Genomic DNA, 57671 nt, shown 5'->3' with positions numbered 1-57671 from the left:
TAGCCGACCAGTTGCGCGTGCCGGCCCTGCACCATCACCCCCGCCAGGCGATCCCCCAGCTGGAGGCCGCTATCCGTGACCTCGGAAGGCCACTGCTGGTAGGCAGCTCCCTCGGCGGCTACTATGCAACCCATCTTGCCGAGCGCCATGGCCTCAACGCCTTATTGGTCAACCCGGCGGTCAGTCCTCATCGGATGTTCGACGGTTACCTGGGCACCCAGAAGAACCTCTACACCGATGAGACCTGGGAATTGACCCACGACCACGTTGCGGCCCTGGCCGAGCTGGAAGTGCCGGCGCCCCAGGACGCCCAGCGTTATCAGGTGTGGTTGCAGACCGGCGACGAAACACTGGATTATCGGCTCGCCCAGCAGTATTACCGGGCCTGCGCCTTGCGCATCCAGGCCGGTGGCGACCATGGTTACCAGGGCTTTGCCCAACAGTTACCGGCGCTGTTGAGTTTTGCCGGTATAGGCTCCGATCAGTACCAATCCTTCGATTTCACCGCATTGTGAAACCGCAGGTTACTTTTTAATCGAACGACTCACGACGAGACCCCATGGCCACTCCCAGCGCTAGCTCTTATAACGCCGACGCCATCGAAGTCCTCTCGGGCCTCGACCCGGTGCGCAAACGCCCCGGCATGTACACCGACACCAGTCGGCCGAACCACCTTGCCCAGGAAGTCATCGACAACAGCGTCGACGAAGCCTTGGCCGGGCACGCCAAGTCGGTACAAGTCATCCTTCACGCCGACCATTCCCTGGAAGTGTCCGACGACGGTCGCGGCATGCCGGTGGACATTCACCCGGAAGAGGGTGTGTCGGGCGTCGAGCTGATCCTCACCAAGCTGCACGCCGGCGGCAAGTTCTCCAACAAGAACTACCAGTTCTCCGGTGGCTTGCACGGTGTGGGTATTTCCGTGGTCAACGCCTTGTCGAACCACGTGCGGGTCAAGGTCAAGCGCGACGGCAACGAGTACCAGATGACCTTCGCCGATGGCTACAAAGCCACCGACCTGGAAGTGATCGGCACCGTCGGCAAGCGCAATACCGGCACCAGCGTGTACTTCGCGCCGGACCCGAAATACTTCGACTCACCCAAATTCTCCATCAGCCGCCTCAAGCACGTGCTCAAGGCCAAGGCTGTGCTGTGCCCGGGCCTGCTGGTCAGCTTTGAAGACAAAGGCACCGGTGAAAAGGTCGAGTGGCACTACGAAGACGGCCTGCGCTCCTACCTGGAAGACTCCGTCAGCGACTTTGAGCGCCTGCCCAACGAGCCGTTCTGTGGCAGCCTGGCCGGTAATAAAGAAGCCGTGGATTGGGCCCTGCTGTGGCTGCCGGAAGGTGGCGACAGCGTTCAGGAAAGCTACGTCAACCTGATCCCGACCGCCCAGGGCGGTACCCACGTCAACGGTTTGCGCCAGGGCCTGCTGGATGCCATGCGCGAATTCTGCGAATACCGCAGCCTGCTGCCGCGTGGCGTGAAGCTGGCGCCGGAAGACGTCTGGGAGCGGATCGCGTTCGTCCTGTCGATGAAGATGCAGGAGCCGCAATTCTCCGGCCAGACCAAGGAACGCCTGTCGTCCCGTGAGGCGGCGGCGTTTGTTTCCGGCGTGGTCAAGGACGCCTTCAGCCTGTGGCTCAACGAACACCCTGAATTGGGCCTGGCCCTGGCGGAGCTGGCGATCAACAACGCCGGCCGCCGCTTGAAGGCCAGCAAGAAAGTCGAGCGCAAGCGCATCACCCAGGGCCCGGCACTCCCGGGCAAGCTGGCGGACTGCGCCGGGCAAGACCCGATGCGCTCCGAGCTGTTCCTGGTGGAAGGTGATTCCGCCGGCGGTTCCGCCAAGCAAGCGCGGGACAAGGAGTTCCAGGCGATCCTGCCCCTGCGCGGCAAGATCCTCAATACCTGGGAAGTCGACGGCAGTGAAGTGCTGGCCAGCCAGGAAGTGCACAACATCGCCGTGGCCATCGGGGTCGATCCGGGTTCGGCCGACATAGCCCAACTGCGCTACGGCAAGATCTGCATCCTCGCCGACGCCGACTCCGACGGCTTGCACATTGCGACCCTGCTCTGCGCGCTGTTCGTCCAGCATTTCCGCCCGTTGGTGGATGCTGGTCACGTTTACGTCGCCATGCCGCCGCTGTACCGCATCGACTTGGGCAAAGAGATTTTCTACGCCCTGGACGAAGCCGAGCGCGATGGCATTCTCGACCGCCTGGTGGCCGAGAAGAAGCGCGGCAAGCCTCAGGTCACCCGATTCAAAGGTCTGGGTGAGATGAATCCGCCGCAACTGCGGGAAACCACCATGGACCCGAACACCCGGCGCCTGGTGCAATTGACCCTGGAAGATTTTGCTGCCACCTCGGAAATGATGGACATGTTGCTGGCGAAGAAACGTGCGCCGGACCGTAAGAGCTGGCTGGAGTCCAAGGGCAACCTGGCCGAGGTTCTGGGCTGATGCGCAGCAGTTTCGCCCTGGCGATTCTGTTGTTGAGCGGGTTGGCGGCCACCTCGGTGGTCGCGGCGCCCGTGGCTGAGCTGAAGCTGTTGTCTGAACACCCGGTGGAAGGCATGCGCGGCGGTAACCTGTCGGGCCTGGCCTTGTGCGGTAAAGAGTTGTGGACGGTGTCCGATCGCGACGACGACCAGATCTATCGGCTTGATACCTCGGCAGATGTGTGGAAAGCCGAGAAATACGGGATTGATGTGCCGCCGGTGCCGGAATCGGGCTTGCCCTTTGGTTTGCGCTCGCGCACCAAGGCGGCTGCGTTGATTCGTGGTGGTGACCTCGATTTTGAAGGCATCAGCTGCGATGCGGCGGGCAACCGCTACATCGTCAGTGAGGCTCACGCTGCGGTTCTCAGGGTGCCTTTCTCTGGGGAGCATGGTGATACGCAGTGGCTGAAGATCGCCCCGGGCATGGTTCGTGAAGCCCGGGCCAGTGGGATGCTGCTGCACTTCAATGCGCTCTTTGAAGGCTTGGCGGTGAACCCTGAAGGCAATCAAATCTGGCTGGCGGCCGAGCGTGAGCGGCGTGGGCTGATCTCCATCAAGCGCCCGCAAACCCTTTGGGATTGTGACGGCCCTTGCGTGTTGTTGAGCGAGGCCGGCCAGGAAATGCAGCCGGCACAGTTCCCGGGCGCCAAGGCGGTGTCCAAGGACTTTGCCGACCTGGCGCTGTTCAATGGCAAGTTGTTTACCCTGGAGCGCAATGCGTTTCAGGTGTGTCGCCGGGATGCGGTCACGGCCAAGGTGGAGTTGTGCTGGTCGTTTGCCGATGAAACGTTGACGCCGAATCGGCGTTACGCCCAGCCGTACGGTTTGGCTGAAGCCCTGGTGGTGGACGCTGACGGGGCCTGGATCGGCATCGACAATAATTTCAAACCGCGCGCCGATGGCGAAAAACGGCCGGTGGTCTATCGTTTCGCCGCCCCTGCGGGTGGCTGGAGCGCCAAGCCATGAGCGGCCAGCCACCCGGCAAGCGCGCCGGCCGTGTGTTGATGTTTGTGGCATGGGGCGCCGGATTGTTCTTGGCGACACGGTTTTTTGGGCAGTGGGAAGCGCGTCAGGAAAATCCCAATGCCGTGGTGACCTCGGAGCAACACGAGGGTTATATCGAAGTAAAACTGCTGGGCAACGGCCAAGGGCATTTTGTTGCCACTGGTCAGATCAACGGCAAGCCTGTGGAGTTCATGCTCGACACCGGGGCCACCGACGTGGCGGTTCCGGCCGAATTGGCCGACCGTCTGGGGCTTAAGCGCGGCATGCCGGTTGGCGTGAGTACTGCCAACGGTCGAACCCAAGGCTTTCGGACTGAGCTTGGTCGCCTGCAACTGGGCGATATCGTCCTGCAGGACGTGCGCGCCCTGGTAGTGCCGGGGCTGGGCGATGAACAGGTATTGCTGGGCATGAGTGCATTGAAACAACTTGAATTTACCCAGCGCAGCGGCACCTTGCTGCTGCGCCAGACCAAACAATGATGAGGCCCGCATGAGTGACATCCTTGCAGACAGCTTAGACGGCGTAGAACGCCGGTCGCTGGCTGACTTCACCGAAAATGCCTACCTCAACTACTCCATGTACGTGATCATGGACCGGGCCTTGCCGCATATCGGCGACGGCCTGAAGCCCGTGCAGCGGCGCATTATCTATGCGATGAGTGAGTTGGGCCTGGACGCTGACTCCAAGCACAAGAAGTCGGCGCGCACCGTCGGTGACGTGCTCGGCAAGTTCCACCCCCACGGCGACTCGGCATGCTACGAAGCCATGGTGCTGATGGCCCAGCCGTTCAGCTACCGCTACACGCTGGTGGACGGCCAGGGTAACTGGGGTGCGCCGGATGATCCCAAGTCCTTCGCTGCCATGCGTTACACCGAAGCGCGCCTGTCGCGTTATTCGGAAGTGCTGCTCAGCGAACTGGGCCAGGGCACGGCCAATTGGGGCCCGAACTTTGACGGCACCCTCGACGAACCGCTGGTGTTGCCCGCACGTTTGCCGAATATCCTGCTCAATGGCACCACCGGCATTGCTGTGGGCATGGCCACTGACGTACCGCCGCACAACCTGCGGGAAGTGGCCGCTGCGTGCGTGCGCTTGTTGGACGAGCCGAAGGCTACGGTCGAGCAGCTCTGCGAGCATATCCAGGGCCCGGACTACCCGACCGAAGCGGAAATCATCACGCCTCGCGCCGACCTGCTGAAAATCTACCAGACCGGTAAAGGCTCGGTGCGCATGCGCGCCGTGTACCACATCGAAGACGGCGACATCATCGTCACCGCGCTGCCGCACCAGGTGTCTGGTGCCAAGGTGCTGGAGCAGATCGCCGCGCTGATGCAGGCCAAGCCGTCGAAGCTGCCGCAAGTCGCCGACCTGCGTGATGAGTCCGACCACGAGAACCCGTGCCGCATCGTGATCATCCCGACCAACAGCCGGGTCGACCACGAAGTACTGATGCAGCATTTGTTCGCCAGCACCGAGCTGGAATCCAGCTACCGGGTCAACGTCAACATCATTGGCCTGGACGGCAAGCCGCAGTTGAAGAACCTGCGGGCATTGCTGGTGGAATGGCTGGAGTTCCGGGTACAGACCGTACGTCGTCGCCTGCAATTCCGCCTCGACAAGGTCGAGCGCCGCCTGCACCTGTTGGACGGCTTGCTGATTGCCTACCTCAACCTGGATGAAGTGATCCACATCATACGTACTGCCGAGCACCCGAAGGCGGAGCTGATCGCGCGCTTCGAGCTCAGCGAAATCCAGGCTGACTACATCCTCGACACCCGTCTGCGTCAGTTGGCGCGACTGGAGGAGATGAAGTTGCGTGACGAACAGGACGCGCTGCTCAAGGAACAAGCCAAGCTCCAGGCCCTGTTGGGCAGCGAAGCAAAGCTGAAGAAGCTGGTGCGCACCGAGCTGATCAAAGACGCCGAAACCTATGGTGACGATCGCCGTTCGCCGATTGTCGAGCGCGCCGAAGCCAAGGCCCTGACCGAAACCGAGTTGCTACCTAACGAGAAAATTACCGTCGTTCTGTCGGAAAAGGGTTGGGTTCGCTCAGCCAAAGGGCATGATATTGACGCCACCGGCCTGTCGTACAAGGCTGGCGATGGCTTCAAAACCTCGGCGGCCGGGCGTTCCAACCAGTTCGCGGTGTTTATCGACTCCACCGGTCGCAGTTATTCGGTGCCGGCGCACACGTTGCCATCGGCGCGGGGGCAGGGCGAGCCGTTGACCGGGCGCCTGACACCGCCACCGGGGGCGAGTTTTGAATGCGTGCTGCTGCCGGACGATGATTCGCTGTACGTCATCGCCTCCGATGCGGGCTACGGGTTCGTGGTCAAGGGTGAAGACCTGCAGGCCAAGAACAAGGCGGGCAAGGCGTTGTTGAGCCTGCCGAACAACGCCAAGGTGATCCTGCCGCGTCCGGTCGAAGACCGTGAAGGCAATTGGCTTGCATCGGTGACCACTGAAGGGCGTTTGCTGGTGTTCAAAATCAGCGATTTGCCACAGTTGGGCAAAGGTAAGGGCAACAAGATCATTGGTATTCCCGGGGAGCGGGTGGCCAGTCGCGAAGAGTACGTGACCGACATCGCAGTGATCCCGGAAGGCTCCACCTTGGTGCTGCAGGCCGGCAAGCGCACGTTGTCACTGCGCCCTGACGACCTTGAACACTACAAGGGTGAGCGGGGCCGTCGCGGTAACAAACTGCCGCGCGGCTTCCAGCGAGTGGACGCATTACTGGTGGAAACGCCCGTTTAACGCGATATAGAGCGCCCGATCTACGATTTAACCCGTAGATCGACGCTTTCGCGCTGGAGTCATGGCGCATATTCACGGATGATATGGCCTTTCCAGCGCCGGCGTGGCTGAGCGCGTATAGGTTATTTTTGAGTATTACATTGTGGTTCGCCTTGTGGCAGCCACCTGGATGGGATGATGACTGCTCCGCGCCTTCCTTTATTTTTGTTGCTCGCTGGCCTTTTGGGCCTGGCGGGTTGCAGCACACATCAACCTGTGTCGCTGTATCAGCTAGACAGTGGAAGTCCGGCTCAGCCTGCACAAAGTGCCGGCATGGCAGTATTGCTTGGCCCGGTTGTGGTGGCCGACTACCTGCAACGCGAAACCCTGCTGCAGCGTCAGAACGACGGCAGCCTGCAAGGTTCCACCGATGGCCGCTGGGCCGGTAGCCTGTCTTCTGATATCAATCAGTTGATGTTGCGCCAGGTGGCGGGCCATCTGGACAGCCAGCGTGTGGTATTGGCGCCGGCGCCGTTGGGTTTTACCCCAGACGTACAAGTGTTGCTGACCATTACGCGGCTGGACTCGGGCGTTTCGCAGCCCGCTATCCTCGACGCGCAGTGGCGCTTGATCGACCGCCGTGGCCAAGTGCGAGATAACCGCATCGTGCACTTGCAGGAAGAGCACGCCGGCAGCACCGCCTCCCAGGTCCAGGCCCAGGGTGTGTTGTTGCAACGTTTGGCCGACCAGCTGTCGGTGGCCCTCAAGCCATTGGCCAATCAGCCAGCGGTTGCAGAAGCGCCACGCAAACAGGCCCCGGCGCAGCCCAAGGTTGCGGCACCGGAGAAGCCGAAGATGCCGATGGCAGTGCCGATCCGTACCGATATGGAAGTGTTTCGGTTCTGACCTGACGTACCAACGAAAAGGCCCTCTGTAGGAGCGAGCTTGCTCGCGAAAAACACAAGAGCGACACGTTTTATCAGTAAGCCTGCGTAGTCGTTGACGATCTTCGTCGGAACGCCGCCCGGAGCAAGCTCGCTCCTACAGACAGCCATAAAAAAGCCCGCCAATGAGTGATCATTGGCGGGCTTTTTTATGGCTCAAGGTTAGTTCTTCGCCCGTGTCTCATGCATCCGCGCCAGTTGCCGCTCAAGCATCGACGGGTAAGGCTCCATCAACCGCTCCACACAGCATGCACCTTCAGGGCTGGCGATTGGGCGGATCCGCGCACGCTGGCGAATCAGCACGTCGTCGCTGATCTTGCGTTCCACCAGCAGCAGGTTGCGGCTGTGTTGCGACAAGGCCAGGGCGTCCTGGGCGATCTCGGTCAGCAGCAGATCAATCTGGCTCATGCCATACAGATCGTCGCCTACCGTCAGGCCCAATTGCAGCTGCAAGGTGATGCCGCTGTCGGCCACTTCGATTTGCAGCGCATGGCCCAGGGCCCGCAGCAGCTCACCGCAGCAGATGGCGTTGGTCAGGTAGTCTTCGCCGCTGTCTTCGCTGTGGAACAGCATCAACGTGCTGCCATCGTTCAGGGTGTGCAGCTCGCTCTGATACAGCGAGGCAGCCTGGTCGAGGCAATCACGATAACGTTCCAGCAACTCGGTCAGGCGTGCCCGCGGCAAGCGGCGCAATTGATCCTGTGCGCCCAGTTGCACGGCCAATACGGCGCTGTGCTGGGGCTGGGTGCTTCGTACCGGAGCCGGTTGCGGCACAGTGGTGGTTGGGGCTGAATTGTCGCGAAGATCGGCGAACGGGTCTTCTTCGTCCAGTTCGTCTTCTTCTGCCTTGATCACCTTCCGGGTGGCCGGCTTCAGACCTGCCACCGGCGCAGACTCGTCGAAGCTCGGGTCACGCAGGTTGCGCACTTCAAACTCGGGCTCGTCGTCTTCGTAATCGGTGTTGTCGAACTCGGGCTCGGGTTCAACCTCGGGCACCACTGGCTCCGGCGCGAAGCTGGTGTGCAGTTGGCGGGCGAGGTCGCCGATTTCGTCCTGGCGGTCGGTGGCCGGGGTGCGTTCGTCGATATCCCGCAGCCAGATGCGCAGTTGCATCAGTGGCGTGGAGATATGCCGGCCCAGGCGCAGGCTCAAGGCCAACGACAGCGCCAGCAAGATCGCGCTCAAGATGCCCATGCTTTGCAGGCTGATGGTCATCGGCTGCTGGAACTGTTGCATGTCTAGGCTGATACGCAGTTGGCCGGCCTTCACGTCCTGAAACGTGATATTGCTCTGGTACAGGCCTTCGGCTTCACCCAGCAGGCCGTTTTTTGGGCGTTGCCCGGCTTCGGCCATGATCCGGTTGTCCACGCTATAGATAGCGGCGTGGGCCACCAGCGGGTTCTTGGTCAGGTTGTTGAGCAGCACGTTGAGGCTGAGGATGTCGTTGGACACCAACAACTCAGTCGCCGAGGTGGCGGTCTGGGTGGTCAAGCTCGCGCCCAGGGCGTCGGCTTGCTCGTGCATGGCCTGTTTGAACTGCAAACCCATCACGCAGGCGTAGATCACCAGGGCCAGAGCGACCAGGATCACGTTATGGCTGGCGATGCGTAATGCGATCGGTACACGGCGGTGGCGCAGTGCCCGGAAGATCAGCAGGAAGAAGTTATCGGTTTTTACTGGCGTGGGCCGGTTCACTTAAGCTCGGCTCTTTAGTCCGTGAAGTTGACGCGCAGTATAGCGACAGGCCCAAGACCGGCAAAGCGCTGGCTGTGCCCGATGGTCACTGAAAGTGGGTAGAATGCGGTTTTTTTCCAGCTCGGGGGTGCGCTTTGCGCGAAATTGTCCTGATTAACATCACAGGTGAGGACCGTCCGGGTCTCACTGCAGCCATTACCGGTGTTCTGGCCCAGGGTGGTGTGAACATTCTCGACATCGGCCAGGCGGTGATTCACGACACGCTGTCGTTCGGCATCCTGGTGGAAATTCCCAGCACCGAGCAAGCCTCGTCCGTGCTCAAGGACATCCTGTTTACGGCGTATAAGCTGGATCAGCAGGTGCGTTTCACCCCGGTGTCCGAAGAGGATTACCAGAGTTGGGTCGCCGGCCAGGGCAAAAAACGCCATATCGTGACGCTGCTGACCCGCAAGGTAACGGCCGAGCAATTGCAGCGTGTCAGTTCGATCACGGCGCAGTACGGTTTGAATATCGACCATATTGACCGTCTGTCGGGTCGTATGCCGCTGGACACACCCGCTGACAAAGGCAAGGGCTGCATTGAGTTTTCCGTACGCGGTGAGCCGGCAGATCCTCAGGCACTGCGCGCCGAATTCTTGAGCGTGGCCCAGGAGCTGAACGTCGATATCGCCTTCCAGGAAGATTCGCTGTTCCGCCGTAACCGCAGGCTGGCAGTGTTCGACATGGACTCGACGCTGATCGAAGCTGAGGTTATCGACGAGCTGGCCAAGGCTGCTGGTGTGGGCGAACAAGTCTCGGAAATCACCGAGCGCGCCATGGCCGGTGAGCTGGATTTTCGCGCCAGCTTCAAGGAGCGCCTGGCGCTGCTCAAAGGCCTGGATGTGAGCGTACTGGATTCCATCGGTGCGTCCCTGCGCCTGACTGAAGGCGCCGAAACCCTGTTCGCCGAACTCAAGCGCCTGGGCTACAAAACCGCGATTCTGTCGGGCGGTTTTACCTACTTCGCCAAGCAATTGCAGGCCAAGCTGGGCATCGACTATGTGTTCGCCAATGAGCTGGAAGTGGTAGATGGCAAGGTGACAGGCGTGGCGGTGGAGCCGATTGTCGACGCCCAGCGTAAAGCTGATTTGCTACGGGAATTGGCACACAAGGAAGGGTTGCGTCTGGAGCAGACCATTGCGGTCGGCGACGGGGCGAATGACTTGCCGATGCTGGCGATTGCCGGGTTGGGTGTGGCGTTTCGCGCCAAGCCGCTGGTCAAGCAATCGGCCAAGCAGGCGATTTCGACCTTGGGGCTGGATGGGGTGTTGTACCTGTTGGGCTTGCGCGACCGCGACGGTCAGCTTTAACCCGCCATCACTGTAGAAACACAGTCAGTGTGGGAGCGGGCTTGCTCGCGAAGGCTGTGTGTCAGTCGACAGATGTATTGACTGATCCACCGCTTTCGCGAGCAAGCCCGCTCCCACACTTGATCGGCGTCAGGCCTTCGGTAGCGCGATGCCCTGGCCCATCTGCACCGGCGTGCCCGCCAGCAGTTCTTCCGACCATTTCACCTGGCCCGGCCCAAACAGCACGATCGCCGTCGAACCCAGCTTGAAGCGTCCCAGCTCCGCGCCTTTTTCCAGGTGGACCGGCCCGCGGGCAGCTTCGTCGTAGCGGAAGGTTTTCAGCTCGCGCTTCGGCGGCGTAACCAAGCCGGCCCATACCGTTTCGATCGACGCCACAATCATCGCGCCCACCAGCACTACGGCCATCGGGCCGCGTTCGGTGTCGAAAATGCAGGCAACCCGCTCGTTACGTGCAAACAGCTCCGGCACGTTTTCGGCGGTGGTCTGGTTCACCGAGAAGATACGGCCAGGGATGTAGACCATTTCCCGCAGGGTACCGGCCAGTGGCATGTGCACCCGGTGGTAGTCCTTCGGCGACAGGTAGATCGTGGCGAAATCACCGCCCATGAACGGCGCAGCCACCGCCGAATCACCACCGAGCAATTCCAGCACGCTGAAGCTGTGGCCCTTGGCCTGGAACACACGGCCATGTTCAATCGGGCCAAGCTGACTGACCGCGCCATCGGCCGGGCTCAACACTGCGTCTGGCGTTTGATCCAGAGGCCGTGCGCCGTCTTTCAGGGCGCGAGTGAAGAAGGCGTTGAAGTGCTCGTAAGCGGTCACGTCTTCAACCAGGGCCTGGGACATGTCCACTTGATAGCGCTTGGCGAACCAGGTGGTGAACGCATTCTTGAACCAGCGCACGCGGCATTCGGCAATGCAGCCGGCCAGCCGCGAGAGCAGGTGATGGGGCAGCAAGTACTGGCTGAGGATGAACAACTGCTTTTTCATTAACTGTCCTTAAACCTTAAATCTCAACGGGGGTGTCGGGGTGGTTGCCCCATTCGCCCCAGGAACCGGCATAACCTTTGACTCGCGGATAACCGAGCGCCTTGGCCACCAGATAGGTGAAGCCAGAACGGTGGTGAGTCTGGCAGTGGGTGATGATTTCTTTGTCCTTGGTCAAGCCAAGGTCTTCGAGGATCTGCGGCATGTCGCGGCGAATGCGCAGTTGGCGTGCCTTGTCCATGCCGGCGGTCCATTCGAAGTTCACGGCGCCCGGGATGTGTCCACCCTTGGCGGCGAGGACTTTCTCCCCGGAGTACTCCAGCGGGCCGCGGGCGTCCCAGATGCCGAGGTCGGCAGCGCCGAGGCGGCTTTGCAGGTACTCGCGGGTAGCGGTGGGCTCTTCATGCAGCGTCAGGCTGACCGGGCCGCCGGCGCTGGCTGGGGCCTCGGTGGACACCGGGTGTTCTTCTTCCAGCCACGCCAGCAGGCCGCCGTCGAGGTAGTGGTATTTCTTGTGGCCGATGACGTCGAGCAGCCAGATGAATCGCCCGGCCCAGCCACCGCCTTCGTCGTCGTACACCACGTAGGTGGCATCCGGGGTGTGGCCCAGTTCGCCGAACAGCTTTTCAAGATCAGCCTTGCCCGGCAGCAGGCCCGGCGCTGGCGGTTGTCCGAGTTGGGTGCGTTTTGGATCGACGAAACGTGCGCCGGGGATATGCCCTTCGGCGTAACGCGCGGCGCTGGTGAGGTCCACCAGAATCAGATGTTCGGCATCGAGGCGACCGAGCAGGTCACTGGCCTCGATGACCAGCGGCAAGCCAGAGAAGTCAGGCATGTGAGGTCTCCTGGGCATAAAAGTTGGGCGCTAAAGGAGGGCGATTGTAGCGCAAGCATCAGGCGCTGCGGTTGGTAAAGCAGTACAGGGCCTTTTCGATGCATTGGGCGGTTTTGCCGAAGGCCTGCACGGTGGTTTCCGAGAACGGCCCGCCGCCCTGGTCGGCCACCATCAGCATCACCACTCGGCCATTGCAGCTCAGGGAGCGCAGAAGCAGGTGTTCGCCCTTGAACAGGCGGCGCAATTCCGGGGGCAGTAATGCCGAGAACTGGATGTGGTTGTCGGTGGTCAGGCGCACTTGGGCGGCTTTGGCCAGCAAGCGTTGCAGCAGGGTGCTTTGCGTGACGTCGAGGCTCAAGTTATCGGCGTCCTTGGGCAGGCCGTCGACTTGATGCACGCGCAAGGTGCTCAAGGCTTTGTCTGCCATCAGCAACATCACCCGTTGCATGCCGCAGGCCACGAGGGCTTCCTTGGCGCAGGTGGTCAGGTGCATGGCGTTGGCAAAGCGGCTCGGTTCCACCAGCAATTCAGTGCAGCGCTTGCGCCAGATCGCCAGGGATTCGGCGGTGGGTGGCGGTGCTGGCAGTAAACCGTGGTGAACACGTTGTACGTCCCATGGCCAGATCAACGACAACGCCGGGTGCCACAGATCGCGCATCAGGGTACTGCGGGCACTGATCGCTGCGTGTTGATGAGACTGTTGCTGCACTTCGGCCAACGGCTGTTGCAGGTAAAGCGCAGTCAGGTATTGCCAGCGCTGGGTGTGCGGGCATGTCCAAGACTCTTGTGCGGCCAGCGCCAGGCCGTTGGCCAGCAACACGGTATTGGCTGGCTGGTTCAGCCAGCGGCGCAGGTTCGGGTCGGCATCCAGCCGTTGCTGTTGGCGCAACGGCTCTTCTTCGCGAGCAATGCGCAGCGCCTTGACCAGCAAGCGCTGTTCCTTCAGCAGTAACGTATAACCTTGGGACACCCAGATCGGCAGGCGCCAGGCCTCGGTCAAGCCCAGGCACAGGTCCAGCAGGCGCACGCCGAATAATTCCTGTTCGACGGTGCGTGCCGATTCGCCCTTGTGAATCACCCGCAGCTCCCATTCTTCCAGCAGCTTGGGATAGGCAATCGCCATCGGCCACAGCGGCGAGAGGAACAGCAAGCTGCCCCAGTGGATGTCTTGCCACAGCCGCGCCAGGCGGCTGGCGAACAGGCCGCTGGCCTGTTGCGAAGCGTGCTGGCTGATCATCTGCAATTGGCGCAGGGCCACGGGGATTTCGTTGAGTGGCACTGAAGGCAAGCGTGCCAGCAGTTCCTCGGTGCGTTTGAGGCCGAGGCGATTGATCGCCACTTCGAGGTTTTCTGCCGGTTCCGCCAGGCTGCCGTGCGCCTGGTTATTGGCCTCGCGCATCACGCTGAGCACCAGCGCCGGGCTGTTCTGCATCAGCTCTGCAATATCGCGCAATGAACTGCGGTTATCGCCGATGGCCTTGCAGACGCGGTCGTGGTTCGCCTGCGGAACAGGCAATAGCACAGCGTCCAGACGCTTTATCCAAGCGGCAAGCGACGTGGGTTTTGGAGTTGGGACTGTCGTTTCATTTGCCATGATTGGGGCGCGATCATCACTTGCGGTCAACACGCCCGGGACGGGCCGAACTGGTTTTTCACCTTAACGAGCTATAGTCTGGCGCAGATTTGCCGATAAGTAGAACAAGAGTTTTTAACTCTTGCGAATATGACCCTGAACCCGACGGCGCAAGTACCCATCCCCTATGGCTAAAATTATCGGCATCATCGTCGTCCTCGCGAGCGTGCTCGGCGGATACGTCTTGTCCCACGGCAAGATTGCAGCGCTGATCCAGCCCTTCGAAGTGCTGATTATCGGCGGTGCGGCGTTCGGCGCATTCCTGCAAGCCAACCCTGGCTACATGACCATGCACGTGATCAAGAAGTCGCTGGGCATGTTCAGCTCGCGCTTCTCCCACACCTTCTATCTGGAAGTGTTGAGCCTGATCTACGAGATCCTCAACAAGAGCCGCCGCGAAGGCATGATGGCCATTGAAGGCGACATTGAGGACGCCGCGGCGAGCCCGATTTTCGCCAAGTACCCGGCGGTGCTCAAAGACGAGCGCATGACGGCCTACGTTTGCGACTACCTGCGCATCATGTCATCCGGCAACATGGCTCCCCATGAGTTGGAAGGCTTGTTCGACATGGAACTGTTCAGCCTCAAGGAAGAGCTGGAGCATCCGTCCCATGCGGTGACCGGCATCGCCGACGGCATGCCCGGTTTCGGTATTGTTGCCGCAGTTCTCGGGATCGTGGTCACCATGGCGTCCCTCGGCGAAGGCGATCAGGCTGCCATCGGCATGCACGTAGGTGCGGCGCTCGTGGGTACCTTCTTCGGTATTCTCGCGGCTTACGGTTTCTTCGGCCCGCTGGCCACTTCCCTGGCCCACGATGCCAAGGAAGAAGTGAATTTGTACGAAGCCATCAAGGCATGCCTGGTGGCTTCTGCTTCCGGTATGCCGCCATCGCTGGCGGTGGAGTTCGGGCGTAAGGTTCTGTACCCGAAGCACCGTCCAAGCTTCGCTGAGCTGGAACAAGCGGTTCGCGGTCGCTAAGCCATGGAAAACAACCAGCCGATCATCATCAAGCGCGTCAAGCGCTTCGCTGCGGGGCACCATGGCGGCGCCTGGAAAATCGCTTTTGCCGACTTTGCGACGGCGATGATGGCGTTCTTCCTGGTGCTGTGGCTGATGTCCACCGCCACACCGGAACAGAAGATCGCCATCGCCGGTTACTTCAAGGACCCCATCGGGTTTTCCGAGAGCGGTACGCCTTTTGTGATCGACCTCGGTGGTTCGCCGCAACTGGCGCCCGAGCGCACCATCAACCCGGAAGTCAAGACCGAGTCGCCCCAGGAAAAGATCCCGATCGAGCGCGATACCGTCGAGGCCATGGCTGAGCAGGTCGAACAGGAACGCCTGGAGCTGTTGCTGCAAGAGCTGCAAACCAAGGTTGAGGAAAACCCGCAACTGCTGAAGTTCAAGGATCAGATCTCCTTCGAGATCACGCCAGATGGCTTGCGCATCCAGATCACGGACGCCGCCAACCGGCCGATGTTCGACTCCGGCAGCGCGCGGTTGAAGCCGTACTTTGAAGACATCCTGCTGGCCATGGCCGACACCATCAAGGCGGTGCCGAACAAGATCAGTATCAGCGGCCACACCGACGCCAAACCGTATGCGGGCCAGGGCGACTTCGGCAACTGGGAACTCTCGGCCAACCGGGCCAATGCCGCGCGTCGCGCACTGGTTGCCGGCAGCTATCCGGACCCGCAAGTGGCGCGAGTGGTGGGGTTTGCTTCTTCGCAGCTGTTTGATCCGAAGGATCCGTTCAACCCGATCAACCGCCGCATCGATATCGTCGTGCTGACCAAAAAGGCCCAGCGTGCGATTGAAGGTGACCAGCACGCAGCGCCGCCGGTACCGACCCCGGGGGCCGGGGCGCCCGGCGAAGTGCCGGCCGACCCGAATGCACTGCCGCCCGGGCAGGAACCGTTGCCGGCCCATGAGCTGCGCCAGAAGCTGAACCTGTTTGATGATGGTGGGGTGAAAGACCCGACTCAGCCAGCAACAGGCTCATAAGCCGGATACAAAAAGGCCGCGATGATCGCGGCCTTTTTGTACCTGCTACACCCTGTAGGCGCGAGCGTGCTCGCGATGGGCGTTAACGATGACGCGTGCCGTCTGAATGCACGCGGCGTCCTCAGGTTTTTCGCGAGCAAGCTCGCTCCTGCACGTTAATAGCTGGTCTCGGGCAAGCTGGCGATGATTGAGCGATAGCTGTTCATCCGTTGCTGCTGCACGCGGCCATCTTCCAGTGCCTTGAGCAGGGCGCAACCCGGTTCGCGGTCATGTTTGCAGTCGCGGAAGCGGCAGGTGCCGATCAAGTCGTTGAACTCGATAAAGCCTGCTTCTACATCGGCACGGCTCACGTGGCCCAGGCCGAATTCGCGAATACCCGGGGAGTCGATCAACTCACCGCCGCCCGGGAAGTGGAACAACCGCGCCGTGGTGGTGGTGTGGGTGCCTTGGCCGGACAGCTCCGAGAGCGGCCCAACACGGGTTTCGACTTCCGGCAGCAGGCTGTTGACCAAGGATGACTTGCCCACGCCCGACTGGCCGACGAACACGCTGATGCGCCCGTCCAGTTCGGTCTGCAACTGCTCCATACCATTGCCGTGATGCGCCGAAACTTCCAGCACCGGATAGCCAAGGGTGCGGTACACCGCCAGCAATGCATTAAGTGCCGGGGCGTTCTGCTCGTCGATCAGGTCGAACTTGTTCAGCAGCAACAGCGGGCGGATGCCAGCGTGCTCGGCCGCTACCAGGTAGCGGTCGATCAGGTTGGCATGGGGCTCGGGCAGTGGCGCGAAGACAATGACGATCATGTCGACGTTGGCTGCCACCGGCTTGAGCTGGCCACGGCTATCGGGGCGACGCAGTTCGGTGGTGCGCGGCAGTTGGGCGACGATCACGCCGATGCCCTGGTTGCCGGCACGCCACACCACTTGGTCGCCGGTCACCAGCGCAGGCAGGTTGGCACGCAGGTGGCAACGGAACACTTCGCCTGCGTGATCGCCTTCTTTGGCCTCGACTTCGACCTGCACACCAAAGTGCGCGATCACCAGCCCCGTTTGCTCGGGGCCCAGGTCGCCGCCCTCAAGCGCTTCCACGGCGGAGGATTCACGTTTGGCGGCGCGGGCAGCGCGCTCACCCTGAATCTTTTCGATGCGCCAGTTTTGGCGACGGTTGAGCTGGCGTTTGGCCATTGGTGTTCCGTGTCGATAATACAAAGGTTAGGTAAAACGGTCGCGAGTCTAGCACGCCCTGCCTGCTAAACTGCGCAGCTACGCCAAGGTGCCAAGGAACCACGACATGCAAAACCCACAGAACCTGATTTGGATCGATCTGGAAATGACCGGTCTGAACCCTGACACTGACGTCATCATCGAGATGGCCACCATTGTCACCGACAGCAACCTCAACACCTTGGCCGAAGGTCCGGTGATCGCCATTCACCACAGCGACGCGGTGCTGGCGACCATGGATGAGTGGAACACCCGCACCCACGGCAACTCGGGCCTGACCCAGCGTGTGCGTGACAGCCGCGTGAGCATGGCCGAGGCCGAGGCTGAAACCATCGCCTTCCTTGAGAAGTGGGTGCCCAAGGGTAAGTCGCCGATCTGCGGCAACAGCATTTGCCAGGACCGCCGCTTTCTTTATACCCACATGAAGGCGCTGGAAAGCTATTTCCACTACCGCAACCTCGACGTGTCGACCCTGAAAGAGCTGGCCGCGCGCTGGGCGCCGGAAGTCAAAGACAGCTTCCACAAGGGCAGCACCCACTTGGCGCTGGACGATATTCGCGAGTCGATTGCCGAACTGCAGCATTACCGCAAGCATTTCATCAAGTTCTGACTTGGGTCGTTGTGAGGAGCTGTTGTGGCGAGGGAGCGTGCTCCCGCTGGGCTGCGAAGCGGCCCTAAAAAATGGGACTGCTCGCAGTCTAACGGGAGCAAGCTCCCTCGCCACATTAGGAAGAGCTTTAAGCTCTTAAGGGCTCGCCCCCTTTTGGTGCCATCACCAAATGATTAGACTGCGCGCCTCTTTGCAAGGATCGCCACCATGCTGCTGATGCTCTACCTCGTCGCCATCACCGCCGAAGCCATGACTGGCGCCTTGTCCGCCGGGCGGCGCGGCATGGACTGGTTCGGTGTGGTGCTGATCGCCTGCGTGACGGCGCTGGGTGGCGGTTCGGTACGTGACGTGTTGCTCGGCCATTACCCGCTGACCTGGGTCAAACACCCGGAATACCTGGTGCTGACCTCCATCGCAGCCCTGGTGACGATCTTCATCGCCCCGCTGATGCGCCATCTGCGCTCGCTGTTCCTCGCGCTGGACGCCGTGGGCCTGGTGGCCTTCACCCTGATCGGCTGCATGACTGCCCTGGAAATGGGCCACGGCATGCTCGTGGCGTCGGTCAGCGGGGTGATCACTGGAGTTTTCGGCGGCATCCTGCGGGATATCTTCTGCAACGACATTCCGCTGATTTTCCGCCGTGAGCTGTATGCAAGCGTGTCGTTCCTGGCCGCCTGGTTCTACATGTTGTGCATCTATCTTGAGCTACCGAGCGAGCAGTCAATCTTGCTGACGCTGTTCAGCGGCTTTCTACTGCGCCTGTTGGCGATCCGTTTTCACTGGGAAATGCCCAAGTTCGTCTACAACGACGACGTGCACTGACGTTCGGCGTGCTGGTTCAGCGCCCATTCCACATGTTCGCGCACCAGCTCCGACGGGTATTCCCGCCGCGCCTTCAACGCTTCCAGCACTGGAATGCTTGACGGCGCATTGCCCAGGCCCACCGCCAGGTTGCGCAGCCAGCGCTCATAACCGGCGCGGCGCAGGGGCGAGCCTTCGGTGCTGCTGAGGAATTTGTCCTCGTCCCACATGAATAATTCGGCCAGCTCTGCGTTATCCAGATTGTGCCGTGGCTTGAAATCGCCTTCGTCGGTAGGCCGGGCGAAACGATTCCACGGGCAAACGATCTGACAGTCATCGCAGCCGAATACCCGGTTGCCGATCAGGGGGCGCAGTTCCTCCGGAATCGCGGTTTTCAGCTCGATGGTGAGGTAGGAAATGCAGCGTCGGGCGTCCAGCACATAGGGCCCGACGAAGGCGTTGGTAGGGCAAATGTCCAGGCAGGCGGTGCAACGGCCACAGTGTTCGGTGGTGTGCGGTGGGTCGACCGGCAGCGGCAGGTCGACAAACAGCTCGCTCAGGAAAAAGTAACTGCCCGCCTTGCGGTTGAGTACCAGCGTGTTCTTGCCGATCCAGCCCAGCCCGGCCTGTTCGGCGATGGCTTTTTCCAGCACCGGGGCGCTGTCGACAAAGGCGCGAAAGCCGAACGGGCCGATCTGCGCCTGAATCCGGTCGGCCAGTTGCTGCACGCGCTTGCGGATCAGCTTGTGGTAGTCGCGGCCCAAGGCATAACGGGAGATGTAGGCTTTTTCGGGTTTGGCCAGCAGTTGGGCCATGTGTGTGTCGCCGGGCAGGTAATCCATGCGCAGGGATACCACGCGCAAGGTTCCGGGCACCAGTTCTTCGGGGTGCGAGCGCTTGCTGCCGTGGGCGCCCATGTAGTCCATTTCGCCGTGGTAACCGGCGTCGAGCCAGCGTTGCAGGTGCTGTTCATGCTCGGCGAGGTCGAGGCCGCTGATGCCCACTTGTTGAAAGCCCAGCTCACGGCCCCAGTCTTTGATCGATTGGGCGAGGGCGGGCAGGTCGTAGGTAATAGCAGGCATGAACAAGAGAAACCGCAGGTTAGATGCGTATAATTCTGCCAGACATCGGAGCTTGAAGACGCATGCCGCAGACAAAACACGAAATACCCGACGTTCAGCACCTGTTGCCCGGCCAATTGCCGCAACTCGCTGCGCGTTCCCCGGACGCCCATAAAGGCCAGTTCGGTCATGTATTGCTGATCGGCGGCGACCGGGGTTTTGGCGGCGCCGCCTTGCTTAGCACGGAAAGCGCCTTGCGCGGCGGTGCCGGCATGGTTTCCCTGGCGACCCGCAGCGAACACGTTGCAGCGGCGCTGGCGCGGTTGCCGGAAGTGATGACGGTGGGCGTGCACTCGGCCAATCAGTTGATGGGCTTGCTGGAAAAGATTTCTGTGATTGTCATCGGCCCGGGCCTGGGTGAGGCTTCCTGGGGCAAAAGCCTGTTGTCGGTGGCGGCCAATGCCAGGCAGCCGCAAGTCTGGGATGCCGATGCCCTTAACCTGCTGGCGGCGGGCAAGGTCAGCCTGCCGGCCAATTGCGTGATCACTCCGCATCCTGGCGAAGCAGCCCGCTTGATGGGCATTTCGACAGCCGAAGTTCAGGCTGATCGCCTTAACGTGGCCCGTGCGTTGAGTCAGAAATTCAATGCGGTAGCGATCCTCAAGGGCGCAGGCAGCTTGATCGCCAGCCCGGACGGATGTGTTGCCCGCTGTGATCAAGGTCACCCGGCGATGGCGACAGCCGGCCTGGGCGACGTGTTGGCCGGCCTGGTCGGTGCTTTACTGGCTCAAGGCATGCCGGCATTCGATGCCGCCTGCCTGGCGGTCTGGTTGCATGCCACTGCCGGCGATCGGCAGGGCACCTTTGGTCGCGGGCTGACCGCCAGTGACCTGATTCCCGCCATTCGTCAGTTGCTGGAGGAGCAATCGCCGTGCCTGAAGTAATTCTTTTCCTGGCCGATGAAGATGCCATGGTCGCGTTCGGCAACCGTATTGCCCAAGTGACGAAAGGCTCGGGCCTGATCTTCCTGGAAGGTGATTTGGGCGCCGGGAAAACCACCTTGTCCCGGGGCATCATTCGCGGGTTGGGGCACGCAGGTGCCGTGAAAAGCCCTACGTTCACCTTGGTAGAACCCTACGAAATTGGCGACGTGCGAGCCTTCCACTTCGACCTGTATCGCCTGGTGGATCCCGAGGAGCTGGAATACATGGGCATCCGTGATTACTTCGATGAGGACGCCTTGTGCCTGATCGAGTGGCCAGATAAAGGCACAGGCTTTTTGCCAAAGCCGGACCTGACCATTACCATTACCCCGCATGAGCATGGACGTCAGCTGAAGTTGTTGTCCCACAGCGCGCACGGCGAGTCGTGGTGCGCCGCCTTGGCATTGGAATTCAAATAATTGATGGGGTTAGGTATGCGCTTTCGCGCGTTGGTTACTGTCGTAGGGGTGTTGCTTGCGGCAATGACTTTCAATGCACTGGCGGCCTCACAGGTGAAAAGTGTTCGCCTGTGGCGGGCGCCGGATAACACGCGACTGGTATTCGACCTGTCTGGCCCGGTTCAGCACAGCGTCTTCACCCTCACGGCGCCTGATCGCCTGGTGATTGATATCAACGGTGCGACCCTGGCCGCGCCGTTGAAAGTCGCCATGGCCAATACCCCGATTACCGCCATGCGCTCGGCTCAACGTACGCCGACCGATCTGCGGGTGGTCATCGACCTGAAAAAGGCCGTGACCCCGAAAAGCTTCGTGTTGGCACCCAACGCCCAATATGGCAACCGGCTGGTGGTCGACCTGTTCGACAACGCCGCCGATGCCGCCCCGCCGCCTGCGCCAACCCCAAGCGTCGCGACGATACCTGCGGTGCCGGTCACCCAGTCGCAACCCCAGGTCAAATTGCCGCCGCCACCACCTGCGCCGGCGGGCAAGCGTGACATCATCGTGGTCATCGATGCCGGTCACGGTGGGGAAGACCCGGGCGCCTCGGGCTCGCGAGGCCAGCATGAAAAAGACGTGGTACTGGCCATCGCCCGCGAACTGCAGCGCCAGATCAATGGCATGAAAGGCTATCGCGCCGAACTGACTCGTACCGGCGACTACTTCATTCCGTTGCGTGGCCGTACCGAAATCGCCCGCAAGAAGGGCGCTGACCTGTTCGTCTCGATCCACGCCGATGCCGCGCCTTCGGCTGCGGCTTTCGGCGCTTCGGTGTTTGCCCTGTCTGATCGCGGCGCCACGTCCGAGACGGCCCGCTGGCTGGCCGACAGTGAAAACCGTTCTGACTTGATCGGCGGGGCCGGCAACGTGTCCCTCGACGATAAGGACAAGATGCTCGCCGGCGTATTGCTCGACCTGTCGATGACCGCTTCGCTGACCTCCAGCCTGAATGTCGGGCAAAAAGTCTTGAGCAATATTGGCCGCGTCACCTCGCTGCACAAACAGCGCGTGGAACAGGCCGGTTTTATGGTGCTCAAGTCGCCGGACATTCCGTCGATCCTGGTGGAAACCGGGTTTATCTCCAACTCCAACGAAGCCTCGAAACTGGCCTCCGCCAGCCATCAGCAGGCGCTGGCGCGCTCCATCAGCGCCGGTGTTCGCCAGTTCTTCCAGCAGAACCCGCCGCCGGGCTCTTATATCGCCTGGCTGCGTGATTCCGGGAAGATCGCCCAGGGTCCGCGCGACCATCGCGTGCAGCCGGGCGACACCCTGGCAATGCTGGCGGTGCGCTTCCAGGTGTCCGCGGCGACCTTGCGCAGTGCCAACAACCTGAAGACCGATGAATTGAAAGTCGGCCAGGTGTTGACCATCCCTGGCACTGAACTGGCGGCGCAATAATGAGCGAAACAGTCTTGAGCAACACTTCGCGCATTGAACTGCTAAGCCCGCGCCTGGCTAACCAGATCGCTGCGGGCGAGGTGGTTGAGCGGCCGGCGTCGGTGATCAAGGAGTTGCTGGAAAACAGCATCGACTCCGGCGCCAAGCGCATTGATGTCGACGTTGAACTGGGCGGCGTCAAGCTGCTGCGGGTACGCGACGACGGCAGCGGGATTTCCTCCGATGACCTGCCGCTGGCCCTGGCCCGTCATGCCACCAGCAAAATTCGTGACCTGGAAGACCTTGAACGGGTGATGAGCCTTGGGTTTCGCGGTGAGGCCCTGGCTTCCATCAGCTCCGTGGCCCGCCTGACCTTGACTTCCCGCACCCGCGACGCCGACCAGGCCTGGCAGGTAGAAACCGAAGGCCGTGACATGGCGCCCCGGGTCCAGCCGGCTGCGCATCCGGTGGGCACTTCGGTGGAAGTGCGCGACCTGTTCTTCAACACCCCGGCCCGGCGTAAATTCCTCAAGGCCGAAAAAACCGAATTCGACCACCTGCAAGAAGTCATCAAGCGCCTGGCGCTGGCCCGGTTTGATGTGGCTTTCCACCTGCGCCACAACGGCAAGACCATCCTCAGCCTGCACGAGGCTCATGATGATGCGGCCCGTGCCCGACGTGTCTCGGCCATCTGCGGTGCCGGGTTCCTGGAGCAGGCGCTGCCGATCGAGATTGAGCGCAATGGCTTGCGCCTGTGGGGTTGGGTGGGTTTGCCGACCTTTTCCCGCAGCCAGGCTGACTTGCAGTACTTCTTCGTGAACGGCCGGGCGGTGCGCGACAAACTGGTGGCCCATGCGGTGCGCCAGGCCTATCGCGATGTGTTGTTCAACGGGCGACACCCGACGTTTGTCCTGTTTTTTGAGGTCGACCCGTCGGTGGTCGATGTCAACGTGCACCCGACCAAGCACGAAGTGCGCTTCCGTGACGGGCGCATGGTTCACGACTTCCTCTACGGCACTTTGCACCGCGCCTTGGGCGATGTACGCCCGGATGATCAACTGGCGGCGCCGATTGTCACGGCCATGGTCCGCCCTTCGGGGCCGGAAGCCGGTGAGTTCGGGCCCCAGGGCGAAATGAGCCTGGCGGCCAACCTGCTGCAATCGCCGCAAGCCCAGCCGAGCTATACCGCTCCTGGCTCAGGCGCTGGCGCCGGTTATCAATACCAATACACGCCGCGCCCGCAATCCGGGGTGCCGGTGGCTGAGGCCCAGGCGGCCTATCGCGAGTTTTTCGCGCCGCTGCCCGGTGCCGAGTCGGGCGCTGCCGCCTTGCCGGAAGGCCAGGGCGACGTGCCGCCGTTGGGTTACGCACTGGCCCAGCTCAAGGGCATCTATATTCTTGCGGAAAACGCTCATGGCCTGGTGCTGGTGGACATGCACGCCGCCCACGAGCGGATCATGTACGAGCGCCTGAAGATCGCCATGGCCAGCGAAGGCCTGAGCGGCCAGCCGCTGCTGGTGCCGGAATCCCTGGCGGTCAGCCAGCGCGAGGCGGATTGCGCCGAAGAGCACGTCAGCGTGTTCCAGAAGCTGGGCTTTGAGCTGCAACGCCTGGGCCCGGAAACCCTGGCTATCCGGCAGATCCCGGCCTTGCTCAAGCAGGCCGAGGCCAATCGGCTGGTGGCCGACGTGCTGGCCGACCTTATGGAGTACGGCACCAGCGACCGCATCCAGGCGCACATCAACGAACTGCTCGGCACCATGGCCTGCCACGGCGCCATCCGCGCCAACCGCCGGCTGGCCCTGCCGGAAATGAACGGTTTGCTGCGGGACATGGAAAACACCGAGCGCAGCGGCCAGTGCAACCACGGCCGTCCGACCTGGACCCAAATGGGCCTGGACGACCTGGACAAACTGTTCTTGCGCGGCCGTTGATGAGTGCCTTGCCCCCCGCAATCTTCCTGATGGGCCCGACGGCCGCCGGCAAGACTGACCTCGCCATCGAGCTGACCAAAGTCTTGCCGTGTGAGCTGATCAGTGTCGACTCTGCCCTGGTTTACCGGGGCATGGACATCGGCACCGCCAAGCCCTCCAAAGAGCTGCTGGCCCAGTACCCGCACCGGTTGATCGACATTATCGATCCCAGTGAGAGCTATTCGGCGGCGGATTTTCGAACCGATGCCCTGGCCGCCATGGCCGATATCACCGCGCGGGGCAAGATTCCGCTGCTGGTGGGCGGCACGATGCTCTATTACAAGGCTTTGCAGGAAGGCCTGGCAGACATGCCGCCCGCCGATGCCCAGGTTCGCGCCGAACTGGAGGAAGAGGCTGCGCGCCTTGGCTGGCAAGCCCTGCACGACCAGTTGGCCGTTGTGGATCCAGTTTCCGCCGCGCGGATTCATCCCAATGATCCCCAGCGGCTGACGCGAGCCCTGGAAGTCTGGCGTGTCAGTGGCCAGACCATGACTGAACACAGGCTGAAACAAACTGCGCAAAGTACTGAAGCAGGCGCTTCGGGACAGTCACAATTGCCCTATACTGTGGCGAATCTGGCCATCGCTCCGGCGAATCGCCAGGTGCTGCATGAACGAATTGCACAAAGATTCACAATTATGTTGGAACAGGGGTTCGTGGACGAGGTCGTAGCACTGCGTTCAAGAGGTGACCTGCATCCGGGGTTGCCTTCGATACGTGCTGTAGGCTACCGCCAAGTCTGGGATCATCTGGATGGCAAGCTGACGTCAGCCGAAATGCAGGAGCGCGGCATCATTGCCACGCGCCAATTGGCGAAACGCCAGTTCACATGGCTGCGCAGTTGGACTGATTTACACTGGTTGGACAGTCTGGATTGCGACAATCTGTCACGCGCCTTGAAATACTTGGGAACGGTCTCCATATTGAGCTGAGTCCTTGCAATTGCCGTCTATCCTTGGGGGTGTGACGGCCATGAGCTATCTATTTTCCGATTTTTTATTATTGATCCTTAAAGGAGTGCGGCACATGTCAAAAGGGCATTCGCTACAAGACCCTTACTTGAATACTTTACGTAAAGAGAAAGTTGGGGTTTCCATCTATCTGGTCAACGGTATCAAGCTGCAAGGTACGATCGAGTCGTTCGACCAGTTCGTGATCCTGCTGAAAAACACCGTAAGCCAAATGGTTTACAAGCACGCTATCTCGACCGTAGTGCCGGTTCGTCCAATTCGTCTGCCTAGCGCAACCGAAGAACAGGGCGACGCCGAGCCTGCACCGGGTAACGCCTGATAGGAGTCTCCTTTGTTCTTTGAGCGCCACGGTGGTGGTGAGCGAGTGATCCTCGTTCACTTGGATGGACAGGACCCTGAGGCGCGCGAAGATCCGCAGGAGTTTCAGGAGTTGGCAAATTCGGCCGGCGCCGAGACCGTCGCGTTTTTTAACGTGCCGCGTCATCGGCCAACCGCCAAATTCCTGATTGGCAGCGGCAAGGTCCAAGAGCTGCACGACTTGGTACACGCCGAAAAGGCCGATCTGGTGATTTTCAATCACATCCTCACGCCCAGTCAGGAACGTAACCTCGAACGTGTCTTCGAGTGCCGCGTAATTGACCGCACGGGTCTGATTCTCGATATTTTCGCTCAACGCGCCCGTACCCATGAAGGCAAGCTCCAGGTAGAACTGGCCCAGCTTGACCACATGAGCACCCGCCTGGTTCGCGGCTGGACTCACCTTGAGCGTCAGGGTGGCGGTATCGGCATGCGTGGCCCGGGTGAAACCCAGCTGGAAACCGACCGGCGTCTGCTGCGGGTGCGCCTGCGACAGATCAAGGGCCGCCTGGAGAAGGTGCGCAGCCAGCGCGAACAGTCGCGACGTGGCCGTATGCGTGCGGATATTCCTACCGTTTCCCTGGTGGGCTATACCAACGCCGGCAAATCCACACTCTTCAACAACGTGACGAAATCGGACGTGTACGCGGCCGACCAACTGTTTGCGACCCTCGACCCGACCTTGCGCCGTCTGGAACTGGACGACCTGGGGCCGATTGTCCTGGCCGATACCGTAGGTTTCATTCGTCACTTGCCCCACAAGCTGGTCGAGGCATTTCGGTCTACGCTCGAAGAGTCGAGCAATTCCGACCTGCTGTTGCACGTGATCGATGCGGCCGAACCGGATCGCATGTTGCAGATTGAACAGGTCATGGTGGTGCTGGGCGAGATTGGTGCCCAGGACTTGCCGATCCTCGAGGTCTATAACAAACTCGATTTGCTTGAAGGCGTTGAGCCACAAATCCAGCGCGACGAAAACGGCAAGCCCCAGCGGGTCTGGCTGTCGGCGCGTGATGGCAGTGGCCTGGAATTGCTTGAACAAGCCATTGCCGAGCTGTTGGGCAGCGATTTGTTTGTCGGCACCTTGCGCTTGCCTCAGCGTTTTGCTCGACTGCGTGCACAGTTTTTCGAGCTGGGCGCGGTACAGAAAGAAGAACACGACGAAGAGGGTGTCAGCTTGCTGGCCGTTCGAATACCGCGCACGGAGCTGAATCGGCTGGTCAGCCGGGAAGGCGTTGTGCCGGCAGAGTTCATCGAACAACACACTTTGCAATAAAAGCCTGAGAAAGCGGTTGTGCCGCTGTGACAGGCATTCTGTAGCATTGGTCGGCGCGCCGTGGGTGCGTCTTTGCTTTATCAGATGGAGAGCGCTATGGCTTGGAATGAGCCGGGTGGCAACTCGAATAATCAGGATCCTTGGGGTGGTAAACGCCGCAATAATGGCGACCGCAAGGGGCCACCGGATCTCGACGAGGCCTTCCGAAAGCTGCAGGAAAGCCTGAATGGGTTGTTCGGTGGTGGGAAAAAACGTGGTGGTGACGAAGGCGGTCGTACGAGCAAGGGCGGTGGTTACGGCCTTCTCGGCATCGGCCTTGTCGTGCTGGCGGCCGTCTGGCTGTACAGCGCCGTCTATGTCGTGGACGAGCAGGAGCAAGCCGTGGTGCTGCGCTTCGGCAAGTACTACGAGACTGTCGGCCCCGGCCTGAACATCTACTTCCCGCCGATCGATAAAAAGTACATGGAGAACGTCACGCGTGAGCGTGCCTACACCAAGCAGGGCCAGATGCTGACCGAAGACGAGAATATCGTCGAAGTGCCGCTGACCGTGCAGTACAAGATCAGCAACCTGCAGGACTTCGTGCTGAACGTTGATCAGCCGGAAATCAGCCTGCAACAAGCGACCGAAAGCGCCCTGCGTCACGTGGTGGGTTCCACTGCAATGGATCAGGTGCTGACCGAAGGCCGTGAATTGATGGCCAGCGAGATCAAGGAGCGCCTGCAACGGTTCCTCGACACGTATCGCACCGGTATCACCGTGACCCAGGTCAACATACAGAGCGCAGCGGCACCGCGTGAAGTACAGGAAGCCTTCGATGACGTGATCCGTGCCCGTGAAGACGAGCAGCGTTCGCGCAACCAGGCTGAAACCTACGCCAACGGCGTCGTGCCGGAAGCCCGTGGTCAGGCCCAGCGCATCCTGGAAGATGCCAACGGTTACCGCGACGAAGTGGTTTCCCGCGCCAAGGGTGAGGCTGATCGCTTCACCAAGCTGGTGGCCGAGTACCGCAAGGCACCGGAAGTCACCCGTGAGCGTCTGTACCTGGACACCATGCAGGAAGTCTTCAGCAACACCAGCAAGGTTCTCGTGACCGGCAGCAAGGGCGGGCAGAACAACCTGCTGTACCTGCCGCTGGACAAGATGATCGAAGGTGGTCGTAGTGGCAGCAGCAATGCACAGTCCGGAAGTTCGACGGCCGCGTCCAATGAGGCCAGTGCCCGTGCGGCCGCTGACTTGCTGCAACAGCAAACACGTACCAGGGAGAGTCGTTGATGAGCAATAAATCGCTGACCGCCCTGATTGTGGGCGTCGTCGTGGTCATCGCTGCCTGGAACTGCTTCTATATCGTGTCTCAGACCGAGCGCGCGGTGTTGCTGCAATTCGGTCGCGTGGTCCAGGCAGATGTCCAGCCGGGCCTGCATGTGAAAGTCCCCTACGTCAACCAGGTGCGCAAGTTCGACGGCCGCCTGATGACCCTGGATGCACCGACACAACGCTTCCTGACCCTGGAAAAGAAAGCTGTGATGGTTGACGCCTACGCCAAGTGGCGCGTCAAGGATGCCGAGCGCTTCTACACTGCGACCTCCGGCCTCAAGCAGATTGCTGACGAGCGTTTGTCGCGCCGTCTGGAATCGGGCCTGCGTGACCAGTTTGGTAAGCGCACCCTGCACGAGGTGGTATCCGGTGAACGTGATGCGCTGATGGCTGACATCACGCGTTCGTTGAACACGATGGCGGAAAAAGAGCTGGGCATCGAAGTGATCGATGTTCGGGTCAAGGCTATCGACCTTCCGAAAGAAGTGAACCGCAGCGTGTTCGAGCGTATGAGCACCGAGCGTGAGCGCGAGGCTCGTGAGCACCGCGCCAAGGGTAACGAACTGGCAGAAGGGATCCGTGCGGATGCCGACCGTCAGCGTCGCGTACTGTTGGCAGAAGCTTATCGCGAGTCTGAAGAGGCCCGTGGTGATGGTGATGCTCAAGCCGCTTCGATCTACGCCAAGGCGTATGGCCAGGACCAGGAGTTCTACGCGTTCTACCGTAGCCTGCGTGCCTACCGTGAAAGCTTCGCGAACAAAACCGACGTCATGGTGCTTGACCCAAGTAGCGATTTCTTCCGCTACCTGGAAAAGTCCAAGTAACCCGCATGTAGTCTGAGAATCGCTCCGTCGGGCGGCTAAAATGCCGGGCGGGGTGATCCTTTCAGAAAACGGGTGTATGATGCGGCAGCCGGGAAATTCCCGGCTTTTTTGCGTCTGCATGTTTGATTGTGGTTTTGTTCTGCAGGCGCCACAGGTTTTTCGAGGAAAGTGCCCGACGAGGCCGATTGTTGGTCGTTCGTCACGTCGCTCTTGCGCGTGGTTTATGCAGGGGCCGGGTATTTTCTGCTTCACTCAAGGCTCGCCCGAGGGCTGGCCGCCCGGATCATAGGGGAATGGCGTAATGGCAACGGTAGACCGCTGGCTGCTGCCAGATGGCATCGAAGAAGTACTGCCACCAGAAGCTGCACGCATTGAAATCGCGCGCCGCCAGGTGTTGGATCTGTTCCAGAGCTGGGGTTACGAGTTTGTCGTGACCCCCCATATCGAGTACCTGGAATCCCTGCTGACCGGCGCGGGCCAGGACCTGGATCTGCGCACCTTCAAGGTCATCGACCCGCAATCGGGCCGGCAAATGGGCTTTCGTGCCGACATCACGCCGCAAGTAGCGCGCATTGATGCGCACACCCTGCGTCGCGAAGGGCCAAGCCGCCTGTGCTACGCCGGCAGTGTGCTGCATGCACAGCCGCGAGCCTTGTCGTCTTCCCGTAGCCCGATCCAGCTGGGCGCCGAGTTGTACGGCGATGCCAGCCCGAGCAGCGACGTGGAAGTCATCAGCCTGATGCTGGCCATGCTGCAACTGGCCGATGTGCCGGATGTGCACATGGACCTCGGGCATGTCGGCATCTACCGCGGCCTGGCCCGTGCGGCCGGTTTGTCGGGTGAAGTGGAGCAACAGTTGTTCGATGCCCTGCAACGCAAGGCCATCGATGAAGTGATCGCCCTGACGGTGGGCGTGCCTGCCGACTTGGCCGGCATGCTGCGTGCGCTGGTAGACCTGTGTGGCGGCCGTGAGGTATTGACCGCCGCCCGTGATCGCCTGGCGAATGCGCCGGCTGATGTATTGGCGGCCCTGGATGACGTGCTGGCGATTGCCGAGCAGTTGTCTGCGCGCTTCCCGCAGTTGCCGCTGTATTTCGATTTGGGTGAGTTGCGCGGCTACCACTACCACACCGGTGTGGTATTCGCGGTGTTTGTCCCGGGTGTTGGCCAGGCCATCGCCCAGGGCGGTCGTTATGACGATATCGGCGCCGACTTCGGTCGCGCCCGTCCTGCGACCGGTTTTTCCACCGATTTGAAAACCCTGGTGACCCTGGGGCGTGCTGAGGTCGAACTGCCGTCTGGCGGTATCTGGATGCCCGACAGTACGGACGCAGCACTCTGGCAGCAGGTTTGCCAGTTGCGCAGCGAGGGTCAACGTGTGGTCCAGGCCTTGCCTGGGCAGCCATTGGGCGCCGCCCGTGAAGCGGACTGCGACCGGCAATTGATTCTGCAGAACGGGCTTTGGCAAGTATCGCCACTGGCTTCTTGAGTTTTCCTGCCGGCCACTGCCGGCACCAAGTTTGCGCGAATGAGGACAAGTGTTATGGGTAAGAATGTCGTAGTCCTGGGCACCCAATGGGGTGATGAGGGCAAAGGCAAGATCGTTGATCTGCTGACCGAACATGCTGCCGCCGTAGTGCGCTACCAAGGTGGCCACAACGCTGGCCACACCCTGGTCATCGATGGCGAAAAAACCGTCTTGCACCTGATCCCGTCGGGTGTACTGCGCGAAGGCGTGCAGTGCCTGATCGGCAACGGCGTGGTGGTTGCACCTGACGCCCTGCTGCGCGAGATCACGAAGCTGGAAGAGAAAGGCGTACCCGTGCGCGAGCGCCTGCGTATCAGCCCGTCCTGCCCGCTGATCCTGTCCTTCCACGTTGCGCTGGATCAGGCTCGTGAAAAGGCCCGTGGCGAGCTGAAGATCGGTACTACCGGTCGCGGCATCGGCCCGGCTTACGAAGACAAGGTTGCTCGTCGTGGCCTGCGTGTTGGCGACCTGCTCAACATGCCGCGCTTTGAAGACAAGCTGCGTGAACTGGTGGATTACCACAACTTCATGTTGGTGGGTTACTACAAAGAGCCTGCCATCGAATTTGAAAAGACCCTGGCTGAGTGCAAGGAATACGCTGAGCTGCTCAAGCCGCTGATGCTGGACGTGACTGCCGAGCTGCACGACCTGCGTCGCGCTGGCAAAGACATCATGTTCGAAGGCGCCCAGGGTTCGTTGCTGGACATCGACCACGGTACCTACCCGTACGTGACCAGCTCCAACACCACCGCTGGTGGCGTTGCGACCGGTTCGGGCGTTGGCCCGATGTTCCTCGACTACATCCTCGGCATCACCAAGGCGTACACCACGCGTGTAGGTTCGGGTCCATTCCCGACTGAACTGTTCGACGAAGTCGGTGCGCACCTGGCCAAACAAGGTCACGAGTTCGGCGCCACTACCGGCCGTGCACGTCGTTGTGGCTGGTTTGACGCCGTTATCCTGCGTCGCGCTATCGATGTGAACAGCATCTCGGGCATCTGCCTGACCAAGCTGGATGTACTCGACGGCCTGGAAACCATCAACATCTGCATCGGCTACAAAGATGCGCAAGGCAAGAGCGTTGCCCCGACTGACGCTGACAGCTACGTGGGCCTGCAGCCTGTGTACGAAGAAGTGCCGGGCTGGACCGAATCGACCGTGGGTGCCAAGACCCTGGAAGAGCTGCCGGCCAACGCCCGTGCTTACATCAAGCGCGTTGAAGAGCTGATCGGTGCGCCAATCGACATTATTTCGACGGGCCCGGACCGCAACGAGACCATCGTTCTGCGTCACCCGTTCGCTTAATAAGCTGTTGATGTAAAACACAAAGGGCCCCTTCGGGGGCCCTTTGTCGTTTCTGTTTGCTATACGGCACGACCCTTGCTGTGTTTCTCTCTTTCGTGGTGCTATCAATTTAATGGCACCCCAGGTGGAGGGATTCACGATGTCTGCCGTTCTCTCATTGTTACAAAGCCGTCTGTTGCGGCCGGTGTTCGTTACCCTAGGTATCGCTCTTTTGGTGCAAGTGCTGGTAGCTGTCGCTCTGACGCGGAGCACAGTCACGGCCCTGGAAGCTGATTTGGACAATCGCCTGGGTGTCGACAGCCAAAAACTCGCCGCTGAACTGGCCCAGGCCGGCAAGGAAGTCACCTCCAGTCTGGACAGCCTGTCTTCCAGTACTCGCCAGCGCCTCACGGCGGGGCTTTCCACGCGCCTGCAGGACGAGCAGAAACAGTTGCGGGCGACCCTGGAAAAAGACCTGAAGGACTCCGCCAACGATATGGCGCAGTTGCTGGCCTCGGTGGCGCCCCGTGCTATGTGGGACAGCGACGTGCCGACCCTGTCGGAGTTCGCCCGCCGTGCCCAGCGCAATCCCAATGTGCTGTTCGTGGTTTACGACGATGCCACCGGCCAGCACCTGACGCGCTACCTGAACCGCGAAAACCCGATTAACGCGGCGTTGCTGGAGAAAGGGCAGGGCGAGCGTGCCCTGGACAAGGTGCTGGATGCGGCTAAAAACGATCCGTCGGTTTACTACCTCGAGGCGTCCATCAGCCCCAATGGCGTGGAGATCGGCAAGGTCATCATGGGTGTTTCGACCGCCTCGGTGGACGTTGATCTGGCCGCGCTGGATAAACGCTTTGCCGCGCTGATTGCCAGCAGCGATCAACTGGTGGGCGACAGCCTCAAAGGTGCTGCCGCGGACAGCGCCGCAGCCATGGGTGCGCGCTTGCAGTCTGCGCAAGCCACCGCCACCCAGATGACCGCCAATACCACCAATACCGTGCAAGAGGCGGCGGGCACCTTGCGCTGGCGCATCGGTATGGGCCTGGCGGTTGTAGGCTTTGGCGTGCTGCTGTTGATTGCCGTGGTGCTCGGGCGTCGCGTGGTCAATCGGCTGAAGCTGCTGATAGCGGCGATGGACGATCTGGCAGCAGGCGAGGGCGACCTGACCAAGCGTGTGCAGATCAACAGCCGGGACGAAATCGGTGACATGGCCTCGGCGGTCAATCGCTTTGTGGATAAGTTGCAGCCGATTGTGCGTGAAGCGGGCGATGTGGCCCAGCGTACCGGCGTGGAAATCGGCGCTATGACCTTGCGCAATGCCGGTGCCGATGCGGCCGCTGGCTTGCAGCGTGATGAGGTTGCCGAAAGCCTGCGGGCGCTGTCGCAAATGGCTGACGAGGCGCAGGCGGAAAGCCATGCGATGCAGGCGGCGTTGCGACAGGTGGTGGATATTCGTCAGGCGACCGATGAGAACTCGCGTACGTCAGCCGAAGTCGGCAGCCTGATCGAGGCGTTGGCGGGGCAGGTGCAGGCCGGGTCCAAGGTTATCGAGCGACTGGCGCAGCAGAGCGAGCAGATTGAGGTGGTGTTGACCGTGATCCACGGGATTGCCGAGCAAACCAACCTGCTGGCGCTCAACGCGGCGATCGAGGCGGCCCGGGCCGGTGAGACCGGGCGCGGTTTTGCGGTGGTGGCGGACGAGGTGCGCGCCCTGGCCAGTAAAACCCAGAGCTCTACCGGCGACATCCAGGCGCATATTGTTGCCTTGCAGCAAGGCGCCCGTGAGGCGGTGGAAACCATCGGCAAGGCCGGGCGCCAGGCCAGCGAAGGCTTGCTGGTGCTGCGCGACAGCGTACGCCTGCAGCAGTCGGTGCAGGCCTCGGTGGAGCAGGTGCATGCAGCGATTGGCCTGGCGACACGCGCGGCGGAGCATCAGGCGCAGGGCGCGCATGCGGTGCGTGGGCGGGTGGAGATCATCCATGCCCAGGCTGAGCGGGCGGCTCAGGCGGTAGTGGAGACTACCGCCAGTGGCAAGGTGCTGGATGGGTTGGCGGCGCAACTGAAGGCGAGCTTGGGGCAGTTCCGGGCTTGATGTTGCCTGGTAGGGCCCTTTCGCGAGCAAGCCCCACATTCGACCGAGTTCCACGTTTGGAATACGGACAAATGTGGGAGTGGGCTTGCTCGCGAAAGCTATTTCAACGGCTCAGATACATCCGCGTCGTAAGCAGATACACCGGCAACCCCGACACCAGAATCAGCAGTGCTGCATAGGGCGCCGCTGCCGCGAATTCCACATTCGAGGTATGCGCCCACACGGCCGTCGCCAGGGTATTGAGCCCGGTCGGACTGAGCAGCAACGTCGCCGTCAGCTCCTTCATCGCATCCAGGAATACCAATGCAAACGCCGCACCCAAAGCCGGGAAAATAATCGGCAGCGTCACCCGGCAAAACGCGCTGAACGACGACGCGCCCAGCGTTCTCGCGGCCTCTTCCAGCTGTGGTGCCGCCTTGTTCAGCGCCGTGCGGATCGGCGCCTGGGCCAGTGGCAAAAACAGCAACGCATAAGCGATCAGCAACAACGCCGAGGTCTGATACAGCGCCGGCACGTAATGCAGTGCGAAATACACCAGCGTCAGCGCAATCACCAGGCCGGGCAGGGCGTGCAGCAGGTATGGCAAACGTTCGGCCCACAACGCGAGCTGGCCCTTGTAGCGCACCACCAGCAAGCCCACCGGCACTGCAAACAACAGGCACAGCGCTGCGCCGCCCAAGGATAATGCCAAGGAAGAAAGCAGCGCCTCGCCGATCTCGGCTACCGGAAACGCCGCTGAACTGCCTACTGCCAGCCAGTAACCGAGCATGCCCAGTGGAATGCCGCTGCCAATGATCGCCAGGAGCAGGCAATACAACTGCCCCAGCGGCGCCCATTTACCCAGTCGAACCTGCTCGGCATGCCGCGCCGCGCCCTGGCCGGTACGCACATGCCGGCCCTTGCCGCGCACCCGCAGTTCCAGCCAGAGCAGTGTCAGGCACATCACCAGCAGCACTGCCGAAAGCATCGTTGCATTGGCATTGCTGAACTCCAGCTCGAATTGCTGATAGATCGCGGTGGTAAACGTCTGCAAACCGATGATCGACAGCGCGCCGAACTCCACCAGCATGTGCAGGGCTATCAACAGTGCCCCGGCCAATAGCGACGGCCACAACAACGGCAAGGTGGTGCGGAAGAACACGCTCCAGCGATTCAGCCCCAGCGTGCGGGCGGACTCTTCCAGGGACGGGTCAAGATTGCGCAGGGTCGCCGCCACCGGCAGAAACACCAGCGGGTATTTGGACAGGGTCATCACCAGGATCGCCCCGCCCAGCCCTTCAAAGTTGGCGCTTAACGACACCCAGGTAAAGCTGCTGACAAACGCCGGAACCGCAAACGGCAGGCAAAGAATCACTCCCCAGATGCGCCGCCCCGGCAGGTTGCTGCGTTCCAGCAACCAGGCCAGCGACAGGCCAATCACACCGCAGGCTACGGTCACGCCGACCATCAGCGCCAAGGTGTTGCGCAGCAGCCCGAACACGTAAGGCCGCCACAGCAAATGCACCGCCTCGGCCCAGCCCGCTTGCCAGGCCTTGAGGCCGACATACGCCAGTGGCAATAGGCTCAGGCCCACCAGCAGCAAGACCGGCAGCAGCAACCAGATCGAAGGGCGTTTACGTCTCGGCGTAAAACCCCCGCGCAAAGCGAGGGTGGGGAGCGATGGGTTCATCAGTTCAAGCCAACGTCACGTTCCAGCTCCAGGGCTTCTTCGGCGTTGCCCAGGTCGGCAGGGGTGACTTTGGGCGGTTGCAGCTCGCTGAAAGGCTTGAGGCCGCGATTGGATTCCATGCCCTTGCGCAGCGGGTATTCGGCGGAGGTGTTGGTGATCACCCGCTGGCCCTCCTCGCTGGCCATGAAGGCCAGCAGTTGCTGGGCTTCTTTTGGATGCTTACTGGATTTCAGTGCCGCAGCGGCAGACACAGTGATCAGGCCGCCGGCATCACCGTTGGTGAAATAGTGCAGTTGCGAATCCAGATTGGTTTTTTCTTTCTTCAGGGCAAACCAGTAGTAGTTGTTCACCAGGACGGTAGCAACTTCGCCATTTTCTACCGCTTTGAGTGCAACCATGTTGTTGCTGTAGACCTTGCCGAAGGCACGCAGGCCGGTCAGCCATTCTTCGGCCGCTTCGCGACCGTGCAGTTTGATGATCGCTACGGCCTGTTCCTGGAACGCACCGCTGGTAGGTACGAAGCCGACCTTGCCTTGCCACTCGGGGCTGGCGAAATCCAGTACCGACTTGGGCAGGTCTTTCTCGGCGACCAGTTTCGGATTGAAGGCCACGACGCGGGTGCGTGCAGTCACGCCCATCCAGGCGCCGTTGGCGGCCACATACTCCTTGGGCAGAACGTCGAGGGTACTGGCGTCGATGGTTGCCAGCAGGCCTTGTTCGCCAAGTTTGTTCAGTGGCGGCGATTCTTCGGTGTAGATCACGTCGGCAGGGGAGCGGTCGCCTTCTTCGACGACCTGGCTGGCCAGCTGGTTGCTGCTGCCCTTGCGCACATTGACGTGGATGCCGGTCTTGGCTTCGAAGGCCTTGGCAAGTTCATCGCCGACCTCCTTGTGTTGGCCGTTGTACAAGGTCAGTGCAACCTTGTCGGCAGAATAGGCCGCGGGCGAGAGCAGGGTCAGGCCGAGCAGAGTGATGGTCAGGCCATGCAGAAGGGATGTCTTGAGATGGGTATTGCGGATCATCATTCGCAGGGTTCCTCACTTGAAATGCAACAAATCGTGTGAAGGATAAACGATAAAGTTTCTCAGGTGCGGCTGCGGCGTAGATTCATTGACCGATCAGGCAGATTTTTAGAAGACCAGAAACGCAAAAACCCGCTTTCGCGGGTTTTTGTGAGACTCAAGGCTGAAACCTTGAGTTTAGAATTGGTGCCCAGAAGAAGACTCGAACTTCCACGACCTTGCGGTCACCAGCACCTGAAGCTGGCGTGTCTACCAATTTCACCATCTGGGCAGCATCAGCAACGTTGCCGCTGTTGATAGGGCGAACTATACGGAGGGCTTTTTGATCTGTAAACCCCTGATTTGATTTTATAAATCAACTTTGTCGTTAAAAATCAAAGGCCTGAAACGCAAAAACCCGCTTTCGCGGGTCTTTGTGAGACTCAGGGCCGAAACCTTGAGTTTGGAATTGGTGCCCAGAAGAAGACTCGAACTTCCACGACCTTGCGGTCACCAGCACCTGAAGCTGGCGTGTCTACCAATTTCACCATCTGGGCAGCATCGTCAACGTTGCCGTCGTCGATGGCGCGCACTATACGGACCGCTTTTTGCGCTGTAAAGCCCTGTTATCAAAAAAGCCTGGAAAATTTCGCAGGCGGTCGCGCAAGGTGCATTCCGAGGCGTGTAAAGTGCTTTTACGGGCTTGTTGACACCTGAAATTTCCCGTTTCAATACGCGTATGCCAAACTAACCCGCATATAGACAAGGTGAAAACTCTCTAATGGCCGATTGGCAGTCCCTCGATCCCGAGGCCGCTCGTGAAGCGGAAAAATATGAAAACCCTATTCCTAGCCGCGAACTGATCCTGGCGCATCTCGCCGATCGGGGTTCGCCTGCTAGCCGCGAGCAGCTGGTTGAAGAATTCGGTCTGACCACCGAAGACCAACTCGAAGCCCTGCGTCGTCGCCTGCGCGCCATGGAGCGCGATGCCCAGTTGATCTACACCCGCCGTGGCACGTACGCGCCGGTGGACAAGCTCGACCTGATCCTCGGCCGCATTGCCGGCCACCGTGACGGTTTCGGCTTCCTGATCCCGGACGACGGCAGCGACGACCTGTTCATGAGCCCGGCGCAAATGCGCCTGGTGTTCGATGGCGATCGTGCCCTGGCGCGCGTTTCCGGCCTCGACCGTCGCGGTCGCCGCGAAGGCGTGATCGTCGAAGTGGTGTCCCGTGCCCACGAGTCCATCGTTGGCCGCTACTTCGAAGAAGGCGGCATCGGCTTTGTCGTGCCGGATAACCCGAAGGTCCAGCAGGAAGTGCTGATCACCCCGGGCCGTAATGGCGCCGCCAAGGTCGGTCAGTTCGTCGAGGTGAAAATCACCCACTGGCCAACTGCGCGCTTCCAGCCACAGGGCGATATCGTCGAAGTGGTCGGCAACTACATGGCGCCGGGCATGGAAATCGATGTTGCGCTGCGCACCTACGATATCCCTCACGTCTGGCCTGAGGCTGTGCTGAAAGAAGCCGCCAAGCTCAAGCCGGAAGTTGAAGAGAAAGACAAAGAGAAACGCATCGACCTTCGCCATCTGCCGTTCGTCACCATTGACGGCGAAGATGCTCGCGACTTCGATGATGCGGTCTACTGCGAAGCCAAGCCAGGCAAGCTGCGCCTGTTCTCCGGCGGCTGGAAGTTGTTCGTCGCGATTGCCGACGTGTCCAGCTACGTGAAGATCGGTTCGGCCCTGGACAACGAAGCCCAGGTGCGCGGCAACTCGGTGTATTTCCCCGAGCGCGTAATCCCGATGCTGCCTGAGCAACTGTCCAACGGCCTGTGCTCCCTGAACCCGAAAGTCGACCGTTTGGCCATGGTGTGCGAGATGACCATCTCGAAAACCGGCGAAATGACCGACTACCAGTTCTACGAAGCGGTGATCCACTCCCAGGCGCGCCTGACCTACAACAAGGTCAGTACCATCCTGGAACAGCCGAAAACCAGCGAAGCCAAAGCCCTGCGCGGTGAGTACGGTCATGTCGTGCCGCACCTCAAGCAGCTCTATGCGCTGTACAAAGTGCTGTTGGGCGCTCGTCACGTACGTGGCGCGATCGACTTTGAGACCCAGGAAACCCGAATTGTCTTCGGTTCCGAGCGCAAGATCGCCGCGATCACGCCGACCACGCGTAATGACGCTCACAAGCTGATCGAGGAATGCATGCTGGCGGCCAACGTGGCCACTGCAGAATTCCTGAAAAAACACGAAATTCCCGCGTTGTACCGGGTGCACGACGGCCCGCCGCCGGAGCGTCTGGAGAAGCTGCGCGCGTTCCTCGGTGAGCTTGGCCTGTCCCTGCACAAAGGCAAGGACGGCCCGACGCCGAAGGACTACCAGGCTCTGCTCGCGAGCATCAAGGACCGTCCGGATTACCACGTGATCCAGACCGTTATGCTGCGCTCCCTGAGCCAGGCGGTGTACAGCGCTGATAATCAGGGCCACTTCGGCCTGAATTACGAGGCGTATACCCACTTCACCTCGCCGATTCGTCGTTACCCGGATTTGCTCACGCACCGCGCGATCCGCAGCGTGATCCACTCCAAGCAGAACACCCCGCACGTCCAGCGCGCCGGTGCCATGACCATTCCGAAAGCACGGATCTATCCGTACGACGAAGCGGCCTTGGAACAGTTGGGCGAGCAGTGCTCCATGAGCGAGCGCCGTGCCGACGAAGCGACCCGCGACGTCGTGAACTGGCTTAAGTGCGAGTTCATGAAAGACCGCGTGGGCGAGTCGTTCCCGGGTGTGATCACCGCCGTGACCGGCTTTGGCTTGTTCGTCGAGCTGACCGATATCTACGTCGAGGGCCTGGTGCACGTCACCGCCTTGCCGGGTGACTACTACCACTTCGACCCTGTGCATCACCGCCTGGCGGGCGAGCGCACCGGTCGCAGCTTCCGTTTGGGCGACACTGTGGAAGTGCAGGTCATGCGCGTCGACCTCGACGAGCGCAAGATCGACTTCGGCATGCCAGACAAGCCTGTTGAGCCGACTGGCCGTAAAAAGCGTGGCAGCGAAACCGCAGCCCCGGCCGCCAAAGGCAAAGGTGCTCCTGCGAAAGCAGCGGTCGCCGAGCCTGCGCCAGCCAAGCCGGCTCGTCGTTCGTCTGCCAAGGACAAGGCCCCCGAAGCCTACCGCCCAAGCGATGCCGCGGCGAAAAACGCCGAGCTGCGCAAGAGCCGCGAGTTGAAGCAGCAGTTGCTCAACGAAGCCAAAAGCGGTGGTAAAGCGGCGTCTGGGGGAAAGTCCCGCGAGGCGGAAAAGCCGTCGAGCAAGCCGAGTAAACACCGTAAAGGCCCGCCAAAAGCGGGTTCGGCCCCCGCGAAAAGCGGCGGGTCGCGCAAACCTAAGGCCAAGTCATGAGTCTGGAAAAAATCTACGGCGTTCACGCCGTAGAAGCATTGCTGCGTCACCACCCGAAACGCGTCAAGCAGGTGTGGTTGGCAGAAGGCCGCAGTGAGCCGCGCGTTCAAGCGCTGGTCGAGCTGGCCAATCAAAATAAAGTTGCGATCGGCCAGGCCGAGCGTCGCGAAATGGACGTCTGGGTCGAAGGCGTTCACCAAGGCGTGGTAGCGGACGTAAGCCCGAGCCAGGTCTGGGGCGAAGCGATGCTCGACGAGCTGCTTGATCGCACCGAAGGCGCGCCGCTGTTGCTGGTGCTCGACGGCGTGACCGACCCGCACAACCTCGGTGCCTGCCTGCGTTCGGCCGATGCTGCCGGCGCGCTGGCGGTGATCGTGCCTAAAGACAAATCGGCAACCTTGACGCCTGTCGTGCGTAAAGTCGCCTGCGGTGCGGCGGAAGTGATTCCGTTGGTGGCTGTGACCAACCTGGCGCGCACCCTGGAGAAGCTCCAGCAGCGCGGCCTGTGGGTCGTGGGCACGGCAGGGGAGGCCGAGGTTAGCATTTATGACCAGGACCTCACCGGGCCGACCATCCTGATCATGGGTGCCGAAGGCAAGGGCATGCGTCGTCTGACCCGTGAGCATTGCGACTACCTGGTGCACCTGCCGATGGCCGGTAGCGTCAGCAGTCTCAACGTTTCCGTCGCAACGGGCGTCTGCCTGTTCGAAGCCCGGCGCCAGCGTGGCGTCAAGGCCAAGACTAAGAAGTAGCCAAGTTTCGCGCCGCTCAAAATGTGGGAGGGGGCTTGCTCCCGAATACGGTGTATCAGCCAGTGCATTTGCTGCCTGGCATACCGCTTTCGGGAGCAAGCCCCCTCCCACATTTGTTTTTGTGGTGTGGGGGTGATTGTTCAAATAATCGCCAATCACCTTGCACCCTTTCTCCCCCTTCTCTACAATTGCGCCCCTTGCCTTCATGGCAGGCACGCATGTGCCTCCGTTTGGCGAGATCCATAAGTGTCATTCACTCCTTGTCTGACCGTTTTTGAGCGGCAGGCTACAACCCGTAAGGAGCATTCATGCGTCATTACGAAATCATCTTTTTGGTCCACCCGGATCAAAGCGAGCAAGTCGGCGGCATGGTAGAGCGTTACACCAAGCTGATCGAAGAAGACGGCGGCAAAATCCACCGTCTGGAAGATTGGGGCCGTCGTCAACTGGCCTACGCAATCAACAATGTTCACAAGGCTCACTACGTGATGCTGAACGTTGAATGCACTGGCAAGGCCCTGGCCGAGCTGGAAGACAACTTCCGCTACAACGATGCAGTGATCCGTAACCTGGTCATCCGTCGCGAAGAAGCCGTTACCGGCCAATCCGAGATGCTCAAGGCTGAAGAAAACCGCAGTGAGCGCCGTGAGCGTCGCGACCGTCCTGAGCACGAAGGCGCTGAAAGCGCTGATAGTGATGACAGCGACAACAGCGATAACGCTGACGAGTAATCCACGGACCTTTTAAGGAGCCTATCAAATGGCACGTTTCTTCCGTCGTCGTAAATTCTGCCGCTTCACCGCTGAAGACGTGAAGGAGATCGATTACAAAGATCTCAACACTCTGAAAGCCTACGTATCCGAGACCGGCAAAATTGTTCCAAGCCGCATCACCGGTACCAAAGCTCGTTATCAGCGTCAGCTGGCCACCGCTATCAAGCGCGCCCGCTTCCTGGCCCTGCTGGCCTACACCGACAGCCACGGCCGCTGAGACCGGGCAGTCGACAAGTAGTAAGGGATTGAATGCATGCGCGCCTTAGCTGAGTTCATCATGCGCGGTCGTGTGCAGGCCACTCTGGTAGTGGCTGGATGTGCAGCGTTGCCGTTGTTGTATTGGTTGGGTGCTGCTGCAGGTTGCCTTGTGCTCCTGCGGCGCGGTTTGAAGGACGCCCTTGGCGTTCTTGCCCTGGGAATGCTGCCGGCCTTGGTCTGGTGGTTGAAATTCGATGATCCACGGGTACTTCTGGTACTGCTCGGTTCATCGGCCCTTGCGTTGGTTTTACGCGCAAGTGAGTCCTGGGTCCGTACGCTGCTGGTCAGCGTGGCATTGGGGTTGGTGTATTCACTGGCGCTTGGCGCGGCTTTCCGCCCGCAAATCGAGGCGCTGGCGCAGGAGATCGTAAAGATCCTGCCGCTGGCCCTCGGGGATCTCTACCAGCAGTTGTCGGTAGATGAGCGAGCGCGCTTGGCGTCAGTGATTGCACCCATGCTTACCGGCCTGATTGCGGCCTTGTTGCAGATCGTCAGCGTGCTGAGCCTGATTCTTGGGCGTTACTGGCAGGCGTTGTTGTATAACCCGGGTGGTTTTGGTCGCGAGTTTCGCAGTATCAGAATCCCCGCAGGACCGGCGATGTTGCTGCTGGCGTTCATGGTGGTCGGGCCGACTTTTGGCTTGGCGCTATTGGTGCCGTTGTGCAGCGTACCGCTGGTATTTGCCGGGCTGTCCCTGATTCATGGGCTGGTGGCGCAAAAGCGACTGGCCAGGTTCTGGCTGGTGGGGTTGTACGTGACGCTGTTGCTGTTCATGCAGCTGATCTATCCGTTACTCGTGGTCTTGGCCATTGTCGACGGCCTGATTGATTTTCGCGGTCGTCTGGCGTCGAAAGACGCCGATAACGCGAACGGTGAAGGTTAAAAGTTAGAGGATTTTCACATGCAACTGATCCTTCTGGAAAAAGTCGCCAACCTGGGCAACCTGGGCGACAAAGTGAACGTTAAGGCCGGCTACGGTCGTAACTACCTGCTGCCATACGGCAAAGCCACCGCTGCAACCGCTGCCAACCTGGCTGCGTTTGAAGAGCGTCGTGCTGAGCTGGAAAAAGCAGCAGCAGACAAAAAAGCTTCGGCCGAAACTCGCGCTGCCCAACTGGCTGAGCTGGAAGTGACTATCACTGCCACCGCCGGTGACGAAGGCAAGCTGTTCGGTTCGATCGGCACCCACGACATCGCTGATGCACTGACCGCCTCCGGCGTTGAAGTGCAGAAGAGCGAAGTTCGTCTGCCGAACGGCACCATCCGCAACGTTGGCGAATTCGATGTAGCCGTGCACCTGCACGCTGAAGTCGAAGCAACCGTACGCGTTGTTGTGGTAGCAGCTTAAGCAGCACCTAACTGACTGGCACCTAGCGTGCCGGGCGGTTAACATCGGGCACGATCCTGTTTACAGGTCGTGCCTTTTGTTTTTCTGCCTTTTGTTTTCTGTAGCCCCTGATTTTCCAACTATTCCAAGTGGCCATGAACGATATCTCCGCTCCTGAGCAATATGACCTGCAAACCGCTGCCCTGAAGGTGCCGCCACATTCCATCGAGGCCGAACAGGCCGTGCTCGGTGGTTTGATGCTGGACAACAACGCCTGGGAGCGCGTGCTGGATCAAGTCTCGGACGGCGATTTCTACCGTCATGACCACCGCCTGATCTTCCGTGCCATTGCCAAGCTGGCCGACCAGAACTCACCGATCGACGTGGTGACCCTGGCCGAGCAATTGGACAAGGAAGGCCAGACGTCCCAAGTGGGCGGCCTGGGTTACCTGGGTGAGCTGGCGAAAAACACGCCATCGGTCGCCAACATCAAGGCCTATGCACAGATCGTCCGTGCGCGGGCCACGTTGCGCCAGTTGATCGGCATCGCCACCGAGATCGCCGACAGCGCCTTCAACCCCGAAGGCCGCACCGCCGAAGAGATTCTCGACGAAGCCGAACGGCAAATCTTCCAGATCGCCGAGGCCCGGCCTAAAACCGGCGGCCCGGTGAGCGTCAACGACCTGCTGACCAAGGCCATCGACCGCATCGATACCTTGTTCAACACCGACAACGCCATCACCGGCCTGTCCACCGGCTACACCGACCTCGACGGCATGACCAGCGGCCTGCAGCCGTCTGACCTGATCATCGTCGCCGGCCGTCCGTCCATGGGTAAAACCACCTTCGCCATGAACCTGGTGGAAAACGCCGTGTTGCGCAGTGACAAGGCCGTACTGGTTTACTCCCTGGAGATGCCAGGTGAATCGCTGATCATGCGTATGTTGTCGTCCCTGGGCCGCATCGACCAGACCAAGGTGCGTGCCGGTCGCCTGGAAGACGACGATTGGCCGCGCCTGACCTCGGCGGTCAACCTGCTTAACGACCGCAAGCTGTTTATCGATGACACGGCGGGCATCAGCCCGTCGGAAATGCGCGCACGTACCCGGCGCCTGGTGCGTGAGCACGGCGACATCGCCCTGATCATGATCGACTACCTGCAACTGATGCAGATCCCGGGTTCCAGCGGTGACAGCCGGACCAACGAGATTTCCGAGATTTCCCGCTCGTTGAAAGCCCTGGCCAAGGAATTCAACTGCCCGGTGGTTGCCCTGTCGCAGCTCAACCGATCCCTGGAGCAGCGCCCGAACAAACGCCCGATCAACTCCGACTTGCGGGAATCCGGAGCGATCGAGCAGGATGCTGACGTGATCATGTTCGTTTACCGGGACGAGGTGTATCACCCGGAAACCGAGCATAAAGGCATCGCTGAAATCATTATCGGTAAACAGCGTAACGGGCCAATCGGTACCACGCGCCTGGCGTTTATCGGTAAATACACCCGCTTCGAAAACCTGGCGCCGGGTAGCTACAACTTCGACGACGAGTAAAAAGTCGTCCTGCCAATTCCGACTGCAAAGGTCGGAATTGGTCAAATTTTGTGCTATATTCCGCGCCCGCGATTTTTCATCTCAACACCGGTCACCGTCATGCAAACAGCCAAGCCGTTATTTGACTATCCCAAGTACTGGGCCGAATGTTTCGGTCCTGCGCCATTCCTGCCGATGAGCAGGGAGGAGATGGATCAGCTTGGCTGGGATTCATGCGACATCATCATCGTCACCGGTGACGCGTACGTCGACCATCCGTCGTTCGGCATGGCAATCATCGGCCGGCTGCTGGAGTCCCAGGGCTTTCGCGTCGGGATCATTGCCCAGCCCAACTGGCAGTCCAAAGACGACTTCATGAAGCTCGGCGAGCCGAACCTGTTCTTCGGCGTCGCGGCCGGCAACATGGACTCGATGATCAACCGCTATACCGCCGACAAGAAAATCCGTTCCGATGACGCCTACACCCCGGGTGGCATGGCGGGCAAACGTCCGGATCGCGCGAGCCTGGTCTACAGCCAGCGCTGCAAGGAAGCCTACAAAAACGTGCCGATCGTACTTGGCGGCATCGAAGCTTCCCTGCGCCGCATCGCGCACTACGACTACTGGCAGGACCGCGTGCGTAACTCGATCCTGATCGACGCCTGCGCCGACATCCTGCTGTATGGCAACGCCGAGCGGGCCATTGTCGAAGTCGCCCAGCGCCTGTCGTGGGGCCACAAGATCGAAGACATCACCGACGTGCGCGGCACTGCGTTTATTCGCCGTGACACGCCTGAAGGCTGGTACGAGGTGGACTCCACCCGTATCGACCGTCCGGGCAAGATCGACAAGATCATCAACCCGTACGTGAACACCCAGGACACCCAGGCCTGCGCCATCGAGCAGGAAAAGGGCCCGACGGATGACCCGGAAGAAGCCAAGGTCGTACAAATCCTGGCCAGCCCGCGCATGACCCGCGACAAGACGGTCATTCGTCTGCCGTCCGTGGAAAAAGTCCGTGGCGACTCCGTCCTGTACGCCCACGCCAACCGCGTGCTCCACCTGGAAACCAACCCGGGCAACGCCCGCGCGCTGGTGCAGAAGCACGGTGAAGTGGACGTGTGGTTCAACCCGCCGCCCATTCCCATGACCACCGAAGAAATGGACTACGTGTTTGGCATGCCTTACGCACGTGTTCCACACCCGGCGTACGGCAAGGAAAAGATTCCGGCCTACGACATGATCCGTTTCTCGGTGAATATCATGCGTGGCTGCTTCGGCGGCTGCACCTTCTGCTCGATCACCGAGCACGAAGGCCGGATCATCCAGAACCGTTCCGAAGAGTCGATCATTCGCGAAATCGAAGAGATCCGCGACAAGGTGCCAGGCTTCACCGGCGTGATCTCCGACCTCGGCGGCCCGACCGCGAACATGTACCGCATTGCCTGCAAGAGCCCGGAAATCGAATCCGCGTGCCGCAAGCCGTCCTGCGTGTTCCCGGGTATCTGCCCGAACCTGAACACCGACCACTCGTCGTTGATCCAGCTGTACCGCAGCGCCCGTGCGTTGCCGGGTGTGAAGAAGATTTTGATCGCTTCCGGCCTGCGTTACGACCTCGCGGTCGAGTCGCCGGAATATGTTAAAGAGCTGGTGACCCACCACGTGGGTGGTTACCTGAAGATCGCCCCGGAACACACCGAGGAAGGTCCGCTCAACCAGATGATGAAACCGGGCATTGGCAGCTATGACAAGTTCAAGCGCATGTTCGAGAAGTACACCAAGGAAGCGGGCAAGGAGCAGTACCTGATTCCTTACTTCATCGCCGCCCACCCGGGCACCACCGATGAAGACATGATGAACCTGGCCCTGTGGCTCAAGGGCAACGGCTTCCGTGCCGACCAGGTGCAGGCGTTCTACCCCTCGCCCATGGCCACCGCCACGGCGATGTACCACTCGGGCAAGAACCCGCTGCGCAAGGTCACCTACAAGAGCGACGCGGTGACCATCGTCAAGAGCGAAGAACAGCGCCGTTTGCACAAGGCCTTCCTGCGCTACCACGACCCGAAAGGCTGGCCGATGCTGCGTGAAGCATTGACCCGCATGGGCCGTGGCGACCTGATCGGGCCGGGCAAGGAGCAACTGATCCCGTTGCACCAGCCGGCCACCGACAGCTACCAGAGTGCGCGTCGCAAGAACTCGACGCCGGCTGGCAGCCACAAGGTTGCGAAGGAAACCACCACCAAAATCCTCACCCAGCACACCGGCTTGCCGCCGCGTGGCAGTGACGGCAGCAACCCGTGGGACAAGCGTGAGCAAGCCAAGGCTGCGGCCATGGTGCGCAACAAGCAGGCCGCCAAGGAACGCACCGACGCGGCCAAGGGCAAAGGCAAGAAGCCAGCCCGCAAGCCGGTAGTGCCGCGTTGATCGCAGCCTGAAACGCAAAACGCCAGCCTCGTGCTGGCGTTTTGCTTTCTAGCGGGTGGGTAGTCTGTTTGTTAAGGTGGCGCCCATTAAATCACCTTCGCGAGCAAGCCCGCTCCCACACTTGACCGGGTTCCAGCATGAGAATGCGGTCGAATGTGGGAGCGGGCTTGCTCGCGAAAGCGCCAGTTCAGTCACCACTCATTTCAAGGAAGAACACCCCCCATGAGCAGCCCCCTGCTTGGCATCGGCATGGACTCCAACCGCTCCCAGTTTATGGCGCGCCAGCGCATCGAAAGCCAGATCAACCTGCCACGCCTGTTTGCGGCCATTGACGCCGACCCCGGCATTGTGGGGGCGGGTGTGGTGTATATCGATGCTGACTTCAACATCGTGACCCTGCGTGAATTCAAACCCCTCTGCAGCATTACGCCCAAGCGCGTGATTCTGCGGGAGGCGCAGAAGTACATTGCCCCCACGCAATTTGCTGAACATGTTGTGAGTAATCCGCGCGAATCCCGCCTGATTGGTGAGGCGGTGAATACCGGCATTTCTTGTTTTGGCGCCGTCATCAGTTGGGCTGCTATTGCCAGCGGAACCATTTTGGTTCCATTCAGCGCCGGCGCGAGTTCAGTCATCGTTGTGGTCGGATACGCGGCGGCTGGTGCAAGCGCACTCCAGTGTTTCAATGGCATTACTCGAACGGTACTCGAGGTCGCAAGGCCAGAGGGAAATGATTGGCTCGACAGCGAGGCGTGGTATCAGAACACCTCAACGGTTTTGGACGCAGTATCGTTAGCTGGAGTGGGTGCCTCCGCCCTGACGACAATAAAACTTGTCAATGTCGCGAAGGCGGCCACAGGCAAGACGTTGCGCGAAGTGCTTCGTGGCTTGAATCGACAAGAAAGAGCGAAGCTCACAAAAGAACTGCTGACCATCAATGACCCTCGCCTCACATCGAAGATGCTCAAGCTCAAGCAGTTGTCGGGCGAACTGCCCAAGCGTTTTACCCCGACCCAACTTAAACACAGCACCAAAACCCAGATTAAAGACGCCTTAGGCGCAACTGCGGGCCTTATTGGGAGTGCTTACACGGGCAACGTAAAAACCATCGCATTGGGGTTGTATGAGGAGGTCGGAGAATGAGCGAGCTGATGACGCTTCGTGATTTTTTCAGGCATTACTTCCTTACTTTTATCGGTGGTGTATTTGCGGCTTATTTTTCTTTGGGCTTCGCGACGGCGCTTTCCTTTGCGACCTATTTTCGTGATGCGCCTCTCGCTGGAGGTTTGGGCTTTTCGATCATGCTCGTCGGGGCATTTCTGATCCTGTTAACGGTCCACAGCAATTTCATGATTTTGCGCGGGCGACCGTCGTGGGTGTGGGTAATGGTGGGTATTTACTTCGCTTGCTTTCTGTTTGTGCTTCCCATGATTCAGTACAAGCCGCACGCCGTTCTTTATGGCCTTGCGTTGGTTTTTCCGCTGTTTGGCCTCTTGATACTCAACAGCGCTATTCAGCGAGATATGCGCATTAAACTCGTGGGAATTCGCCACATTCGGCAGTCTTTGAAGACCAAGGGCCGAACCCGATAGGTATCAGGGCACCACTCCTGTCGATTTTGTATAAGGGAATCGAGCAATGAACCACCCACGATCGAGTATCGCCCGCATAACTTCATTTATGGCATGAGCGTGCTTTTACCCTTGCTTGCGCTGCTATTGCTCAACGGCAAGCGCCACCGCGAAATGCGCCAGAAGCTGCTCGAAGTTCGGCATCTGCGCGAAGCCGTAATCGCCCGGCACTAGGCCCGTTGAGTGGGTAGATTCACCACCCACCCTCACACTCCCGCCACAAATATGTGCAACCCTCGCACCATGACGGCAGCCATTGCGCCGTTTTGGTGCTGTACTGCACCGGGTCCCACGATAAAGCGCAATGACCGCTGCTCTGGCATAAGTCTTGCGCGCTTTGTTTTCATGCCCTGGCTCGCAGGAGGCCGCCGTGTCGATTCATGTCGCTTTGCACCACGTTACGCATTACCGCTACGAACGCGCAGTCGAACTCGGCCCACAGATTGTTCGTCTGCGTCCGGCGGCCCATAGCCGCACGCGGATTTTGTCCTACGCGCTGAAAGTGCTGCCGGAACAGCACTTCATCAATTGGCAGCAAGACCCCCAGGGCAATTACCTGGCGCGCCTGGTGTTCCCGGAAAAGACCGACGAGTTGCGCATTGAGGTCGACCTGGTCGCCGAGATGGCGGTGTTCAACCCGTTCGACTTTTTCCTTGAGCCCTACGCCGAAAAAATCCCGTTCAGCTACGCCGCCGATGAGCAGCGCGAGCTGGCGCCGTACCTGGAAACATTGCCGCTGACCCCCAGATTCGCCGCGTATCTGGCGGGTATCGACCGCACGCCGTTGCCCGCCGTGGATTTTCTGGTAGGGCTCAATCAGCGCTTGGCCGCCGATATCGGCTACCTGATCCGCATGGAGCCGGGCGTACAAACCCCGGAATTCACCCTCGAAAACGCCTCCGGCTCGTGCCGGGATTCGGCGTGGTTGCTGGTGCAACTGCTGCGTCATCTCGGGTTGGCGGCACGGTTTGTGTCCGGCTATCTGATCCAGCTGACCGCCGACGTCAAAGCCCTCGATGGCCCGTCCGGCACCGAGGTGGATTTCACCGACCTGCATGCCTGGTGCGAAGTGTATTTGCCCGGCGCCGGCTGGATCGGCCTCGACGCCACCTCCGGCTTGTTCGCCGGTGAAGGCCATATCCCGTTGGCCTGTAGTCCTGATCCTTCCTCCGCGGCGCCAATCAGTGGTCTGGTGGAACCGTGCGAGTGCGAATTTACCCACGAGATGTCCGTAGAACGGATTTGGGAAGCCCCAAGGGTTACCAAGCCCTACACCGAAGAGCAGTGGCTGGCGATCCAGGCCCTTGGCCGGCAGATCGACGGCGACCTGCTCAAGGACGACGTACGCCTGACCATGGGTGGTGAACCGACCTTCGTTTCCATCGACGACCCCGACGGTGCCGAATGGAATACCGCAGCCCTGGGCCCCGATAAACGCCGGCTGTCTGCCGAGCTGTTCCAGCGCATGCGCAAGCACTACGCGCCCAAGGGCCTGGTGCACTTCGGCCAGGGCAAGTGGTACCCGGGCGAGCAACTGCCGCGCTGGTCTCTGAACTGCTACTGGCGCCGCGACGGGGTACCGATCTGGCACAACAGCGCGCTGATCGCCGATGAGCAGGAAAGCTACGGCGCCGATGGCCTGATGGCCGGGCGTTTTCTCGCCAGCGTCGCCGAGCGCCTGAAACTGCCTACGCATTTTGTATTCCCGGCCTACGAAGACAATTTCTACTACCTGTGGCGCGAAGGCGCCTTGCCGCAAAACGTCACCGCCGAAGACCCGCGCCTGGAAGACAAGCTTGAGCGCGACCGCCTGCGCAAAGTCTTCAGCCAGGGCCTGGATAAAGTCATCGGCCAGGTGCTGCCGCTGGCGCGCACAGCGGCCAATGACCGCTGGCAGAGCGGGCGCTGGTACCTGCGGGACAACCATTGCCGCCTGGTGCCGGGTGATTCGCCGCTGGGTTATCGCCTGCCACTGGCCTCGCAGCCGTGGGTGACGGCAGCGGACTATCCGTTCGTGCATCCCACTGATCCCAACCAGGACCTGGCGGACCTGCCGACCACCTCGCAGCTGCAAAGCCACGGCGAGGCGGCGGCGAGCACAGACCGTGTTCCGAAGATCGACGAATCTGCTGACTGGCTGACCCGCACCGCCCTATGCGCCGAAGCGCGGGAAGGCCGGCTGTACCTGTTCATGCCGCCGCTGGAACGGGTCGAGGATTATCTGGAGCTGGTGGCAGCCATCGAAGCCACCGCCGAAGAACTGCACTGCCCGGTGCTGCTGGAAGGCTACGAGCCACCGAGCGACCCACGCCTGAGCAACTTCCGGGTTACGCCGGACCCGGGTGTGATCGAGGTTAACGTGCAGCCGTCCGCCACCTGGGACGAGTTGGTGGAGCGCACTGAGTTTCTCTACGAAGAGGCCCGGCAAACCCGTCTTACCACTGAAAAATTCATGATCGACGGCCGCCACACCGGCACCGGCGGTGGTAACCACTTTGTGCTCGGTGGCGCCACGCCCAAGGACTCGCCGTTCCTGCGGCGTCCCGATCTGCTGCGCAGTCTGATCAGCTACTGGCATAACCACCCGTCGCTGTCCTACCTGTTTTCCGGCCTGTTCATCGGCCCGACTTCCCAGGCGCCACGGGTCGACGAAGCGCGTAACGATGCGTTGTACGAGCTGGAAATCGCCTTCGCCCAGATGCCCGAAGTGGGCGAAGAATGCCCGCCATGGCTGGTGGACCGCCTGCTGCGCAACCTGCTGATCGACGTCACCGGCAACACCCACCGCGCCGAATTCTGCGTCGACAAACTCTACTCGCCGGACGGGGCCACTGGGCGCCTGGGCCTGCTGGAATTACGCGCCTTTGAAATGCCGCCCCATGCGCGTATGAGCCTGACCCAGCAACTGCTGCTGCGGGCGCTGGTCGCGCGTTTCTGGCGTGAACCCTATGCACCGCCGAAGCTGGCGCGCTGGGGCACGGAGCTGCACGACCGCTTCCTGTTGCCGCATTTTATCGAGCAGGATTTTGCTGACGTGATCGTCGAGCTGAACGCCGCCGGTTATCCGCTGCGGGCCGAATGGTTTGCCGCGCACCTGGAGTTCCGTTTTCCCAAGGTCGGCGACTATGCCGTCAGCGGTATCGAACTGGAACTGCGCCAGGCCCTGGAGCCCTGGCATGTGCTGGGCGAGGAGGGCGCAGTGGGCGGCACGGTACGTTACGTGGATTCGTCCCTGGAACGCTTGCAGGTCAAGTTGAGCGGCCTGCCGCCCCAGCGTTACCTGCTGACCTGCAACGGCATTCCGGTGCCGCTGCAACCCACCGGGCGCGTCGGCGAGTTTGTCGCGGGCGTGCGCTATCGCGCCTGGCAACCGGCCAACTGCTTGCAGCCAACCATCCCGGTGCATGCGCCGCTGGTATTTGATCTTTTGGACACGTGGATGCAGCGCTCGCTGGGTGGTTGCCAGTACCATGTCGCCCATCCGGGCGGGCGCAATTACGACAGCCTGCCGGTGAATGCCAATGAAGCTGAAAGCCGGCGGATGGCGCGGTTTTTCCGCTTGGGACACACTCCCGGGAAATTGCCGGTGCCGAGCGTGGTGATCAATGATGAATTGCCGATGACCCTGGATTTGCGGCGCTTCCCCAATAAGAATGACTAAGCGCGATTCAAAATGTGGGAGCGGGTTTGTGTGGGAGCGGGCTTGCTCGCGAATACGGTGTCTCAGAAACACATTCAGTGCCTGACACTCCGCTTTCGCGAGCAAGCCCGCACCCACATAAGCCTGCTCCCACAGGTGGATCGCAGTGTTTGTGAGTTAATTTGACTTCCCTTGCCCCTGCCGAGCGTTCCATGCCCGACTTGCTCGACCGTTACCCGCTGACCGCGGGCACTTATCACGAACTGCTGGACGACAGCGGCGCGGTTCGCGCCCATTGGCAGCGCCTGCTCGATCACCTGCAACGCAGCACCCCGGCGCAACTGGCCCAGCGCCAGGCCTTGCTGACCCGGCAGATCCAGGAAAACGGCGTGACCTACAACGTCTACGCCGACCCCAAGGGCGCTGATCGCCCGTGGGAGCTGGACCTGTTGCCACACGTGCTGGCGGCCGATGAGTGGAAGCAACTCTCAGCCGGCATCGCCCAGCGTGCACGCCTGCTCAATGCCGTACTGGCAGACCTCTACGGCCCGCAACGCTTGATCGCCGAAGGATTGCTGCCGGCCGAACTGGTGTTCGGCCATAACAATTTCCTGTGGCCGTGCCAGGGCATCCAGCCGCCAGACGGCGCGTACCTGCACCTGTACGCCGTGGACCTGGCCCGCACGCCGGATGGCCGCTGGTGGGTGACCGCCGACCGTACCCAGGCCCCGTCCGGCGCCGGTTATGCCCTGGAAAACCGTACCATCGTGTCCCGTGCATTCCCGGACCTGTACCGCGACTTGCAGGTGCAGCACCTCACCGGTTTCTTCCGCACCTTGCAGGAAACCCTGGCCCGCCAGGCACCGAGCGACGACCAGCCGCCGCTGATCGTGCTGCTGACCCCGGGCCGTTTCAACGAAAGCTATTTCGAGCATTTATACCTCGCCCGCCAGCTCGGCTACCCGCTGGTGGAGGGCGGCGACCTGACCGTGCGCGACGCCACGGTGTACCTCAAAACCCTCAGCGGCCTGCGCCGGGTGCACGCGATCATGCGCCGCCTGGACGACGATTTCTGCGACCCGCTGGAGCTGCGCACCGACTCGGCCCTCGGCGTGCCCGGCCTGCTGGATGCCGTACGCCAGGGCAACGTGCTGGTGGCCAACGCGTTGGGCAGCGGCGTGCTGGAGTCGCCCGGCCTGCTGGGCTTTTTGCCGAAGATCAATCAATTCCTGTTTGGCGAAGAGCTGATCCTGCCGTCCATCGCCACCTGGTGGTGCGGTGAGCCGCCGGTGCTGGCCGAAGCCCTGGAAAAACTTCCGGAGCTGCTGATCAAACCGGCGTTCCCGTCGCAAAGCTTCACCCCGGTATTTGGCCGCGATTTGAATGACGAGCAACGCCAAGCCCTGGCTGAACGCATGCAGGCCCGGCCTTACGCCTACGTCGCCCAGGAACTTGCGCAATTATCCCAGGCGCCGGTGTGGCACACGGTCGATGATCACCTTCAACATCGTGCCATCGGCATGCGCGTTTACGCTGTGGCCAGCGCCGACGGTTACCGGGTATTGCCCGGCGGCCTGACCCGCGTGGCCGCCGAGGCCGATGCCGAAGTGGTGTCGATGCAACGTGGCGGCGCGAGCAAGGACACCTGGGTGCTCGGCGAGCGCGCCCACGGCGCCGAACATTGGCGCGCCCAACGGGCGATCGGCGCCCACGACCTGGTGCGGCGTGATCCGTACCTGCCGTCGCGGGTGGTGGAGAACCTGTTCTGGTTTGGCCGCTATTGCGAGCGTTGTGATAACAGCGCGCGCTGGCTGCGGATCGTCCTCGCCCGCTATGTCGACGGAGACGACCCGCTGGCGCTGCAGGCGGCGGTTGAGCTGGGTGAGAACCTGCGACTGTTGCCGGAGGAGGGCGAATTGCCTGAGCGGCTCCAGGCGGCGTTGCTCGGTGATGACTGGCCGTCGAGCCTGCGGGCCAACTTGCAGCGTTTGCAGTGGGCGGCGTCCCAGGTGCGTGGCAAGCTGTCCCGGGAAAACTGGCAGGCCCTGGTGGAGTTGCAGCGCGAAGCCCTGGAGCTGGAAAGCGAAGAGCCGGACTTCGGCGAACTGCTCGATTTCCTCAACCGCCTGGTGATGTCGCTCGCGGCGCTGTCGGGCTTTGCCCTCGACGACATGACCCGCGACGAAGGCTGGCGCTTCTTGATGATGGGCCGGCGCATCGAGCGCCTGCAATTTCTCAGCAGCAGCCTGGCGGCCTTCCTGCGTGGCGTGGCGGTGTTCGATCAGGCCGGGCTGGAATGGTTGCTGGAACTGGGCAACAGCAGCATCACTTACCGCTCGCGTTATCTTGCGGTGCCGCAATTGATCCCGGTGCTGGACCTGTTGCTGCTGGACGAGCAAAATCCCCACGCGGTGCTGTTCCAGCTCAAACTGGTGAGCCGCACCCTGCGTCGCCTGAATGACGATTTCGGCGTGCCCCGGGAAACCGGGCTGGCGCCGTTGGTGGAGCGCCTGGCGCGCTTTGACCTGGGTTGCCTGGAGAACCCGCTGTTCGGCGAGTCCAGCGTGCGTGCTGCGCTGGACGGCCTGGCCGACCTGCTGCAAGCGGTAGCCGATGAAAGCGGGCTAGTCTCGGATCGCCTGGCCTTGCGCCATTTTGCCCATGTGGACGATGTCAGCCAGCAAACGGTGTCTGTGTGATGAGTGCCCGCTACCAGATTTTCCACGATACCCATTACCATTACGACAGCCCGGTGTCCCTCGCCCAGCAACTGGCGCATCTGTGGCCACGGCCTTGCGCCTGGCAGCGCTGCAGCTCGCAGCAACTGGAGATCAGCCCCGAACCGACCTCGCGCCGGGATGAGCTGGACGTGTTTGGTAACCCGATCACCCGGCTGGCGTTCGAGCGGCCCCATGATGAACTGCTGGTGAACGCCGGGCTGACGGTGGAAGTGCTGGCGCGGCCGGTGCTGGATTTCAGCCTGTCGCTGGCCTGGGATCAAGCCCGCAACGGTCTTACCTACAGCAGCCAACCGCTGTCGGCCGAGGTGATCGAGGCCTGCCGCTACCGGTTCGAATCGCCCTACGTGCATTTGAAGAAAAGCTTCGTCGAGTTCTCTGAAGACTGTTTCCCGGCAGGTCGCCCTTTGCTATTGGGTGTGCAGGCGCTGATGGAGAAGATCTTCAGCGAGTTCACCTTCGATGCCGAAGCCACCCAGGTCGCCACGCCGCTGGTGGAAGTGCTGGAGCGCCGGCGCGGCGTGTGCCAGGACTTCGCCCACCTGATGCTCGCGTGCCTGCGCTCCCGGGGCCTGGCGGCACGGTATATCAGCGGTTACCTGCTGACCCAGCCACCGCCCGGCCAGCCACGGTTGATCGGCGCGGATGCGTCCCACGCGTGGGTGTCGGTGTTTTGCCCGGTGTTGGGTTGGGTGGATTTTGATCCGACCAACAATGTGCAGCCGGCACTGGAACACATCACCCTGGCCTGGGGCCGGGATTTTTCCGATGTTTCGCCGTTGCGGGGGGTGATTCTGGGAGGAGGGAGCCATGACCCGGAAGTGCGGGTGACGGTGATGCCGCTGGAATAAACAAGGCCTGTAGCCACTGCCTGGGCAGTGGCTACAAGTGAGAGGCCTTAGGCGTCTGGCGCCTGATCTTTCGGTGCTTCGGTGTCGTCAGTAGCCACTGTACCTTCCGCATCCGGGTTCAGTGCACCGGCTTCTTCGTCGGCTGCAGTTTTCTTGCGCTGCAGCTTTTCCTCTTTCTTCTGCTCTTTGGCCAAGTCTCTCTGACGTTTGGCGAAGGAGTAATTAGGTTTTGCCATGGGCGATCCTCTGGGGTCGAAGGTGAGGTTGAGCGGCGCGTATTCTGCCTTTAATCGCGTCCCAAGGGTTAATCGGGTTTTTGGTCCACCCATTTGGGCAGGACCAGCGGTTGCCAGGCATCCAGTACGTCAAGCAGCTCAGCCGGCGATTCGCTCATTTGCAGCATGGCACGATGGGGCGCCCGGACGAAACCTTCGCCGACGATATGATCAAGAAAATCGGTCAATTTGCGGTAAAAACCGTCCACTTCGAGCAAACCCAGCGGTTTGCCGTGGTAACCGAGTTGGCCCCAGGTCCAGACTTCGAACAGTTCTTCGAGGGTGCCCAGGCCGCCCGGCAGCGCAATAAATGCGTCGCTCAGCTCGGCCATGCGTGCCTTGCGGGCGTGCATGCCGTCGACCACTTCCAGGCGGGTCAGGCCTTTGTGGCCGATTTCCAGGACTTTCAGGCTTTCGGGAATAATCCCGATCACTTCACCGCCGGCTTCCAGCGCCGCATCGGCGACGATTCCCATCAGGCCCACGGCGCCACCACCGTACACCAGGGTCAGCTTGCGCTCGGCCAGCGCGCGCCCGAGGGCCACGGCCGCTTCACGATAGGCCGGGTTGGTGCCGCTGCTGGCACCGCAAAACACACAGACAGACTTCAAGGTCATACCTGACTCCACTCAGTTGTGGCTAAAGAGTAAAGGCTGGCCTGCGTCTCTCAAAGGATTAAACCTCGCGTTGAGGTGTTTCGTACGTGCCGCTGGCACCACAGGCATAGGCGGCAAGCAGGCTGCGGAACAGGTTATTGAGGTGCATGGCGCGGACTCCGGAAGGGTGATGGGCCGATCATAGGCCGGCATCAGTACTTTGGCCGGTAGATTGTTTCGATGAGTCTGATAGCCTAAAGTTGTATACAATCTGTTGATACAGATCATATGAAGTCCTGCCTGACTCAGGCACCCTTGTCGCACTATGCGTTTTTTAAACCCTGCCCTGGAGATTCACATGTTTGCCAAACTCGTTGCTGTTTCCCTGCTGACTCTGGCTAGCGGCCAGTTGCTTGCTGCAGAGTGCAAGGTCACTGTCGACTCCACTGACCAGATGTCCTTCAACACCAAGGCCATCGAAATCGACAAGAGCTGCAAAACGTTCACCGTTGAGTTGACCCACTCCGGCAGCTTGCCGAAAAACGTCATGGGCCATAACTGGGTGCTGAGTAAAGAAGCCGATATGCAACCGATCGCCAGCGACGGTATGGGCGCCGCTGCCAGCAACTACTTGAAGGACGGTGATGCTCGCATTATTGCCCACACCAAAATCATCGGCGCTGGCGAGACAGATTCGGTGACCTTCGACGTATCGAAACTGAAAGCTGACGAGAAGTACGGCTTCTTCTGCTCGTTCCCAGGCCACATCTCGATGATGAAAGGCACTGTGACCCTGAAGTAAGCAATCTTCAGGCAAAAAAAAGCGCCCGTCGGGGTAATGCCAGTCAGTTAAGCTGACTGGCTTTTTTATTTCTGATCGGATATTTCGGTGATTTGAGCCGGATGGCCCGCGGATAAATGCGCTCCTCACGCCGATGAGGCAGGACGTAATGCATGGCTGAG

General features: G+C 60.8%; 47 protein-coding genes and 2 tRNA genes (1 of these 49 running past the window's edge). 37 read left to right on the top strand and 12 right to left on the bottom strand.

Features of this window, described 5'->3' with window-relative positions; translation table 11 throughout:
* The 6 genes from CEC48_RS21635 to CEC48_RS21610 all read left to right on the top strand — a co-directional run.
* Positions 1–515, top strand: partial view of a YqiA/YcfP family alpha/beta fold hydrolase gene (locus CEC48_RS21635; protein WP_003209516.1) — the 3' portion only. It extends 94 nt beyond the left edge of the window; 515 of the gene's 609 nt are visible here — the last part of the coding sequence; its start codon lies beyond the left edge, outside the window; its stop codon occupies positions 513–515.
* Between the two features lie 44 nt (positions 516–559).
* Positions 560–2464, top strand: coding sequence for a DNA topoisomerase IV subunit B (gene parE / locus CEC48_RS21630; RefSeq protein WP_088425596.1), 1905 nt, complete (start codon positions 560–562; stop codon positions 2462–2464).
* Positions 2464–3468, top strand: coding sequence for an esterase-like activity of phytase family protein (locus tag CEC48_RS21625; protein WP_088425595.1), 1005 nt, complete (start codon positions 2464–2466; stop codon positions 3466–3468). Before parE ends, CEC48_RS21625 begins: the two co-directional genes overlap by 1 nt.
* Positions 3465–3986: a TIGR02281 family clan AA aspartic protease gene (locus CEC48_RS21620; RefSeq protein ID WP_088425594.1), complete on the top strand. Its 522-nt coding sequence runs from the start codon at positions 3465–3467 to the stop codon at positions 3984–3986. Before CEC48_RS21625 ends, CEC48_RS21620 begins: the two co-directional genes overlap by 4 nt.
* A gap of 10 nt (positions 3987–3996) precedes the next feature.
* Positions 3997–6261, top strand: a complete 2265-nt coding sequence (parC, locus tag CEC48_RS21615) for a DNA topoisomerase IV subunit A (RefSeq protein WP_088425593.1) — start codon at positions 3997–3999, stop codon at positions 6259–6261.
* A gap of 177 nt (positions 6262–6438) precedes the next feature.
* The gene (locus CEC48_RS21610; RefSeq protein WP_176438756.1) at positions 6439–7146 is read left to right on the top strand and encodes a membrane integrity-associated transporter subunit PqiC; all 708 of its coding nucleotides are present in this window, start codon (positions 6439–6441) and stop codon (positions 7144–7146) included.
* A gap of 200 nt (positions 7147–7346) precedes the next feature.
* Here CEC48_RS21610 and CEC48_RS21605 read toward each other — a convergent pair whose 3' ends face one another.
* Positions 7347–8879, bottom strand: a complete 1533-nt coding sequence (locus CEC48_RS21605; RefSeq protein WP_088425591.1) for a HAMP domain-containing protein — start codon at positions 8877–8879, stop codon at positions 7347–7349.
* A 134-nt stretch (positions 8880–9013) separates the two neighbouring features.
* On the opposite strand from CEC48_RS21605, the gene serB reads away from it, so the two are divergent.
* Positions 9014–10228, top strand: a complete 1215-nt coding sequence (gene serB, locus CEC48_RS21600; protein WP_088425590.1) for a phosphoserine phosphatase SerB — start codon at positions 9014–9016, stop codon at positions 10226–10228.
* Between the two features lie 129 nt (positions 10229–10357).
* Here serB and asd read toward each other — a convergent pair whose 3' ends face one another.
* Genes asd through CEC48_RS21585 form a run of 3 tightly spaced genes read right to left on the bottom strand, consistent with a single transcriptional unit; the run spans position 10358 to position 13644 of the window.
* Positions 10358–11218 (bottom strand): archaetidylserine decarboxylase, encoded by an 861-nt coding sequence (gene asd / locus CEC48_RS21595; RefSeq protein WP_088425589.1) that lies wholly within the window; start codon positions 11216–11218, stop codon positions 10358–10360.
* A gap of 16 nt (positions 11219–11234) precedes the next feature.
* Complete coding sequence (locus tag CEC48_RS21590; protein WP_088425588.1) at positions 11235–12050, bottom strand: rhodanese-like domain-containing protein; 816 nt, start codon at positions 12048–12050, stop codon at positions 11235–11237.
* Positions 12051–12108: 58 nt separating this feature from the next.
* On the bottom strand, positions 12109–13644 hold the full coding sequence (locus CEC48_RS21585) for an HDOD domain-containing protein (RefSeq protein ID WP_088425587.1): 1536 nt from the start codon (positions 13642–13644) through the stop codon (positions 12109–12111).
* 166 nt (positions 13645–13810) lie between these two features.
* Between CEC48_RS21585 and motA the strand changes: the two genes are divergently transcribed.
* Complete coding sequence (motA, locus tag CEC48_RS21580; protein WP_088425586.1) at positions 13811–14662, top strand: flagellar motor stator protein MotA; 852 nt, start codon at positions 13811–13813, stop codon at positions 14660–14662.
* 3 nt (positions 14663–14665) lie between these two features.
* Entirely contained in the window at positions 14666–15688 is a 1023-nt protein-coding gene (gene motB / locus CEC48_RS21575) for a flagellar motor protein MotB (protein ID WP_088425585.1), read from the top strand.
* A 155-nt stretch (positions 15689–15843) separates the two neighbouring features.
* On the opposite strand, the gene rsgA is transcribed toward motB, so the two are convergent.
* Positions 15844–16875: a small ribosomal subunit biogenesis GTPase RsgA gene (rsgA, locus tag CEC48_RS21570; protein WP_088425584.1), complete on the bottom strand. Its 1032-nt coding sequence runs from the start codon at positions 16873–16875 to the stop codon at positions 15844–15846.
* A 106-nt stretch (positions 16876–16981) separates the two neighbouring features.
* Here rsgA and orn point away from each other — a divergent pair, with 106 nt between their 5' ends.
* The gene (gene orn, locus CEC48_RS21565) at positions 16982–17524 is read left to right on the top strand and encodes an oligoribonuclease (RefSeq protein WP_003217529.1); all 543 of its coding nucleotides are present in this window, start codon (positions 16982–16984) and stop codon (positions 17522–17524) included.
* A gap of 207 nt (positions 17525–17731) precedes the next feature.
* Positions 17732–18346, top strand: coding sequence for a trimeric intracellular cation channel family protein (locus CEC48_RS21560; protein ID WP_076018062.1), 615 nt, complete (start codon positions 17732–17734; stop codon positions 18344–18346).
* Here the strand turns inward: CEC48_RS21560 and queG are convergent.
* Complete coding sequence (gene queG, locus CEC48_RS21555; RefSeq protein ID WP_088425583.1) at positions 18325–19407, bottom strand: tRNA epoxyqueuosine(34) reductase QueG; 1083 nt, start codon at positions 19405–19407, stop codon at positions 18325–18327. The two genes, CEC48_RS21560 and queG, sit on opposite strands and share 22 nt — an antisense overlap.
* A gap of 62 nt (positions 19408–19469) precedes the next feature.
* Between queG and CEC48_RS21550 the strand changes: the two genes are divergently transcribed.
* From CEC48_RS21550 to CEC48_RS21495, 12 genes are all read left to right on the top strand, one after another.
* Positions 19470–20330: an NAD(P)H-hydrate dehydratase gene (locus CEC48_RS21550; RefSeq protein WP_088425582.1), complete on the top strand. Its 861-nt coding sequence runs from the start codon at positions 19470–19472 to the stop codon at positions 20328–20330.
* Positions 20318–20788, top strand: coding sequence for a tRNA (adenosine(37)-N6)-threonylcarbamoyltransferase complex ATPase subunit type 1 TsaE (gene tsaE, locus CEC48_RS21545; RefSeq protein ID WP_088425581.1), 471 nt, complete (start codon positions 20318–20320; stop codon positions 20786–20788). Before CEC48_RS21550 ends, tsaE begins: the two co-directional genes overlap by 13 nt.
* Positions 20789–20791: 3 nt before the next feature.
* Positions 20792–22225, top strand: a complete 1434-nt coding sequence (locus CEC48_RS21540) for an N-acetylmuramoyl-L-alanine amidase (RefSeq protein WP_218192538.1) — start codon at positions 20792–20794, stop codon at positions 22223–22225.
* A gap of 14 nt (positions 22226–22239) precedes the next feature.
* The gene (mutL, locus tag CEC48_RS21535; RefSeq protein ID WP_176438757.1) at positions 22240–24138 is read left to right on the top strand and encodes a DNA mismatch repair endonuclease MutL; all 1899 of its coding nucleotides are present in this window, start codon (positions 22240–22242) and stop codon (positions 24136–24138) included.
* A complete protein-coding gene (gene miaA, locus CEC48_RS21530; protein WP_088425578.1) occupies positions 24138–25109 on the top strand; it encodes a tRNA (adenosine(37)-N6)-dimethylallyltransferase MiaA in 972 nt (323 codons plus the stop codon). The genes mutL and miaA overlap by 1 nt, the downstream gene beginning before the upstream one ends.
* A 94-nt stretch (positions 25110–25203) precedes the next feature.
* Positions 25204–25467, top strand: a complete 264-nt coding sequence (gene hfq, locus CEC48_RS21525) for an RNA chaperone Hfq (RefSeq protein WP_003217515.1) — start codon at positions 25204–25206, stop codon at positions 25465–25467.
* A gap of 12 nt (positions 25468–25479) precedes the next feature.
* Positions 25480–26781 carry a ribosome rescue GTPase HflX gene (gene hflX / locus CEC48_RS21520; RefSeq protein WP_088425577.1) on the top strand — a complete coding sequence of 434 codons (1302 nt, stop codon included), beginning with the start codon at positions 25480–25482 and terminating at the stop codon, positions 26779–26781.
* 96 nt (positions 26782–26877) lie between these two features.
* Positions 26878–28056, top strand: a complete 1179-nt coding sequence (gene hflK, locus CEC48_RS21515; RefSeq protein WP_088425576.1) for an FtsH protease activity modulator HflK — start codon at positions 26878–26880, stop codon at positions 28054–28056.
* Positions 28056–28922 carry a protease modulator HflC gene (hflC, locus tag CEC48_RS21510; RefSeq protein ID WP_017478342.1) on the top strand — a complete coding sequence of 289 codons (867 nt, stop codon included), beginning with the start codon at positions 28056–28058 and terminating at the stop codon, positions 28920–28922. Before hflK ends, hflC begins: the two co-directional genes overlap by 1 nt.
* A 301-nt stretch (positions 28923–29223) precedes the next feature.
* Positions 29224–30411: an ATP phosphoribosyltransferase regulatory subunit gene (locus CEC48_RS21505; protein ID WP_088425575.1), complete on the top strand. Its 1188-nt coding sequence runs from the start codon at positions 29224–29226 to the stop codon at positions 30409–30411.
* Positions 30412–30465: 54 nt separating this feature from the next.
* Entirely contained in the window at positions 30466–31755 is a 1290-nt protein-coding gene (locus CEC48_RS21500) for an adenylosuccinate synthase (RefSeq protein WP_088425574.1), read from the top strand.
* A 139-nt stretch (positions 31756–31894) separates the two neighbouring features.
* Positions 31895–33829 (top strand): methyl-accepting chemotaxis protein, encoded by a 1935-nt coding sequence (locus tag CEC48_RS21495; protein WP_088425573.1) that lies wholly within the window; start codon positions 31895–31897, stop codon positions 33827–33829.
* 103 nt (positions 33830–33932) lie between these two features.
* On the opposite strand, the gene CEC48_RS21490 is transcribed toward CEC48_RS21495, so the two are convergent.
* From CEC48_RS21490 to CEC48_RS21475, 4 genes are all read right to left on the bottom strand, one after another.
* Positions 33933–35498: an iron ABC transporter permease gene (locus CEC48_RS21490; RefSeq protein WP_088425572.1), complete on the bottom strand. Its 1566-nt coding sequence runs from the start codon at positions 35496–35498 to the stop codon at positions 33933–33935.
* The gene (locus CEC48_RS21485; RefSeq protein WP_088425571.1) at positions 35498–36523 is read right to left on the bottom strand and encodes an iron ABC transporter substrate-binding protein; all 1026 of its coding nucleotides are present in this window, start codon (positions 36521–36523) and stop codon (positions 35498–35500) included. The genes CEC48_RS21490 and CEC48_RS21485 overlap by 1 nt, the downstream gene beginning before the upstream one ends.
* A 181-nt stretch (positions 36524–36704) precedes the next feature.
* Positions 36705–36791, bottom strand: a tRNA-Leu gene (locus CEC48_RS21480).
* 178 nt (positions 36792–36969) lie between these two features.
* Positions 36970–37056: transfer RNA gene (locus tag CEC48_RS21475), tRNA-Leu, on the bottom strand.
* Between the two features lie 224 nt (positions 37057–37280).
* On the opposite strand from CEC48_RS21475, the gene rnr reads away from it, so the two are divergent.
* From rnr to CEC48_RS21410, 13 genes are all read left to right on the top strand, one after another.
* Entirely contained in the window at positions 37281–39914 is a 2634-nt protein-coding gene (gene rnr / locus CEC48_RS21470; protein ID WP_088425570.1) for a ribonuclease R, read from the top strand.
* The gene (rlmB, locus tag CEC48_RS21465) at positions 39911–40666 is read left to right on the top strand and encodes a 23S rRNA (guanosine(2251)-2'-O)-methyltransferase RlmB (RefSeq protein WP_048727526.1); all 756 of its coding nucleotides are present in this window, start codon (positions 39911–39913) and stop codon (positions 40664–40666) included. Before rnr ends, rlmB begins: the two co-directional genes overlap by 4 nt.
* Positions 40667–40974: 308 nt before the next feature.
* A complete protein-coding gene (rpsF, locus tag CEC48_RS21460) occupies positions 40975–41397 on the top strand; it encodes a 30S ribosomal protein S6 (protein ID WP_003217491.1) in 423 nt (140 codons plus the stop codon).
* Positions 41398–41425: 28 nt separating this feature from the next.
* On the top strand, positions 41426–41656 hold the full coding sequence (gene rpsR, locus CEC48_RS21455; RefSeq protein WP_002551829.1) for a 30S ribosomal protein S18: 231 nt from the start codon (positions 41426–41428) through the stop codon (positions 41654–41656).
* A gap of 36 nt (positions 41657–41692) precedes the next feature.
* Positions 41693–42580 carry a hypothetical protein gene (locus CEC48_RS21450; RefSeq protein ID WP_088425569.1) on the top strand — a complete coding sequence of 296 codons (888 nt, stop codon included), beginning with the start codon at positions 41693–41695 and terminating at the stop codon, positions 42578–42580.
* 18 nt (positions 42581–42598) lie between these two features.
* Entirely contained in the window at positions 42599–43045 is a 447-nt protein-coding gene (rplI, locus tag CEC48_RS21445; protein WP_003171376.1) for a 50S ribosomal protein L9, read from the top strand.
* Between the two features lie 134 nt (positions 43046–43179).
* Entirely contained in the window at positions 43180–44574 is a 1395-nt protein-coding gene (gene dnaB / locus CEC48_RS21440; RefSeq protein WP_064450415.1) for a replicative DNA helicase, read from the top strand.
* 99 nt (positions 44575–44673) lie between these two features.
* Positions 44674–46977 (top strand): YgiQ family radical SAM protein, encoded by a 2304-nt coding sequence (locus tag CEC48_RS21435; protein ID WP_088425568.1) that lies wholly within the window; start codon positions 44674–44676, stop codon positions 46975–46977.
* A 222-nt stretch (positions 46978–47199) separates the two neighbouring features.
* The gene (locus CEC48_RS21430) at positions 47200–48120 is read left to right on the top strand and encodes an NAD synthetase (protein WP_076018044.1); all 921 of its coding nucleotides are present in this window, start codon (positions 47200–47202) and stop codon (positions 48118–48120) included.
* The gene (locus CEC48_RS21425; protein ID WP_088425567.1) at positions 48117–48569 is read left to right on the top strand and encodes a hypothetical protein; all 453 of its coding nucleotides are present in this window, start codon (positions 48117–48119) and stop codon (positions 48567–48569) included. The genes CEC48_RS21430 and CEC48_RS21425 overlap by 4 nt, the downstream gene beginning before the upstream one ends.
* Positions 48570–48978: 409 nt before the next feature.
* Complete coding sequence (locus tag CEC48_RS21420) at positions 48979–52269, top strand: DUF2126 domain-containing protein (RefSeq protein WP_088425566.1); 3291 nt, start codon at positions 48979–48981, stop codon at positions 52267–52269.
* Between the two features lie 191 nt (positions 52270–52460).
* Positions 52461–54947: a circularly permuted type 2 ATP-grasp protein gene (locus CEC48_RS21415; RefSeq protein ID WP_088425565.1), complete on the top strand. Its 2487-nt coding sequence runs from the start codon at positions 52461–52463 to the stop codon at positions 54945–54947.
* Entirely contained in the window at positions 54947–55837 is an 891-nt protein-coding gene (locus CEC48_RS21410; protein ID WP_088425564.1) for a transglutaminase family protein, read from the top strand. The genes CEC48_RS21415 and CEC48_RS21410 overlap by 1 nt, the downstream gene beginning before the upstream one ends.
* 47 nt (positions 55838–55884) lie before the next feature.
* Here the strand turns inward: CEC48_RS21410 and CEC48_RS21405 are convergent, their stop codons facing one another.
* Both CEC48_RS21405 and CEC48_RS21400 read right to left on the bottom strand, forming a co-directional pair.
* Positions 55885–56073: a hypothetical protein gene (locus tag CEC48_RS21405; RefSeq protein WP_088425563.1), complete on the bottom strand. Its 189-nt coding sequence runs from the start codon at positions 56071–56073 to the stop codon at positions 55885–55887.
* Positions 56074–56141: 68 nt separating this feature from the next.
* Positions 56142–56729, bottom strand: coding sequence for a TIGR00730 family Rossman fold protein (locus tag CEC48_RS21400; protein WP_088425562.1), 588 nt, complete (start codon positions 56727–56729; stop codon positions 56142–56144).
* 337 nt (positions 56730–57066) lie between these two features.
* Between CEC48_RS21400 and azu the strand changes: the two genes are divergently transcribed.
* The gene (azu, locus tag CEC48_RS21395) at positions 57067–57510 is read left to right on the top strand and encodes an azurin (protein ID WP_088425561.1); all 444 of its coding nucleotides are present in this window, start codon (positions 57067–57069) and stop codon (positions 57508–57510) included.
* The last annotated feature ends 161 nt before the right edge of the window (positions 57511–57671 follow it).

This window comes from Pseudomonas sp. K2I15 (assembly GCF_002204795.1).
Classification (GTDB): Bacteria; Pseudomonadota; Gammaproteobacteria; order Pseudomonadales; family Pseudomonadaceae; genus Aquipseudomonas.
The sequence above is the reverse complement of the archived record's forward strand: the minus strand, read 5'-3'. Positions and strand labels throughout refer to the sequence as shown.

What these genes read in the sequence shown, in the direction of transcription:
- parE (WP_088425596.1), top strand. Translation starts at nt 560, where the DNA reads ATGGCCACTCCCAGCGCTAGCTCTTATAACGCCGACGCCATCGAAGTC.
- CEC48_RS21625 (WP_088425595.1), top strand. Translation starts at nt 2,464, where the DNA reads ATGCGCAGCAGTTTCGCCCTGGCGATTCTGTTGTTGAGCGGGTTGGCG.
- CEC48_RS21620 (WP_088425594.1), top strand. Translation starts at nt 3,465, where the DNA reads ATGAGCGGCCAGCCACCCGGCAAGCGCGCCGGCCGTGTGTTGATGTTT.
- parC (WP_088425593.1), top strand. Translation starts at nt 3,997, where the DNA reads ATGAGTGACATCCTTGCAGACAGCTTAGACGGCGTAGAACGCCGGTCG.
- CEC48_RS21610 (WP_176438756.1), top strand. Translation starts at nt 6,439, where the DNA reads ATGACTGCTCCGCGCCTTCCTTTATTTTTGTTGCTCGCTGGCCTTTTG.
- asd (WP_088425589.1), bottom strand. Translation starts at nt 11,218, where the DNA reads ATGAAAAAGCAGTTGTTCATCCTCAGCCAGTACTTGCTGCCCCATCAC.
- CEC48_RS21590 (WP_088425588.1), bottom strand. Translation starts at nt 12,050, where the DNA reads ATGCCTGACTTCTCTGGCTTGCCGCTGGTCATCGAGGCCAGTGACCTG.
- CEC48_RS21585 (WP_088425587.1), bottom strand. Translation starts at nt 13,644, where the DNA reads ATGGCAAATGAAACGACAGTCCCAACTCCAAAACCCACGTCGCTTGCC.
- motA (WP_088425586.1), top strand. Translation starts at nt 13,811, where the DNA reads ATGGCTAAAATTATCGGCATCATCGTCGTCCTCGCGAGCGTGCTCGGC.
- motB (WP_088425585.1), top strand. Translation starts at nt 14,666, where the DNA reads ATGGAAAACAACCAGCCGATCATCATCAAGCGCGTCAAGCGCTTCGCT.
- rsgA (WP_088425584.1), bottom strand. Translation starts at nt 16,875, where the DNA reads ATGGCCAAACGCCAGCTCAACCGTCGCCAAAACTGGCGCATCGAAAAG.
- orn (WP_003217529.1), top strand. Translation starts at nt 16,982, where the DNA reads ATGCAAAACCCACAGAACCTGATTTGGATCGATCTGGAAATGACCGGT.
- CEC48_RS21560 (WP_076018062.1), top strand. Translation starts at nt 17,732, where the DNA reads ATGCTGCTGATGCTCTACCTCGTCGCCATCACCGCCGAAGCCATGACT.
- queG (WP_088425583.1), bottom strand. Translation starts at nt 19,407, where the DNA reads ATGCCTGCTATTACCTACGACCTGCCCGCCCTCGCCCAATCGATCAAA.
- CEC48_RS21550 (WP_088425582.1), top strand. Translation starts at nt 19,470, where the DNA reads ATGCCGCAGACAAAACACGAAATACCCGACGTTCAGCACCTGTTGCCC.
- CEC48_RS21540 (WP_218192538.1), top strand. Translation starts at nt 20,792, where the DNA reads ATGGGGTTAGGTATGCGCTTTCGCGCGTTGGTTACTGTCGTAGGGGTG.
- miaA (WP_088425578.1), top strand. Translation starts at nt 24,138, where the DNA reads ATGAGTGCCTTGCCCCCCGCAATCTTCCTGATGGGCCCGACGGCCGCC.
- hfq (WP_003217515.1), top strand. Translation starts at nt 25,204, where the DNA reads ATGTCAAAAGGGCATTCGCTACAAGACCCTTACTTGAATACTTTACGT.
- hflK (WP_088425576.1), top strand. Translation starts at nt 26,878, where the DNA reads ATGGCTTGGAATGAGCCGGGTGGCAACTCGAATAATCAGGATCCTTGG.
- hflC (WP_017478342.1), top strand. Translation starts at nt 28,056, where the DNA reads ATGAGCAATAAATCGCTGACCGCCCTGATTGTGGGCGTCGTCGTGGTC.
- CEC48_RS21505 (WP_088425575.1), top strand. Translation starts at nt 29,224, where the DNA reads ATGGCAACGGTAGACCGCTGGCTGCTGCCAGATGGCATCGAAGAAGTA.
- CEC48_RS21500 (WP_088425574.1), top strand. Translation starts at nt 30,466, where the DNA reads ATGGGTAAGAATGTCGTAGTCCTGGGCACCCAATGGGGTGATGAGGGC.
- CEC48_RS21495 (WP_088425573.1), top strand. Translation starts at nt 31,895, where the DNA reads ATGTCTGCCGTTCTCTCATTGTTACAAAGCCGTCTGTTGCGGCCGGTG.
- CEC48_RS21490 (WP_088425572.1), bottom strand. Translation starts at nt 35,498, where the DNA reads ATGAACCCATCGCTCCCCACCCTCGCTTTGCGCGGGGGTTTTACGCCG.
- CEC48_RS21485 (WP_088425571.1), bottom strand. Translation starts at nt 36,523, where the DNA reads ATGATGATCCGCAATACCCATCTCAAGACATCCCTTCTGCATGGCCTG.
- rnr (WP_088425570.1), top strand. Translation starts at nt 37,281, where the DNA reads ATGGCCGATTGGCAGTCCCTCGATCCCGAGGCCGCTCGTGAAGCGGAA.
- rlmB (WP_048727526.1), top strand. Translation starts at nt 39,911, where the DNA reads ATGAGTCTGGAAAAAATCTACGGCGTTCACGCCGTAGAAGCATTGCTG.
- rpsF (WP_003217491.1), top strand. Translation starts at nt 40,975, where the DNA reads ATGCGTCATTACGAAATCATCTTTTTGGTCCACCCGGATCAAAGCGAG.
- rpsR (WP_002551829.1), top strand. Translation starts at nt 41,426, where the DNA reads ATGGCACGTTTCTTCCGTCGTCGTAAATTCTGCCGCTTCACCGCTGAA.
- CEC48_RS21450 (WP_088425569.1), top strand. Translation starts at nt 41,693, where the DNA reads ATGCGCGCCTTAGCTGAGTTCATCATGCGCGGTCGTGTGCAGGCCACT.
- rplI (WP_003171376.1), top strand. Translation starts at nt 42,599, where the DNA reads ATGCAACTGATCCTTCTGGAAAAAGTCGCCAACCTGGGCAACCTGGGC.
- dnaB (WP_064450415.1), top strand. Translation starts at nt 43,180, where the DNA reads ATGAACGATATCTCCGCTCCTGAGCAATATGACCTGCAAACCGCTGCC.
- CEC48_RS21435 (WP_088425568.1), top strand. Translation starts at nt 44,674, where the DNA reads ATGCAAACAGCCAAGCCGTTATTTGACTATCCCAAGTACTGGGCCGAA.
- CEC48_RS21430 (WP_076018044.1), top strand. Translation starts at nt 47,200, where the DNA reads ATGAGCAGCCCCCTGCTTGGCATCGGCATGGACTCCAACCGCTCCCAG.
- CEC48_RS21425 (WP_088425567.1), top strand. Translation starts at nt 48,117, where the DNA reads ATGAGCGAGCTGATGACGCTTCGTGATTTTTTCAGGCATTACTTCCTT.
- CEC48_RS21415 (WP_088425565.1), top strand. Translation starts at nt 52,461, where the DNA reads ATGCCCGACTTGCTCGACCGTTACCCGCTGACCGCGGGCACTTATCAC.
- CEC48_RS21410 (WP_088425564.1), top strand. Translation starts at nt 54,947, where the DNA reads ATGAGTGCCCGCTACCAGATTTTCCACGATACCCATTACCATTACGAC.
- CEC48_RS21405 (WP_088425563.1), bottom strand. Translation starts at nt 56,073, where the DNA reads ATGGCAAAACCTAATTACTCCTTCGCCAAACGTCAGAGAGACTTGGCC.
- CEC48_RS21400 (WP_088425562.1), bottom strand. Translation starts at nt 56,729, where the DNA reads ATGACCTTGAAGTCTGTCTGTGTGTTTTGCGGTGCCAGCAGCGGCACC.
- azu (WP_088425561.1), top strand. Translation starts at nt 57,067, where the DNA reads ATGTTTGCCAAACTCGTTGCTGTTTCCCTGCTGACTCTGGCTAGCGGC.